This window comes from Arthrobacter sp. SAFR-044 (assembly GCF_059414985.1).
The window spans coordinates 170,946-227,958 of the sequence record NZ_JBPFDN010000003.1 but is presented as its reverse complement, the minus strand read 5'-3'; the positions used below and the strand labels follow the sequence as shown (position 1 = coordinate 227,958).

Here is a 57,013-nt window from a genome sequence, read left to right as displayed (position 1 = left end):
GATCAGCGCAGCAGAATTCGCCAAGCCCGCGTGACCGGCAGTCTGCACCACCCGGAAAGGGAGGCCCGCCAGGGCCTCCCTTTCCTCGTGCGGCAGCCCTACCGTGGAGGAAACACAACGATCGGAGAGCAATGAAAGTCACCGTCATCGGAGGCAGCGGCCACATCGGGTCGTTCCTGGTCCCCCGGCTGGTCCGGGCCGGCCATGAGGTCACCAACATCAGCCGCGGCACCAGCAAGCCCTACACCGACGCCCCGGAGTGGCAGCAGGTGCACCAGGTCAGCGCGGACCGGCAGGCAGAGGACCGGGACGGAACCTTCGCGGACCGGGTGGCGGCCCTCAAGCCGGACGTGGTGGTGGACCTGGTCTGCTTCACCCTCGAATCGGCCACTGCGCTGGTGCAGCGGCTGCGCGGCGAGGTGGGGCACCTGCTGCACTGCGGTTCCGTCTGGCGGTACGGGCAAAGCCTGAAGCTGCCCATCCGGGAAGGCTCGGATTCGGCTGCCGCGCCCTTTGGCGAGTACGGCATCCAGAAGAACCGGATTGCCCTGATGCTGCAGGAGGAATCGGCGGGCGGCGGGCTGGCCACCACGTCCCTGCACCCCGGCCACATCGTCGGGCCGGGCTGGCACCCCGTCGGCCCGCTCGGAAACCTCGATCCCCATGTCTGGCAGGTCATATCGTCCGGCCAGCCGCTGCAGGTCCCCGGAAGCGGCGCCGAGTTGATGCACCATGTACACGCCGACGACGTCGCCCAGGCCTTCGAGAAGGCCATTGCCCAGCGGGAGGCGGCTGCCGGCGAGGACTTCAACATCGTTGCCCCCACGGCACTCACGGTCCGCGGTTATGCGGACATCGCCGCCGCCTGGTTCGGCCACGCTGCGGTGCTGGAGCCGGTTCCCTGGGACCGTTTCCGGGAGAACACCTCCCGGGAGCATGCAGATGCGAGCTGGAACCACCTCTACCGCAGCCAGTGCTTCAGCATTGAAAAGGCGGCGTCCGTGCTGGGCTACACGCCGCGCTTCGAGCCGGAGCAGGCCATCTTCGAATCCATCCAATGGCTCGTTGACCAGGAACAGTTGCACGTCGCCCGGCCGCTGGGCGTCCCGGCCGGCTGACGCGCGCGCCTGCCCCTAGGCAGGGAGCCGCCTGACCCGGGCCACCAGCGTGGCGGCGAGCAGCGCCGTGGCCAGTTCCAGCGCGATGACCAGCAGCAGTTGAGCGCTGCTGGAACCAACAACAGCGGACGACGGCGGCACCCCGCCGTGGGCGTGTCCGGCGCCGCCGCCGGCAAGCAGCAGGGCGGCGTGCAGGGCAGCCATGGCCACGGCAGCAACGGTGACCTGGTGCAGCGCACCCAGCCGGCTGTGCCGCCAGATGTGCACCGTGCAGGGAACGCACACCGCGGCGAGCGCCAGCATGAGGACGCTAAGCCACGCGCCGTGGTGCCCGGACGCCGCCAGCCACACATGTGCCGCGCAGGAAACGGCGGTGACCGCGGCCACCAGGCGGGGATGCACCACCGGGCGGCGGGCAGGAAGCCGGCCCGCCGCCGTCGTGCGCCCTGCCCTGGCGGGGGCGGGGCTAGTGGCAGCCACCGCTGCCGCCCTCACTGTGGCAGGAGGCCGCCTGCTTGTTGGGGTTGGCTGGGACGTCCAGGACGGGGCTGCGGTCGAAGAAGCCTTCGGGCCGCAGTTTGAAGCCCACGGTGTCCACGGGCATGATGGGCCAGTCCTCCACCCGCGGGAAGTGGGTCAGGCCGAAGGTGTGCCAGACGACGATGTCTTGGCCGTCGATGTCCCGGTCCTGCGCCACGTAGCCGGGAAGGCCTGCTCCGCCGGCGTGCTGGTTGACGAAGTCGCCCGTGGGGTACTTCTCGTCTTCGGCAAACCCGGTGACCCACAGGTCCTTGGTGGCGAAGGCTGCGCGCTTCGCGATGGAGGAATCCGGGTCTGCCAGCAGGGTGGGCTGGTTGTGGGAGTGCAGCTTGTAGCCGACGGGCTCGCCGAGCCGGTTGCGGGACTCGGGGTTGGAGATGATCCAGGTGCGGCCGGCACGGGCGTCGGCCTCGCGGACGCCCTCGGATTCCCGGGCCAGCACGGTCCGCTTGCGGGAGAAGGCGTTGCCGCGCTCATTGCCCGGTCCCATGGCTTGGCGCACCACGTCCTCTTCCTCCACGCGGTTGGTGAATCCGTCGATGGCCATGTCCAGCCTGGCGCTGAAGAGGTGCTGGTGGAACGGGGCACCCAGCCCCGGGGCGAGCTCGGAGATGTTGTCCGAGCCGCCCTCGGGAAACGCGGAGGTGAACACGATGCCGGTGGCCTTGGCCTCGAATTCGATGGTGCCGTCCAGGTAGAGGTACCAGTAGAAGCCGTAGTCGTAGTTGCCGACGGTGGTGAAGAAGGAGATCACCAGGCGGCGGTTGCGGCGGGTGTACGTGACGCCGCTCCAGAGGTCGGAGTGCTTGGAAAGGATGCTCCAATCCTCCTCATGCATGCAGATGCCGTTGTGGATTTCCCGCGGGTTGCCGAACGCGTCACTGATGACCGGGCTGAGATAGGTGATTTCGCCCAGGCAGTCGCAGCCCAGCTCCAGCGAGTTGGCGTACTGGCCCACCAGGTATTCGCCGGTGTCGAAGTAGTTCTGCCAGGACCGGATGGGCGACGGGTCACCGTACGGGACCACCATCTCCGCGATGGAGGCGCGGTTGATAATGGGCCGCTTGCGCTCGCCGTCCTGGAAGGCGAGGTTGTGCAGGACCACTCCTTCGCGGACATCGAAGCCCACGTCCACGCTCCACTTTTCCCACTCCACATGATTGCCGCCGGTGACGGTGAAGCTGGGGCCTTTTGGCTGGGTGATATTGATGGGCTTCTGGGTTTCGCGGATGGGACCGGTCAGTTCGGGGTCCGTGTAGTTGCCATGCTCGGCGGGTATGGGCATCACGCCAAGGTCGATCACCTGGGTGACTTCCTTGGTGACCACGTCCACGTAGGCCACCAGGCCGTCCACGGGATGCGCCCAGGCGCTGTCCTCCGGGAACTCCTGCACAAATGCCAGTCCGCGGAGGATGCGCCGGCCCTTCTCCTCGGCGTATTCGAAAACGCCGGCCGAGAGCGGGGCGACGCGGACCTTTTCGACGTCGAGTCCCCGGTCAGCGAGCGCCTTGAGCCACCGGTCATCTGTGGCGAGGAGCGACTCCACTACTTCGAATTCCTCCTCCAGGACCGGAAGTTCGCCGGTCACCGCGGTATCGAGTTCGACGGCGGAGAGCACCTTTTGCTGGGTAATGGAGACCACGACGTCACGCGGCGCAGCCCCCGAGACGTCGTGGATGAAGACCCGGAATCGGCGGTCCACAGCCTGTGGTTGCGCTCCCCGGGCCGGATCCAGCAGGCCGAGGTAGGCGATGCGGTGCCGGGCGTCCAGGTGGCCTTCCGACTGCAGGATGGCGCGGACGTCCAGGATTTCCTCCGCCGTTGCCAGGTGGAAGGCCGATGCGGTTTCGGTTGGTGCAAGTGTCATGGGAAGAGCCTTTGTCCGGGCCGTCGCCGGCCACTGGTTTATTTTCTATAGTTGTAGAGAATAAACGTCCGTAACATGGCTCACAAGAGTCTGAGCGAAATATTTCCGGGGAGTGGCCGCGGTGCCGAAGATAGTTGACCATGATGAGCGCCGCCTGGAACTCGTGGATGCCACCTGGCGGATCATTGCCCGTCAGGGCCTGGAGAGCGCCACCATGCGGGAGATCGCCACGGAGGCAGGCTTCGCCAACGGCGCCCTGAAACCCTACTTCCCCACCAAGGACACCCTGCTCGAATTCGCCTTCAGCCATGTGTTCAACAGGACCAACCGGCGCATCGCCGAGGTCACGGCCGGGCGGACGGGCCTGGACGCGCTGCGGGCCTTTTGCCTCGAGGTCCTCCCCCTCGATGACGAGCGCGTCAACGAGGCACGAATCGTGGTCCCGTTCTGGCAAAGGGCCATCAACGACCCCCGGAAGGCGGCGATCCACCAGCAGTCGATGAATGAGTGGCTGGTGGCAATCCGCCGTTTCCTGGCAGAGGCGAGGGACAGCGGCGACGTCCGTGCCGCCGTCGACGATCCCATCCTTGCCGGGCAGCTGCTGAACATGCTGCTGGGGGCCCAGATCGAGGCAGCCCTTGCATCCGCTGGCCAAACAGACTTTGGCCACGCGGCCCAACTCGAGGGGTACCTTTCCCTCCTCAGCAAAATTCCCGGCCGGAAATGAGCGCCAAACTCGAAAGTATGCTTACTATTGAGGGGTCAGGTTCTGGCGGATGCCGGAGCGAGCACGAACTGTAAGGAGCATCTCCATGGGTTTGGATGACAAGATCGGCAACGCTGCAGAGAAGCTCGGCGGCAAGGGCAAGGAAGCTGCCGGAAACGCCACGGGCGACGAGAGCCTGAAGGCTGAAGGCCAGACGGACCAGTCAAAGTCGGACCTCAAGCAGGCCGGCGAGCACGTCAAGGATGCCTTCAAGAAGGACTAGACAACGCTCGCATAATGGGTGCAGCTCCAGCCGGAGTTGCACCCATTGGCGTTTTCAGGGCCGGTCCCGCATGTCCCGCAGTTCCTGCAGCAGCTTCAACTGCTCGGCGTTGATGTTCATGAGCATCTCGATCTGCGCCGCGGCCCGGACGTCAGTTTCGTAATCATGCTGCGCCATGGCCGAGGCAATGGCGTCCTGGCGCTTGGCTGCAATGAGCAGGATGGCGCCCTGCAGACCGGCCAGCATGGACAGGAAGAGGTTCAGCAGGATGTAGGGGTAGGGGTCCCATGCGTTGTTGGCGAGGGCGTAGGAATTCACCAGGGCCCACAGTCCCATGAAACCCAAGAACATCCCCACGAAAGGCCAGCTGCCCATGCCGTTTCGAAGGGCGTCAGCGGCTTTGTCGCCCATACTGAGGCCCTCTTTGTGCCGCCGGTGCCAGTTAACTCTTATCTCAGCCATGGGCCCAGAATAGGCCCGCTTAGTGGATCAGCCCCGAAACCAGGTTGATGGTGGTGGCGAGGACGATGGCACCGAGAAGATAGGACAGCAGTGCCTGGCGCAGGACGGTGGAACGGATGGCAGTGGTCTTCAGGTCGGTGTCCGATACCTGGAACGTCATGCCCACAGTGAAGGCCAGGTAGGCGAAATCCGAATACCGGGGCTGGCTCCCTTCGTTGAAATCCACACCCGCGCCATCGCGGTAGTAGATGGCTGCGTAGCGGAGAGTGAACAGGGTGTGGACCAGGAACCATGAGAGGGCAATGCTGCCCAGCGCCATGGCCACCGTTGCGTCCTTAGCGCCACCCTGCTCGCTGGAGGCATCAAGCAAAATCAGGGCGACCCCGGCAAAGCTGGCCACAGTGGCGCCCAGGACCAGCGTGTCCGAGAAGATCCTGCCGGGATCCTCCCTCCGCGCATGCGCAGCGGTGGCTGCAGGACCCAGGCGTCCGATCACGCTCCAGACCCAGATGAGGTAGGTGGCCGAGGCAGCGGCCCAGCCGAGCGCGGGGGCATACGTCCAGGTGCCAAACGTGCCAACCGCCAGCGCCGCGACAAGCCCGACGGCAAGCATCACCAGCAACCGGAGCCGGGAATGGTGGGCGCGGGAGTTGAAGTTCCGGTGGTGGCCGCCGGCAGCCGTCATGGACTTCATGGCCCGATCATGGCACGCCAGGCTGGGCTGCGGCTGGAAAGACAATTCGCCTTATTTTCGCCAACCGTTGAAAAAAAATTGGTGCGCCGCTAACCTGAATGGAGTGTGTCGCAGGACACAACCCGGGGGGGGAAACGTGAAGTGGCCATCCGTCGCGAGGAACATCATGCCAGCAGCTGCAGCAACCGGGGCAACAGCCCTGACCCCACGCCAGGACCTCAGCTCCAGCGTTGCCACATCGTTTGACCACTGGAAACACCTGGTGGCCGAATCCTTCGTGCCCCTCACCGCTCGGACGGCGGACGTGGAAGGTTTCCAGGGCCGGATGCGTTCCCGGGTGCTGGACCGGATGTCCATCGTGGAAGTGACCGCCACCTCCCACGAAGTCCACCGCACCCCCGCGTTGATCGCCCAGGCCCATGAGCGCTATTTCAAGCTGAATCTGCAGCTGGAAGGCACGGGCCTGCTGATCCAGGACAACCGCGAAGCCGTCCTCCAGCCCGGCGACCTGGCAATCTACGACACCAACAGGCCCTACACCCTTGCCTTCGAAGACAGCACCAGGATCATGGTCCTGATGTTCCCCTGCGATGCCCTCTCCCTGCCCGTGGACTACGTGGGGCAGCTCGCCGCGGTGCGCATGGGCAGCGGGGGCCTCAGCGGAATCGTGGGCCAGTTCATTCGCGAACTGTCGGCGAACCTCGACGTCCTGAACGGCCCCAGCGGCTCACGGCTCGCCACCAACGCCCTGGACCTGGTGTCCACCATGCTGCACGCGGAAATGGACATCACGCCGGACCGCATGAAGCCGCAGGCACTGCTGGCGGTCTCGGTCCGCGAGTACATCGAGGCGAACCTGGCCGACCCCCTGCTGTCACCGGCAAGCATCGCTGCCGCGCATTTCATCTCCACGCGGCACCTGCACAACGTCTTCCACGAGTCGGGGACCACCGTTTCCAGCTGGATCCGGACGCAGCGGCTCGAAGGTGCACGCCGCGACCTCCGCGACCCGCTGCACGCCGGGCAATCCGTCGGCACGGTGGCTGCCCGCTGGGGGTTCCTGGATGCCGCCCATTTCAGCCGGACCTTCCGGGATGCTTTTGGCGTCTCGCCCAGCGAATGGCGCCGCGGCTCTTAGATCAATCCCTGCGCCAGCATGGCGTCGGCCACCTTGACGAATCCGCCGATATTGGCGCCGAGCACGTAGTTGCCGGGTTCGCCGTACTCCTCGGCGGTAGCGGCGCAGCGGTCGTGGATGCCCACCATAATCTCTGTGAGCCGTTCCTCCGTATGCTCGAAGGACCACGAATCGCGGCTGGCGTTCTGCTGCATTTCCAGGGCCGAGGTTGCCACCCCGCCGGCGTTCGCGGCCTTGCCGGGCCCGAACAGCACGCCTGCCTCCTGGAATACGGCAACAGCGTCGCGGGTGGAGGGCATGTTGGCGCCCTCGCCGACAGCGAGCAGGCCGTTGCGCACCAGGCGGGCGGCAGCATCGCCGTCCAGCTCGTTCTGCGTGGCGCAGGGCAGCGCCACCGTGGCGTCGACGTCCCACACCGAGCCGCCGTCCACGTAGGTAACGCCGCCCCGGCGCTCCGCGTAATCCTTCAGGCGGCCGCGATGCACTTCCTTCACCTCACGGAGGAGCGCGACGTCGATGCCCGCCTCCTCCACCACGAAGCCTGACGAGTCGGAACAGGCCACCACCGCGGCACCGAGGGACTGGGCTTTGGCGATGGCGTTGATGGCCACGTTGCCGGACCCGGACACCACCACGCGCTGGCCATCAAAGGACGTTCCGCGGGTTTTCAGCATTTCCTGGGTGAAGATGACGGTGCCGAAGCCGGTGGCCTCGGGCCGGACCAGGGAGCCGCCCCAAGAGATGCCCTTGCCCGTGAGGACGCCGGACTCATAGCGGTTGGTGATGCGCTTGTACTGGCCGAAGAGGCAGCCGATTTCGCGGCCGCCCACGCCGATGTCGCCCGCCGGGACGTCGGTGTATTCGCCGATATGGCGGTAGAGCTCGGTCATGAAGGACTGGCAGAACCGCATCACTTCGGCGTCACTGCGGCCGCGGGGATCGAAGTCGGAGCCGCCCTTGCCTCCGCCGATGGGCATGCCGGTGAGGGCATTCTTGAAGATCTGCTCGAAGCCGAGGAATTTTACGATGCCCAGGTAGACGGACGGGTGGAAGCGCAGGCCGCCCTTGTACGGGCCCAGGGCGGAGTTGAACTCCACCCGGAAGCCGCGGTTGATCTGGACGCGGCCCGAGTCGTCGGTCCACGGCACGCGGAAGATGATCTGGCGCTCGGGTTCGCAGAGCCGTTCCAGGATGGCAGCCTCCAGGAATTCCGGGTGCCTGTCGTGGACCGGGCCAAGGCTCTCGAAGACCTCCACCACAGCCTGGTGGAACTCCGCTTCGCCGGGGTTCCGCGCGAGGACGGTATCCTTGATGGCTTCGAGCCGTGCGTCCATGAACTGTTCCTTACCTCTGTGCCGAAACGAGGGACGGCGCAAAAGCAACGTCGCCTCATAGGTTTACTCTTCAACTTATCGGATTACGACCGGGGACCAGTAGGCGGGCGGCGCGACCGCCGCTAATCTCCATAATGTGACACACATATTCCACTCTGCGAGAGTTTCTGTCCGGTCCAACTGCATTGGGAAGACGCTCTGATGCCGTTCGTATGCCTGCTTCTCTCCGGGGCGGCGCTGCTGGTCAACGGGCTGGCAACGATCGGAAGTCTCCCCCGCCGCGACGCCGCAACCTTCAGCCTGCTGCTGGGCGGCACCCAGCTGTTGCTCGGCGTCGTCCACCTTTCCACTGGCAGTACCGGCACTGAACACCTTTTGACGGCAGCCGGCATGTTCCTGTTCGGGCTGACGTACGCCTACGCCGGGCTGGATGTCCTGCTGGGGCTGGGTTCGAAGGGCCTGGGCTGGTTCTGCGGCATGGTGGCATTCTTCGGCCTGCTCCTGGCGGGCGCGTGGCTCGCTGCGGATCCGCTGCTCGCGGTGCTCTGGGTGTGCTGGTCGGTGCTGTGGGGGTTGTTGTTCGCTTCGGCTGCATTCGGTGCCGTGCGGCTGGACCCGTTCATGGGCTGGGCGCTGGTCCTGGCGAGCCAGGTTACTGCCACGGTTCCGGCATTCCTGGGCCTGGCCGGGGTGTGGCCCCGCAGCGCCTGGGCGGCCTGGTTGGCATTGGTCCTGGTGGCTGCACTCTTCGCCACTGCACGCGTGCTGGCCCGGCGCGGACTTGGCAGTCTGCGCCGGGCCAGTGAAGGAGAAGCCGTAAGCGCTAGGTAAGCGCGTGGCCCAGGCTGGCCGCGTGATGGCGGCGCTCGATGGCGGACTCCACCAGCACCCCCGCCACGAAGACCACGGGCACGGCGGCCAGCAATGCAATGGCTGTTTCAGCGCTGCCGCCGATCAGGGCCGTGAAGTTGCTGACCACGAGGAACAGGACCCAGGCGAGCAGCACCGTTGCCAGGACGGGGGCGACGCGGGTCTGCCACAGTTGCGCCCCTGCACGTTCACGGCGGAAGAAGCTGACCACCGCCACCGAGCACAGCATGTACAGCACCAGAAGTGCCGCCACCGCGAGTCCGCTGAACCACGAGAAGAGGGTCAGGACGGGGTCCAGGGCCAGCATGGCGAAGGGAAGCACCAGGACGACGGCGATGGCAGACTGGACCCACGCGGCGACGGCAGGTGCGCGGTGCCGGTTGGTCCGGGCCAGCACGGCGGGCATGGAACCGTGCAGGGCCAGGGAGTGCAGGTAGCGGTTGATGCCGTTATGGAAGGCGATGATGCCGGCGAGCAGCGAGGTGACCAGCAGGATGCCCGCCACGACGCCTGCCCATGGTCCGAACAGCTCCACCAGGGGACCGAGCACGAAGGAGGTGGCGTCGCCGGATTCAAGGGCCGCCCCGGCAGCGTCCATCACCTGGGACGGACCGTAGTAGCTGACCAGCATCCAGGAAATGAAGGAGAAGAAGACGGAGATGACGCCGACGGAGAGGTAGGTGGCGCGGGCAACCGTGCGGTGCGGGTCCTTGGCCTCGGCCGAATAGATGGCGGTGGATTCGAAGCCGAACATGGAGGCTACCGCGAACATGATGGCCACGCCCGGCGCCCCGGCGCCAATGGCTTCCGGTGAGAAGGACGCCGCCACGCTGATGCCTTCCGGACCGCCGCCGTGGAGCAGGACGGTGAAGCCGAACAGCAGCAGGATGGCCACCTCGAGTCCCACCAGCAGGGCCAGCACGCGGGCACCGAGTTCAATGTTCAGGGAGCCAAGCACCTGCACGCCGGCCATGGTGGCCAGGGCGAGCAGCCACCATGGAACATCCAGCCCAACGGTCGCCAGCAGGCCGGAGAACGCCGCACCATACAGGCCGTACATGGCGGCCTGGATGGTGTTGTAGGCGAGCAGGGCCAGCCATGCAGCGCCGGCGCCGGTTTTCCGCCCGAAGGCCGCGGTGACGTAGGCGTAGAACGCGCCGCTGGCCTGGATTTTGCGGCTCATGGCCACGAACCCGACCGCGAAGATCAGGATGACGATACCCACGATGAGGTACGCACCCGGCGCCCCGGCGCCGTTGCCCAGCGCTGCGGCCAGCGGTGAGGCGCCCACAATCCCCGTGAGGGGCGCCTGCGCCGACAGGACGAAGAAGAGGATGCCCATCACGCCGACGCTGCCTGCGCGGAGTGCCGTTGAATGCTCCTTGGCCGGAGCGTCAGTGGTCCGGGGCTCGGAATTCGAAATACTCATTTGATCCTTCTTAACGGTCATGAGTTCGGGAAAATTGCTGTGGAATCCAGCTTGGCAGCGGGGCGCCGAAGCCCTTTGTCCACCAGCGACGAGTTGTTGTTTGTCAGCGCAGTGCAGGATTTCCCGGCATTGGCTTCTGGACGGCGGGGCGGGCGGCGGATCGGGGGCCGAGCAGCGATGCGGCGTCCAGTGCCGCTTCCATGCCGCTTTCAATGGCGCCGTCGATGAAGCCGCCCCAGCCGTTGGCGATGTCTGATCCGGCAAAAGACACGTTGCCGTGCCTGGACTGCATCGCAGCCAGGTGGTTACTGAGGAAACCCGTCCGGTGCATAGGCCAGGTCTCCCCCGCCAGCGGGTCCGCCACCCAGTCATGCGTGGCCACGTCCAGCACTTCAACGCCGGGCACCAGCCGGGCCAGCTGCTCCTGGACTGCCGCTGCATCCGACGCGTCAATTTTTGTTGCATCGGGGCCGAAGCCGACGACGATCGTGTCGCCGTCGAGCGTGTACTCCGCCTGGAAGAAGTTCAGCGGCCAGTGCGCTTGTCCCAGCGCCACGAAGGGGGCATGTTCGCCCCGCAGCCGGATCCAGGCCTTGACGCCCTTGGACACCTGTCCCAGCCGCGCCCCTTCCTCCTTGGCCGGCGGCAGCGGCGGCTGGAAGTCGATGGTTCCCAGGACGGGAAGGGGGACCGTGACGACGGCGGCCCTGGCACTGATGGTCCGGCCGTCCACGCTCCGGAGGGTGACGGTCCCACCGTCGTCCGTCATGCCTTCAACGGCGAAACCAAAGTCGACGGCGGCACGGGAGTCCTCAAGGATGGCCTTGGCGAGCGCGGCGGTTCCGCCCTGGATCTTGTACGTGGCGCATGCTTCGAAGTTGACGGCCCAGTCACCGTTGGTCAGGGCCACCCACCGCAGGGCCTGGGTCAGCGCGGCGTTCTCGAGGGGGCCGTTAAAGTTCAATGCCCAGAAGGATTCGAGGATGTCGCGGGCCGCTCCGGGAGGAAACTGGTCCCGGATCCGGTCCTGTACGGAGACGTGGTCGATCTCCTTGAAGGCGTCACGGGCCAGTGGTGCGAATGGCTCGGGGAAGTAGTTCCGCGACTCCTTGATGAATTCGCCGTTGTACTTTCCGATCAGTTCCAGCAGGGTGTCCGGCGAACCTTCCCGGCGGCCGCCGTCGGCCCACCAGAAAGCCCGCTGGGGCTCCGGGCTGGCAACGGTGCCGATGCCATACCGCTTCAGTTCCGCCCATACGTAAGGCTGGGTCCAGTGGACCCATGTGCCGCCGATCTCCAGGTCGCGGCCCAGCCGGTGGTCCAGCCAGGTCCTGCCGCCGATGCGGTCCCGGGCTTCGACGATGCGGACTTTAAGGCCCTGCCGCGTGAGCTCGCGGGCGGCGGTGAGGCCGGCGAAACCGGCACCTACAATGACGACGTCCAGGTTCTGCCCTGCGCCGCTGTTTTCCTGTTCCATTGCGCAGCTTCCTAGGAGTAGACGAAGAATTCGACGGTGGGGGCCAGAACGGCCCACCTGGTGCGGGCGCCCTTGTTGAAGGAAGCGGCGCCGCCCGCGGTGAGGTCATACGTATCCCCGTCCTCCACCTCGATCCGAAGGTGACCGTCGAGGATGTGGATGGTCTCGTCGGCTTCCATGACGAGGTCGAAGGGTTCGGGGGCTTCTGTGGGAGTGACGTGCCAGTAGCCGCAAGCCAACGCCGGCCTGTCTCCTTCGCCAAACCGGCGGACCCACTGCACGTGGCCAAGCTCAAAGGGCTCGTTCTTGCCGGGGTCGAGGAATGAGGCTGTGGTGAAGGCAGGGACTGTTGACATGGGAACTCCAAGGGGAAGGGCGGCGACTGCCGGAATTGAATGATGATGTCGCCGGGGCTGTGACGGGCCTCACGGCGTGAAGCAATCTAAGCAATTGCTTAGTTTTAAGTCAATAGGCTGCATTCCACCTCACCCCGGCTGGCTAGAATCGTCGTCATGACGCCTTCTGCCACCCGCAGCGCTTCCTCCTCGAAATACGGCACAGGCCGCGAATCACTCCTGCGGGCAGTGGTGGATGTGGTGGCGCAGAAGGGCCTGCGGGGACTCACGTACCGTGCGGTGGCCGAGGCGGCGGGCGTCAACAACAGCCTGGTCGCCCACCATTTCGGGACCCGGGACTCGCTGATCGGCGCAGCGCTGCAATGGTCCTCCGAGCAATCAATCGCCGCCTCACGGCTGCGGGATGCGGCGGCGAACGGCGGCACCTTCACCGATGCGCTGCTGGAGCTGCTGCTTGAAGATCCGGGGCTGCAGGTGTTCCAGTACGAGATGATCCTCGAGGCCCGGCGCCGCCCGGAGCTGGCAGGACCGGTGGCCGCTCTGTATGAAAGCTACGTTGGCGCGCTGTCGGCGGGGCTTGAGGCTTTCGGCGTCCAGGGTGACGTCCGCGTGGTGGCCCGCTCGCTGTTCGCCGCGCTGGATGGACTGGTACTGCAGTACCTGGCGGGCGTGGGGCGGGAGGAGATCGCTGCCGCCCTGGAGGAGGTGCACCAGGCGGTTCTCCTGCGGCGGGGTAGCACCGCGAGCAGTTAAAGCTGCCGCTGGAGCATTGCTGCTTAACGCACTTCTGCCGTGACGCGAACAGCGCCACGGCAGAAGTCCCTGAAAATGAAGCGCGTCAGCCGCGGTTGTACATCACGTGCTTGGTGCGGGAGAAGTCCTCCAGGGCATAGCTGGACAGGTCGCGGCCGTAACCGGAGCCCTTGAATCCGCCCCACGGCATTTCAGTGGCGATGACCAGGTGCGAGTTCACCCAGACCGTGCCGAAATCCAGCTTCCGGGGAACGGTCAGCGAGCGGGCAGAGTCCCTGGTCCAGACAGAGGCCGCCAGTCCGTAGATGGTTTCGTTGGCCCGGGCAACGGCTTCCTCATCCGTGCTGAAGCTCTCCACGGACACCACCGGCCCAAAGATTTCCGTGCTGGCGATCGCGGCGCCGGGCGGAACGTCCGTGACCACGGTCGGTTCGATGAAGAAGCCCGGCCCCTCGATGGCGTTGCCGCCCACCGCGATGGTCAGGCCGTCCTTGCGCACGTCGTCCAGCGCGGCGAGGACACGCTCGTAGTGCGCGCCGGAGATCATGGAGCCGATCTCGACGTCGGTCCCCGCGCCGGGGGTGCCGACAGAGATTTCGCTGACCTCCCGCACCAGCAGGTCGGTGAATTTCTCCGCCACCGATTCGTGCACCAGGACCCGGCATGCCGCACCACACTCCTGGCCGCCGTTCCAGAACCCGGCACTGCGGACCCCCTTGGCAGCGGCCTCCAGGTCGGCGTCGTCAAACACCACGACGGGCGCCTTGCCGCCAAGCTCCAGGTGCACCCTCTTGACCGACGCGGCTGCACCGGCGGCCACTTTCTGGCCGCTGCCCACGCTTCCGGTGATGGCCACCAGGTCAACGTCGGGGTGTTCGGAGAGCCGGTTGCCCACCACGCGTCCGGGGCCGGTCACGATGTTCACGACGCCGGCGGGAACCTCACCGGCGATGAGTTCGGCCAGCTTGAGCGTAGTCAGCGGTGTCTGTTCGGACGGCTTAAGGACCAGGGTGTTGCCGGCGCCCAGGACCGGGGCGATTTTCCAGGCAGCCATGAGCAGTGGGTAGTTCCAGGGGGTGATGACGCCCACCACGCCCACCGGTTCGCGGTGGATCACCGAAGTGTGGTTCTCCGCGTAATCGTCAGCACCGATGGTGCTGAAGGCGCGGGCGGCGCCGGCGGAGAACCGGAAGGTGTCGATGGCGCTGGTGATGTCGTCCTCCGCCACCGCGGCGGGCTTGCCGGTGTTGGCGGATTCCAGGGTTTCGAACAGGTCCCGGTTGGCTTCGATGATGTCCGCGATCCGGAGGAGGACTCCGGCACGGTCCTTCGGCGTCTTCGCCGCCCACGCTGCCTTGGCCGCCACAGCTGCGGCGACGGCGGCGTCGACGTCCTCGACGGACCCGGCAGGCACCCGGGTGAGGACCGCCCCGGTCGCCGGGTTCACGACGTCGACCGTTGCCTCCGACGTGGACGGAACAAACGCGCCGCCGATGAACTGGCCAAACGGGGGAAGGGACGGCACGGGCGGGTTGGCCGCCCTGCGAACGGTGAACAGTGCAGTGTCAGTGGTGGTCATGGCTTGTCCGGGGTCCTCTCGGTGGACTGGCTGGCGTGGTGGAGTTGATGGTGGTGGTGCTCGACGGGAACCGGCTGCTCCCAGAAGTCGGCACCATCGATGCCCAGTGCCTTGGGATTGAAGGTGGGGTCCAGGCCCAGCTTCCGTTGGCGTTCGTAGTCCTTGTAGATCTTGCGGACCAGCGGGAAGAGGAAGGCCAGGCAGATGAGGTTGACCCAGGCGATCAGGCCCAGGCCGATGTCGCCGGCCGCCCAGACCACCTGGGCGTTCACGATGGAGCCGACGAAGACGATGGCCATGGTGCCGATCTTCAGGACGTTCTTCCAAAGATGCCCTGGCCTGCCGTCCAGCAGGTAGAGGAGGTTGGAGTTGGCCACGTAGAAGTAGGCCAGCAGGCAGGTAAAGCCGAAGAGGAGTACGGCAACGGAAACGAATCCCGCTCCCCAGCCCGGAAGCAGCGTGTCGATGGCTTCCTGCACCCAGTTGGCACCAACGGGAACGCCCGGGATGTTGTTGACCAGGAAACCGCCGGAACCGTCCGCGACGTTGTACTTGCCCGAAACCACCATCATCAGGCCGGTGGCCATGCAGATCAGCAGCACGTCGATGTAGATGCTGAACGTTTGCACCAGGCCCTGCTTGCCCGGATGGGAGGTGCGGGCCGCAGCTGCGGCGAAGGTGGCCTCACCGAGGCCGTTGGATGAGGCGAAGACAGCCCGGCGCACGCCCCAGGCAATTGCGGCTCCGGCGATGCCGCCCATGATGGGGTGGACACCGATGGCGGACTGGAAGATCAGGGCAACGGCGGCAGGGACACTGCCAATGTTGATGCCGATCACGGCCAGCGCAAGGACCAGGTAGCCGATGGCCAGGACCGGCACCAGGGCCTGGGTCACCTTCACCAGGCGGGTGGTGCCGCCGAAGATAACCAAGGCGATCAGGACGGTGACCAGCACGGCGGGAATCCAGCTGTCCAGGCCGAACGCCAGCTTGGCGCTTGCGGCAATGGTGTTGACCTGCAGGCCCGGGAAGACAAAGCCGTAACCGATGACGCCCAGCACTGCCACGAGAGCGCCCACTTTGGGCAGCTTCAGGCCGTACTTGATGTAGTACGGCATGCCGCCGATGTCCTCGTTGGCACTGCGGCGGTCCTCGTCCTGGACCTGGCGTTTGAAGGTTTGGGACAGGGCCGCTTCGGCGTAGCCGACGGTGCAGCCCACCAGGCCGGTGATGGCCATCCAGACGAGGGCTCCGGGGCCACCGGCGCCGACGGCCGTGGCAACGCCCGCGATGCTTCCGACGCCGACGCGGCTGGCCAGTGCCAGGACCAGGGCCTGGAAGGAGGACAGGCCGCCCTCCCCGCCTTCGCTGTCCCGCAACTGGCGGAGCATGTCCGGGATGCGGCGGAACTGGATGCCTTTGGTGGCGATGGAGTAGGCGACGCCGAGGCCCAGGACCACGTAGGCCATGGGCGCCCAGATGGCGTCGGAAACGGCGGACAGGAAGGCTCCGAAATCGGTATCCATGGCTTATCCGACAGTCTGGTACAGGGCGGACAGGGCTTTCTTCACGCGTCCCAGGTCCCCGGCACCGAGGTCTGCCGTGGGACGGCGCGGGGATCGGGCGGGAACGCCCTGCAGGGTCAGGCCTGCCTTGATGGCGGGGATGAACGGCACCGAGAGGAGCGCGTCAATCACGGGGTAGACCTTCTTCCACTGCTCCAGTCCGCCCTGCAGGTCGCCTTCGGCGATGCGGCGGCTGACATCGACGATTTCAGCCGGGACCACGTTGGCCGTGCCTGCCATGACACCCGCTGCGCCTTCGACGAGGGCGCTGTAGAGGTAGACGTCCCAGCCGATGAAGGTGCCGATGACGTCCGAGTGGTGGTGGATCAGCTGAAGTGCCTGTTCCCAGTTGGCGCTGGAGTCCTTGATGTAGCGGATGTTGTCCACCTCCTCGGCCAGTGCCCGGACGGTGGCCGGATCCAGGTTCACGCCGGTGACAGCCGGGATGTTGTAGAGCATCACCGGAATGGTGACGGACCGGGCCACGTCCTTGATGTAAGTGACCGTTTCCTCCAGGGTCAGCGGCTCGTAGTACGGGGTGACCAGCATGAGCACGTCGGCACCCAGCTTCTCGGCGGCCCGGGACAGGCGGATGGCCTCGGCGGTGGAGGTGGCACCGGTGTTGGCGATTACCGGCACGCGGCCGTTGGCCTGGTTGATGACGGTCTCGATAAGCAGCAGGCGCTCTTCCGAGGACAGGGCGCCTACTTCGCCGGTGGAGCCGGCGGCGACGACGCCGTCCACGCCGCCGTCGATGGAGCGGTCGACGATCAGCTTCAAAGTCTCGACGTCGAGGGTTTCGTCCTGCTTGAAGGGGGTCGAGAGCGCGGTGAGGACACCGCGGAGGTTGTTGGACATGGAGTGTTTCCTTACTTACGTGCGTGGGATCAGTGGACTGATGAAACGGTGGATGGTCAGGCGACGATGGACAGGCCGGCCTGGGGCGGTGCCTGGCGGTGGGTGGCAAGGACGCTGGCGGCTTCCTGGGCTGCGGAGAAGCCGGTGGTGATGGAGCTTTCGGTGTAGAGGGTTCCGAGGTAGTCGCCGGCCAGGAAGACGCGGTCGGCTCCGCGCATCAGCGTGGACTGGATTTTGGCGCGGCCGGGGAAGCAGTAGGGGGACGCATTCTTCCAGCGGTCCACCTTGGCCTCGACGACGCTGTCGGCGAAGCCGTGGCCCAGGACCTGGTCAAGGTCGGTCAGGTGGGTCTTAATGACGTCCTCTTCGCTCTTCTCCAGCAGCGCCTTGCCCAGGCTGGCCGGGGAGAACGTCATGAAGCTGCCGCCGGGCTTCCGGACGGATTCGGTGCCGCGGACGATGCTCGCCTGGTTCAGGGCGATCGCGAAGGAGCGCTTCGGTGCCGCGATGGCGTAGATGTCGTCCCAGGGCCGGGCCGTGGTTTCGTTGGTCAGGAACGCTGTGCTGACGTGCGGGCCGTACTTGATCTGGCTGAGTGCACCGCGCAGGTCATCCGGGAGGTCCACGCCGACCTTGTGCGAGACGTCGGCGGTGGTGGCGAGGACAACGGTGCGGGCCTCGACTTCGCGGTCGACGCCGCCCTGGCGGTACCGGACCACGACGGATTCCTTTTTGTGGACTACTTCGTGGACCACGGCGCCGAGCTCGATGCAGTCCCCCATGGCCGCCGCAATGGATTCCGTCAGCGTGGACGGGCCGCCAACGATGCCCCGGCTCAGCCCTTGGCCAAAGCCAAGGACCAGGCTGAAGTAGCCGATGCCGGCACCGGCGGAGATCTGGTCCATGTCGCCGGCAGAACGGGTGACGGTGGTCTTGAACAGGGCTGCCGCATCTTCAGAGAGATTGCCGATGAAGTTCTGGAAAGAGGTGTTGTTCTCGAAATCGTAGATGCGCTGCTGCCGCATGGCACCCGACTCCCCTGCCCGCTTTCGCACCACTCCGGTGTACTTGGCCACTCCACTGACGACCTTCAGGCCGGCCCGCATGGTGTCCACACGGGAGGTGAGGGACATCGGGATGCGGAACGGGTAGGTGGCGATGTGCCCCTTCTTGATGAACTTGCCGTTCATGGACAGGCCCTGCAGAGACCCGGGGATCTGGACCGCCATCACGCCGACTTCGTTCAGCAGCGCGTCGGTGGAGGATCCGGCGCCGGCAAAAACGTGGCCGCCCCAGTTCAGCCAGTAGTCACCCCGGCGTTCGGAGCGGATGCGGCCGCCCACGCGGTCCCCGGATTCCAGGACCACTGTGTCCCAGTGCCGGAGCCGCCAGGCCGCCGAGAGTCCGGCCAGGCCGCCGCCAACGATTACTGCGTCTTTCATGATTGCCATTCCTTAGCTGTTGTTGGATGTGCATGGTCACCGGAGCCGTTGCGGTGGCTCCGGCAAGGGTTGTGCGGGAGGAGCTGATGCGGAGCCTGTGGCGCCACCGCGGGTGGCGACAGGGCAGGAGGTCGGAAGCTTGCACCCGTCCCGCTGGGGATGTTTGCGGGGGATGCTGGGTCGATGTGACATAAACCACCATAGGATGTGATCACAGATCACACAAGACCCTAAAAGGATATTTTTCTGCGCGGCAGGCCGCCCCGGCCGCAGCAAGGGCTGGTTCTCCCGGCCGTATATTGGACGGGTGGTCATATCCAAGCGCGCCGAGCCCACCCTGCTGACCGACCAGGTCTATGCGATGATCCATGCCGCGATCCTCAGCGGTGAACTGCCCGCCGGATCACGGCTCAAGGTGCGCGACCTCGCCGAGCAGGTGGGGACAAGCGTCATGCCGGTCCGCGAGGCCATCCGCCGCCTGGAGGAAACCGGCCTGGCGGAGCGTGAGCCGCACAAGGGTGCCGTGGTCAAGAGCCTCAGCCTCGAGGAATTGATCCACGTCTATGACGTGCGCCGGCTTCTGGAGACCGAAGCTGCGCGGCTGGGCAGCGAGAGGATCACCCCGGAGGACTGCGGGAGAATGCAGTCCGAGTACGAGCTGATGCGCAAAGCCATCGACGAGCGGCAGGTCATTGCCCTCCTTGACCATGACGAGGAGATGCTGGCCATCCTTTACCAGGCGGGCGGCAACCCGGTGCTGCTGCAAATGATCAGGGCCCTGTGGCAGCAGTGCCGCGCCTACAAGATCGTCGGCGCACAGGGCTCCCTGGACGCCGGTGACGACGATTCCCTGTGGCGGTACCAGCAGGACCTGGTGGCCGCTGCGCGGAACGGGGACCCGGCGGCTGCCGCAGCCGTCAACGACGCATCCCTCCGCGATGCCAGCGAGCGGATCAAGGCCCGCCTCGCCGAGCAGGGCAGCGCCTAGTGCCTGGCCCGGGAATGGCGCAAGGATCGGGCAAACAAAAGCGCGGCCGGCCGCCCGAAGGCAGCCAGCCGCGCTGACAGTGTTTAGTTGAGAACCGCTAGCGGAGCACCACGGTGCGGTTGCCCTGCAGGATGACCCGGCCCTCGCAATGCCACTTCACGGCATTGGAGAGCGCCTTGCATTCGGTGTCGCGGCCGGCGGCCACCAGGTCCTCGGGACCGTACGTGTGGTCCACGTCCACCACCTGCTGGGAGATGATGGGCCCTTCGTCCAGCTCGGCGTTGACGTAGTGCGCGGTGGCGCCGACGGTCTTGACGCCGCGCGCGTAGGCCTGGTGGTAGGGCTTGGCGCCCTTGAAGCTGGGCAGGAACGAGTGGTGGATGTTGATGGCCCGGCCGTCCAGCTTCCGGGTCAGGTCGTCGCTGAGCACCTGCATGTAGCGCGCCAGCACCACGAGTTCGACGTCGAGCCCGTCCACGAGTTCCATCAGCGCGGCTTCCGCTGCGGGCTTGGTCTCGGCCGTGACCGGGATGTGGTGGAACGGGATGCCGTGCCACTCGACCAGCGCCTGGTGGTCCCGGTGGTTGGACACGACGGCCACAATGTCCACGGGCAGTTCGCCGATCCTGGCGCGGAAGAGCAGGTCGTTGAGGCAGTGTCCGAACTTGGACACCATGATCAGCACCTTGCGCTTAGACCCCCGGCGCTCCAGCTGCCACCGCATGCCGAACTTTTCGGCCACCGGGGCGAAGGAGGACCGCAAGACATCCAGCGTGGACTCATCCCCCTCGGAGACGAAATGCACGCGCATGAAGAAGTGGCCCTCGGTGCGCTCACCGAACTGCTTGTTGTCGATGATGTCGCAGCCGTGTTCCAGGAGGAAACCGGACACGGCGTGCACAATGCCGGGCCCTTCCGGGCAGTCAAGGGTCAGGACGTGTTCCACGGTGGTGGGCGTCTTGGATGCGGGGATATGGGTTTCAGTCACGGTCATGGCTCAGCACTCGATCACATTCACGGCGAGGCCTCCTCGGGAGGTTTCCTTGTACTTGGTTTTCATGTCGGCTCCGGTGTCGCGCATGGTCTTGATCGCCTTGTCCAGCGAGACCTTGTGGCTGCCGTCCCCGTGCAGGGCCAGGCGGGCCGCGTTGATCGCCTTCACGCTGGCGATCGCATTCCGCTCGATGCACGGGATCTGCACCAGGCCGCCCACGGGGTCGCAGGTCAGGCCCAGGTTGTGCTCGATCCCCACTTCGGCGGCGTTCTCCACCTGCGCAGGCGTCCCGCCGAGCACTTCACAGAGCCCAGCCGCGGCCATTGAGCAGGCAGAGCCCACCTCGCCCTGGCAGCCCACTTCGGCACCGGAGATGGAGGCGTTCGTCTTGAACAGGATTCCGACGGCGGCCGCCGTCAGCAGGAAGCGGACCACACCGTCGTCGTCGGCTCCTGGAACAAACTTCACGTAGTAGTGCAGGACGGCCGGAACGATTCCCGCGGCCCCGTTGGTTGGGGCCGTGACGATCCGCCCGCCGGCGGCGTTCTCCTCGTTCACGGCCAGCGCGAACAGGTTCACCCATTCCATCGCCAGCAGCGGATCTGCCGGTGCCTGGACGGGCGACGGCGTTGCTGCCGCGGCTTCGGCGGTGGCGGCCGAGGCCGTCAGGGTGCGGAACAGGGCGGGCGCCCGCCGGGTGACGTTCAGCCCGCCGGGCAGGATGCCCCCTGCGTTGCAGCCGTTCTCCACGCATTCGCGCATGACGGCCCACAGCCCCAGCAACTGCTCGCGGAGTTCCGCTTCACTGCGCCAGGTGAGTTCGTTGGCCAGCATGACGTCAGAGATGGACATGCCTTCGCGGCTGCAGATCTGCAGGAGTTCATCCCCCGTGGAGAACGGGTACGGCAGCACGGTGTCATCCGGCACCACCTTGTCCGCGCCCTCGGCGTCGCCGTCCACCACGAAGCCGCCGCCGATCGAGTAGAAGCTCCGCTCGCTCAGGACGGCACCCGCGTGGTCCAAGGCCCGGAACGTCATGCCGTTGGGGTGCGCGGGAAGGGACTTGCGCCGGTGCAGCACCACGTCCTCTTCCCAGTTGAAGTCCACCCGGTGGCTGCCGGCGACGTGCAGTTCGGCGTTCAGCGCGGCGGCAGCCACCTGGTCGTCGGCCGTGAAAGTGTCCACGGTCTCCGGTTCAAGGCCCTGCAGCCCCAGGACCACTGCCTTGTCGGAACCGTGCCCCCGCCCCGTGGCGCCCAGGGAACCAAAGAGTTCAGACTGGACGCGCACGGTGGCGGCCAGCTGGCCATCGCCCTTCAGCCCGTCCGCGAACAGCTTCGCCGCCCGCATCGGGCCCACCGTGTGTGACGACGAGGGCCCGATGCCGACGGAAAAGAGGTCAAGGACGCTGAGCGCCATCAGGGGACCTCTGGCGAGGCGTACTCCCGCATGGCGTCCAGCAGCCACCGGCCCAGGAACTCGGCGAAAGAGGCACGAGGGAAGATCCTGAAGGACTCGTCACCGGTCTTCCACAGGATGGCCGGAATGTTCGCAATTTCCGTGGAGAAGGCGGTGCCGGCCTTGAAGACCCGCGGGTGCAGGTCCAACGAGCAGCCCTTTTCGAGGACGGCGCGGGCCCGGGGGCCCGTCAGTTCGAACGTGGTCCGGTTGGCGGACAGGTCCACCACCTGGCCCGCGTCGCCGCCCAGCGCGTCCCGGAGCGCAGGGATGAGGTCACCGCCCAGGGATTCGTGCGCCTCGGTGGGCGCCACCACCAGGAACTCGGCGGGCCCGAGCCACAGGACGGACACGTCGCCGTTGCCGGCCACGGCGCCGGAGCCAGCGGGGAGGCCACCGGTGACACCGGCCAGGCGCTCCGCCGCGGCGGAGCCTGCCAGCGCCCGGAGGCCCACCATGGTCAGGAAAGGCACCTCGGAAATTTCAACGGTGCCGGCCAGGGAGCCGGCCGCGAACTCGTCCGCCAGCTGGCGGGCCGGGCTGACGCGGGCGGCGAGGTTCTTTTCGGCGTTGGTCTTGGCGGAGGTCGGGGATGCTGCTGTTTCAGCCATCTTTACGGGTCCCTTCAGAGTCAAAAAGCACTGTTTCTGCGACAACCACGTCCACCAGCTGGTCGCCGGCGGCTGCCACCAGCGTTTCGCCGATGCGGTTGCGTCCGTTCTTGATCAGGGCCAGGCCGAACGACCGGCCCAGCGCTGCGCTGTGGTAGCTGGAGGTGACGAACCCTTCCATCGGCACGGGGCCGTAGGCGGGGTTGGTGGAGCGTCCCTTTTCGACGAGCTGGGTGCCTTCGGGCAGCCGCAGCGTGCCATCCACGGGGAGGACGCTGACCAGGTGCTTGCGGTCCTCACGCTGGGCGTCCGCACGGGTGTAGGAGCGCTTGCCGATGAAGTCCTTGGCCTTGGACACGATCCACTCCATGCCCGCGTCCTGCGGGGTGACAGTGCCGTCGGTGTCCTGCCCGACGATCGGGTAGCCCTTTTCGGCGCGCAGCACGTGCATGGTTTCGGTGCCGTAGGGGGTGATGTTGAACTCCGCACCGGCAGCAGCAACGGCTTCCCAGGTGTTGAGCCCGTACCAGGCCGGCACATTGATTTCGTAGGCCAGTTCACCGGAGAACGAGATCCGGCAGATCCGGGCCCGTACGCCGGAGGCGAGGGTGGTCTCGCGGAAGGTCATGAACGGGAAGGCCTCGGCATCCAGGCCGCCGTTGGCAGCCAGTTCCGGTGCCACCTTGGCGATGACCTCACGGGACTTGGGCCCGACGACGGCGATGGTGCTCCACTGTTCCGTCACGGAGGTGCACTGCACGTCCAGTTCCGGCCACTCGGTCTGCAGCCATTCCTCCAGCCAGTCCAGCACCTTGGCGGCGCCGCCGGTGGTGGTGGTCATGAAGTAGGTCTCGTCGTCGACGCGGAGGGTCACGCCGTCGTCGAAGATCATCCCGTCCGGGGTGCACATGACGCCGTAGCGTGCCGAGCCGGGCGCGAGCTTCTTGAACGCGTTGGTGTACATCCGGTTCAGGAACTCTCCCGCGTCCTTGCCGCGGATTTCGATCTTGCCCAGCGTGGTGGCGTCCATGAAGCCCACGGACTCGCGGACGGCGGCGCATTCGCGCAGCACGGCAGCGTCCATGTCCTCCCCGGCCTGCGGGTAGTACCAGGGCCGCTTCCACTGTCCGACGTCCTCGAACAGCGCGCCCTTGGCTACGTGCCAGGGGTGGATGGACGTGACGCGGGCGGGGTCGAACAGTTCCCCGCGCTGGCGTCCGGCCAGTGCCGCGAAGGCCACCGGGGTGAAGGGGGCGCGGTAGGTGGTGGTGCCGATGTCTCCGATGCCGCGGGAGGCTTCTCCGGCGGTGCGCAGGGCCGCGGCGATGACGCCGATGGCGTTGACGCCGGAGGTCTTGCCCTGGTCGTTGGCGGTGCTGATGGAGGTGTACCGCTTGATGTGTTCCACCGAGCGCATGCCGGCTCCGGTGGAGCGGAGGACGTCCGCCACGGACTGGTCGCGCTGGAAGTCCACGAAGTGGTGGTGCCAGTCGTCAGGGGTGCCGTTCTCGCCCGGTACCAGCCACAGCTGGCGGGTGGGGGCGGATGCCTTCGGGTCGCCGAACACGGAGGGTTCGACGGCGGATTCGAAGCCTGTGGCGATGGCCGCCCTGGCGCCGGCGGAGATGCCCTCCGCGACGCAGTCTTCGGTGGCGAAGGAGCCGCGGCCGGAGCCAATGGTCTGCTGGGCGGGGACCTCGGTGCTGGGCACGAAGGCTGCCAGCTCCTCGTCCCAGCGCAGCTTGCCCTGGCGCTGGGAGTGCAGGTGTACCAGCGGGCTCCAACCGCCGGACACTGCCAGCAGGTCTGCTGAGATCTGCTCGACGCCGGAGGTGAGCTCGCCGTCGTCGTTGATGCTGCGGACGGTGACGCCGTCCAGCCGGCCCTCGGCGCCTGCGGAAGTGTTGGCCACCGCGCTGCCGATCAGCACCCGGATCCCGGATTCGACGGCGGCAGTCGCCACGGCGGTCAGGGCCGGACGGGCATCCACCACGGCGGCGACCTTGACGCCGGCGGCGGCCAGGTCGGCAGCGACGGCGTAGGCGCTGTCATTCGTGGTGCTGATGACCACGCGCTTACCGGCAGCCACCCCGTAGCGGTTCAGGTAGCTGCGTACGGCGGAAGCGAGCATGATGCCGGGGCGGTCGTTGTTCTCGAACACCAGGGGACGCTCGTGGGCTCCCGGCGCGACAACCACCTGGCTGGCACGGATGTGCCAAATCCGCTGGCGGGAGACACCCGGGGCGGCCGGGCTGGAAAGGTGGTCGGTGCGGTTCTGGACGGCGATGACGTAGTTGGCGTCATAGGCGCCAAACGCGGTGGTGCGGTTCAGGACCGTGGACTCGGCGCCGGATACCAGCTCCGCTTCGACGTCGGCCACCCATTCCAGGGCAGGCTTTCCCTCGATGGTCTCGGCCAGGCCGGTAGCCGTGGAACCGGAGAGCAGCGAGCCGCCGAGCTCGGGCTGGTCATCGAGCAGCATGACCCTGGCACCGGTACGGACAGCCTCACGGGCCGCGGCAAGCCCGGCGGGACCACCGCCGATCACCAGGACGTCGGTGTGGACGTACTTCTTGTCGTATTCGGCGCGGTCATCCTCCGGGTCCAGCTTGCCCAGCCCGTTGAGCAGGGTGGCCTGGAGGCCGTCCACCAGGGAAACGGTGGTGGCGGGCAGCATGGATTCGGCCACGTGGCCGGGAAAGCGTGCTTCCACACGGACCAGGGCGTTGGCTTCTTCCACCCCGGCGGACATGATGCCGCGGGGGCGGTCCTCGTAGAGGGAGTTTCCGGCGGCGATGCGGCCGTTGGCCAGCAGCGCCGAGGCAAGGGTGTCACCGGGGTGGCCGGTGAACTCCTCGCCGTCCACGGTGAAGCGCCAGGAGATGGTGCGGTCGATGCGGCCGCCGGTAGCCAGGCGGGCGTTCTGGGAAGTCACTTGGTCGCTCCTTCCGGGGCGGTGGTGCTGAGGATGCTCGTGGTGGAGGTGCTGGGTGCGGCACTTCCCGTGGTGGTGCTGTCAGGGCCGGTGCTGGCGGTCCCGGTTTCGGGTGCGCCGTCCGGGGAGCGGTCAGGCCGCTTCGCCCCCATCGGGTAGACAGCCTTGATGTCGTAGCTCACGGTGTCGCGGAGCATGTTGAACCACTGGCGGCAGCCCGTGCTGTGGACCCAGCGCTCGGCGAAGATGCCTTTGGGGTTCTCCCGGTAGAAAAGGTAGCGGGACCACTCCGTGTCGCTCAGCTCGTTGGGGTTCTCGGGGTACGGGACGTGGGCCTGTCCCCCGTAGTGGAATTCGGTTTCGTCCCGCGGGCCGCAGTTGGGGCATGGGATCAGCAGCATGTGCGTTAGTCCTTTTCTGGTGGCGGCGGCTAGTGGGCCACGGCGGCGGCGCCGTGTTCGTCGATGAGGGCGCCGGTTTCGAAGCGGTCCAGCGAGAACGGCGCGTTCAGCTTGTGCGGGGCGCCGGTGGCGATGGTGTGGGCGAAGGTCATGCCGGCGGCGGGGGTTCCCTTGAACCCGCCGGTTCCCCAGCCGCAGTTCACGAACATGTTCTCCACCGGGGTGGTGCCCACGATCGGCGAAGCGTCCAGGGTGGTGTCCACGATGCCGCCCCAGGTCCGGAGCACGTGCGCCCTGGCGAAAATGGGGAAGAGTTCGACGGCGGCCGCCATCTGCTGCTCGATCACGTGGAAGGAGCCGCGCTGGCCGTAGCCGTTGTAGGAGTCAACGCCGGCGCCCATGACCAGTTCGCCCTTGTGCGCCTGGGAGACATAGACGTGCACGTGGTTGGACATGACCACCGTGGGGTGGACGGGCTCGTGCAGCTCGGAGACCAGGGCCTGCAGCGGGTGCGACTGGATGGGCAGTTCGAAGCCCGCCATCTCGGCCAGGACCGAGCTGTGGCCGGCGGCGCAGAGGCCCACCTTTTCGGTGTTGATGGTGCCGCGGTTGGTCTTGACGCCTACCACGCGGTTGCCGTCCTTGACGAATCCGGTCACCTCGCAGTTCTGGATGATGTCCACGCCCATTTCGTCACACTTGCGGGCGAAGGCCCAGGCCACGTGGTCGTGCTTGGCGATGCCGGCGCGGGGCTGGTAGGTGGCGCCCATGACCGGGTAGCGGATGTTGTCGCGGATGTTCAGGATGGGGCAGAGTTCCTTGACCTGCTGCGGGTCCAGCCATTCCGCGTCGACGCCATTCAGCTTGTTGGCGCCCACGCGGCGCATGCTTTCGCGCACGTCGCCCAGGGTGTGGGCCAGGTTCATTACGCCGCGCTGGCTGAACAGAAAGTCGTACTCGAGTTCCTCGGGCAGGATTTCCCAGAGCTTGAGGGCCTGTTCATAGATGGCCGCGCTCTCGTCCCAGAGGTAGTTGGAGCGGATGATGGTGGTGTTGCGGGCCATGTTGCCGCCGGCCAGCCAGCCCTTTTCCAGGACGGCGATGTTGGTCATCCCGTGGTTCTTGGCCAGGAAGTAGGCGGTGGCCAGGCCGTGCCCGCCGCCGCCGACGATCACGGCATCGTAGGAGGACTTGGGTTCCGGGTTCCGCCAGAGGAAGTCCGGGTGCTCCGGAAGGTGCTGGGTGCTCACTGGGCGGCTCCAATCAGGTCTGCCTCGATGCCGGCCAGGTTGGCGTCGGCGGAGAGGTGCGGGTAGAGGGGGAACTTGCCAGCCAGGGCCGTTACGCGTTCCCGGAGTTCGACGGCGGTGTCCCCGGGGAGGGTGCCGGTGCCGGCGGAGGCAATCAGGGCCGTGGCGATGATGTCCGCAACCTCGGTGAACTCGGCGGCGCCGAAGCCGCGGGCGGCCAGGGCGGGGGTGCCGATCCGGAGGCCGGAGGAGACCATCGGCGGGCGGGGGTCGAAGGGGACGGCGTTGCGGTTGACCGTGATGCCGATCTGGTGGAGTGCGTCCTCACCCTGCTGGCCGTCGAGTTCGGAGTGGCGGAGGTCAACCAGGACCAGGTGGACGTCGGTGCCGCCGTTGACCACGGAAATGCCCGCGGCTGCGACGTCGTCCTTGAGGAGTCGCTCGGCCAGCAGCTTGGCGCCCTGCAGCACCCGCTCCTGGCGTTCCTTGAATTCGGGGGCGGCAGCGAGCTTGAACGCCACGGCCTTGGCGGCCACAACGTGCTCCAGCGGACCACCCTGCTGGCCCGGGAACACCGCGCTGTTGATCTTCTTGGCGTATTCCTCCTTGGCCAGGATGACGCCGCCGCGCGGACCGCCCAGGGTCTTGTGGGTGGTGGTGGTGACCACGTCCGCATACGGGACGGGGTTCGGGTGCAGGCCGGCGGCGACGAGTCCGGCGAAGTGCGCCATGTCCACCATGAGGTAGGCACCCACGAGGTCGGCGATGCGGCGGAACTCGGCAAAGTCCAGCTGGCGGGAGTAGGCGGACCAGCCGGCAACGATCAGCTTGGGCTTGTGTTCCAGGGCCAGGGCTTCCACCTCGGCCATATCGATCCGGAGGTCTTCCTCGCGGACGTGGTAGGGAACCACGTTGTAGAGCTTGCCGGAGAAGTTAATCTTCATGCCGTGCGTGAGGTGTCCGCCGTGCGCCAGGGAGAGCCCCAGGATGGTGTCGCCCGGGTTCAGCAGGGCGAACATGGCGGCGGCGTTGGCCTGGGCACCGGAGTGCGGCTGGACGTTGGCGAACTGAGCGCCGAACAATGCCTTCACGCGGTCGATGGCCAGCTGCTCAATGACGTCCACGTGCTCGCAGCCGCCGTAGTAGCGCTTGCCCGGGTAGCCCTCGGCGTACTTGTTAGTGAGCACCGAGCCCTGGGCCTCCATGACGGAGGCCGGAGCGAAATTCTCCGACGCAATCATTTCCAGGGTGGACTGCTGGCGGTGCAGTTCCTGTGCCACAGCGGCGGCGACGTCGGCGTCGACCGTGGCGAGCGAGGCGTTCAGTACGTCCTGCATTGTTCTCCTTTTGAGCCCTTCGGAGTTACTGACCTATAACTGATCTGTAACTGATATATTAGAACTGTCGTAATAGTATGTTCCAGATCACTTGGACGTCAATAGCACTCCTGGGAAGGCTCGAAATGAGCGTCACATTAGAGAACCACCTGGCCGGCGACGGGGACCTCTCACTCTCCGAACAGGCCTACCGGCACCTCCGGGACCGACTCATCATGCTGGACATCCGGCCGGGCGAGGCGATCAACGACGGCAAGCTGGCCGCCGAGCTCGGGATCGGCCGGACGCCGGTCCGGGAAGCCCTCAAGCGGCTGGAAAGCGACCACCTGGTGGTGTCCTATCCCCGCCGCGGAACGTTCGCCACCATCGTCGACATCACTGAACTGGCTGACGTCTCCGAGCTGCGCGAATCCCTGGAACCCCTGGCCGCACGCCGGGCCGCGAAGCTGGCAACGCCCGCGCTGCGGGCGGAAATCCGGGAAACCGCGGCCGCGATCTCCACCATGGGCGATGACGACGATCCCTACGACCTCATGCGGTACGACATCAAGGTCCACCGGCTGATCTACCGGGCCGCGGCCAACGCGCACCTCGAGGACGTCCTGATCCGCTACGACAACCTGGCCACGCGCATCTGGTGCATGGTGCTCGAAAAGGTCCCGTCCGTCGCGTCCCACATTGCCGAGCACGTGGAGCTGCTGGAGGCAGTGGCCGACGGCGACGCGGAGCGGGCGGGCAAGCTCGCCTTGGAGCACGTCACCAGTTTCGAGCAGGCCATCCGGAACGTGCTCTAGCCGTCGTGTCCAGCCGCGGCTAGCCCAGCCGGGCCCGTACCTCCTGCGCGAATTCCATCGTGGTGGCCGAGCCGCCCAGGTCCGGTGTGGCGATGCCGTCTGCCAGCGCTGACTCGAAAGCGCCGGTAAGGGACTGCGCGGCCGCCGCCTCGCCCAAATGGTCCAGCATCATGGCGGCAGCCCAGAGGGCGCCGACGGGGTTGGCGATGCCCTTGCCGGCGATGTCCGGGGCGGAACCGTGGACTGGCTCGAACATCGACGGGTGCCGGCGCTCGGGGTTCAGGTTGGCACTCGGGGCGATGCCGATGGAACCGGCCACTCCGGCCACGAGGTCGGACAGGATATCCCCGAACAGGTTGGATGCGACGATGGTGCGGACGCTGGTGGGCTTCATGACCAGCCGGGCCGCGAGCGCATCGATGAGCACCTTGTCCACCGTGACGCCGGGGAACTGTTCCACCGTCCGGGCCACCACTTCGTCCCAGAACGGCATGGTGTGGATGATGCCGTTGGATTTGGTGGCCGAGACCAGGATGCCGCCGCGTTTCGTTGCGGCCTCTGCCGCGTAGCGGGCCACCCTGCTGATGCCGGCTTTGGTGAAGACGCTCTCCTGGACGGCGAACTCAGCGTCCGTCCCCGTACCGAAGCGGCCACCGATCTGCGAGTACTCACCTTCAACGTTTTCCCGGACCACCACAATATCCAGGTCCTCAAGTCCCGGCATCGCTCCTTTGACCCCGGGCAGCAGCTTCATGGGGCGAAGGTTGACGTACTGGTCGAACTCGCGGCGGATGGGAATCAGCAGTCCCCACAGGGTCACGTCATCCGGAACGTCAGGCGTGCCCACCGCTCCCAGGTAGATCCCGTCGCCGCTGCTGAGCTGCTCGATGCCGTCCACCGGCATCATGCGGCCGGTTTTGGCGTAGAGGTCGCTGTTCCAGTCACGGACCCGCCAGTTGACGGCGAAGCCATGCAGCCCGGCCACAGCATCCACGCAGCCCATGGCCACTTCGGTGACGTCGACGCCGATGCCGTCGCCCGGTATTGAATCGATGGTGTAGGTGCGGCTCATGTGTGTCCTGTCATCTCTGGCGTTCCTTATATGGGTAAGCAAAGGCTGTTCCAATTGCAGTCGATGCGACCTAGTGTCAGGTTCGGAGCATACGTGGGAGGAAGGCCATGGGTTCGCGCCTGATGCTTGTCAGCGCGGACTCGATGGCACCCTGGACCACCACCTCTGCTCCGAGCTTGCTTGCAACGAGGTCAGGGAGCGGCAGGCCGGAGTCCCGGGGCAGCAGGGTACGCGCGTGTTCCAGGACAGGCTCGATGCCGAGCGCGATCCCGCCTGCGATGACTACCCGCTCAATGTCCAGGAGACTGGAGAGGACCACGGCGATCCGTGCCAGCCGGACGCCGAGCCGCGCGATGATGTCGCTTGCAAGCGGGTCCCCGTCGCTGGCCGCTTGGAAGACATCTTCTGCGCTGATTTCCCCCTCGGGTATGTGCCGCAGCGTGGTAGCTCCGTCGTAGGAGCGGATGCGCGAACGCGCCCACTTCCGCGCAAGCGCGCCGAACCCGTCCGAGCCTCCCTCGTCGGGGACGAGCTTGCTGTCAAACACGTCCAGGAACCGCATCTCACCAGCCCCGCCACGGCACCCGCGCAGCAGGCTCCCGTCGACGATCAGGCCGGCGCCAAACCGCTCCCCGGATAAAAGAGTTGCCACATTGGGGGACTGCTCCTGCGCCTGCTCGGCGATGGCGGCAAGGTTGGCGTCGTTCTCCACGATGACCTTGCCCTGGAGGTTCGAGGCGAATCCGGAATTCATCAGCTGCCAGAATTCCCCTCCGTCCGGGGACGCGCCGTCCCCGTCGACCGGGGCGGGAACGCCTACCACCGTAAGCAAAACGTCGTCGACGTCGCATCCGACATCGCTGAGCGTCACGTGGATCAGCTCCCGGACGTTGGCAACCCGTCCGGCGCGGCCCAGTGCATGGGAGTCAATGCCTTGGCGGCGTTTTCCCAGCTCACGGCCGCGCAGGTCAGCGACGATGGCAGTGAGATGGCTTTCGCCGGCATCAAGCCCCACGACTACGCCGGCAGATTCTCGGAGTTGATAGCGGCGGGCCGGCCGGCCCTTAGGCGCCGGGCCGGAGTCACCGCCATCGACCACTTCCTCGAGCCAACCGGCCTCAACAAGCCCCTGGCAGACCCCGAGCACTGTGGCACGGGTCAGCCCGGTCGCTTCCATAGCCTCACCCGCCGTAAAAACTTGTTCCTGGAGGGCGAAGCGCAGCAATGCTTCCGAGTTGATCTGCCGTAACAGTTGGGTCGAGCTCGCCGTAGTTCCGTCCACCCCTTGACGATAGCCCCTGCATCCCCCATCCTCGTATAGGACCTAAATATAAGATCCAAATAAACTCTCATCGAAAGCCCTTAGGAGCCGATGTTGCCACCTTTGATGCCCGCAGGGACGCCAGTCTCACGACGTACTTTCCTCGCCGCTGCCGGGGGTACGCTGGCTGCTTTCGGCCTGGCTGGGTGTGCCCCGGCAGGGGCCGCGCCAACCATCACCTTCCACCAGTCAAAACCGGAGGCGGTGCCGTACTTCCGCGACCTGGCTGCGAAGTTCACTGCATCGCAGGACCGGTACCGCGTCCTCCATGACATGGCAACAAATCTTTCCGCCAGCTTCGTCCGCAGCAGTCCCCCCGATCTTGGCTGCCTGAACTACAACCTGGAAATGGCGCGGTTCATGGAACGGGGAGCCCTGGCGGACCTCTCCGACCTCCCGGAAGCAGGCTCCATCCGCGAAGACGTCGCGGACCTCACCAACTGGTACCCCACGTACCCGGGCCGGACAAGCGTTATCCCCTACTCGGTCATGGCGGCGTCCGTCATTTACAACCGCAGCATCTTCGAGGCAAACGCCCTCTCAGTCCCCACTACCTGGGATGAGCTCATCGACGTGTGTGAACGGCTCAAGGCGGCGGGTATCACTCCGATCTACGGCACGTTCCGGGAACCCTGGACCATCGCGCAGGGCCTGTTCGACTACACAGTGGGCGGCATGGTGGATGTGCGGGCCTTCTACCAATCCATGCACCAGGTGGGCGAGAAGGTTGGCCCGACTTCCGAGGTCTCGTTCCAGAAAACGCTGCTGGAACCTGTCCGGCGCATGGTCCAGCTGAAGAAGTACGTGAACCCCGATGCCGCCAGCCGCGGGTACGGGGACGGCAACACCGCTATGGCGCAAGGGCAGGCAGCCATGTACTTCCAGGGGCCATGGGCCTTCGGTGAAATCGAAAAGGCCGGCACCGGCGTTGAGCTTGGCACCTTTCCCCTGCCGATGACGGACGACCCCGCCGACCTCAAGGTCCGCGTCAACATCGACCTCTCGCTGTGGATCCCCCAGGTCTCGAACGGACAGCAGGGTGCACGCGCCTTCCTCCAGTATTTGCTGCAGCCGGACATCCAAAACCCCTACAACGCCAAGTTCCTGGGCTTCGGCACCGCCAAGGATGCCCCGCCTGTGACCGACCCCCGGATCGTCGAGATGCAGAAGTACTACGACGAGGGCCGCTTCTACATGGGCGCGTCACAGTTCATCCCGAACACGATTCCCGCCGCCAACTACATCCAGTCGATCATCGGCGGCGCCGACCCCGAAGCCACGCTTCGCCGGATGGACGCCGACTGGGCGCGCCTGGCTTTCCGCGCGTAACCGCACTTTCGATTCAAGGCACGAAACGAGGACCATCCATGTCATCAATGACGAGACCTTCCACCAGGGCTGAGGTGACGGCGCCAGCAGCGGCCAAAGCCCCACGGGCGCGCAAAAGCCGGGTCGACCCGCTCTACTATTTCTTCCTGTTCCCGTCCCTGGCGATCTTCACGCTCGCCGTCACGCTGCCCGCCGTGCTGGGCTTCGTGTACAGCTTCACCAACTCCGTGGGGTTCGGCGACTTTGAGTTCATCGGCTTCCGAAACTTCATCGCCGTGTTCCAGGATGACGGAGTCCTCGGATCCTATGGCTTCACGCTGGCTTTTTCGCTGGTGACGGTCATCGTGGTGAACGTCGTCGCGTTCCTCCTGGCGCTGGGACTCACGTCCCGGGTCCGCTTCCGTGCCGCGCTGCGGACGGTGTTCGTGATTCCGATGGTGATTTCCGGCATCGTCATCGCCTTTGTGTTCCAGTACCTCTTCTCGAATTCGCTGCCGCTGATGGGCAAGGGCTTGGGGATCGAGGCGCTCTCCTCAAGCATCCTGGCCAACCCCGACCTTGCCTGGGTGGGGATCGTGTTCGTCACTGCGTGGCAGTCGGTTCCCAGTGCCATGCTGATCTACATCGCAGGCCTCCTCACGGTTCCCCCGGAGGTCTATGAGGCAAGCTCCATCGACGGCGCGTCCCCCTGGCACAACCTGCGGCACATCACCCTGCCCCTCGTTGCCGGGTACGCGGTGATCAACACGGTGCTGGGCTTCAAAAACTACCTCAACGCCTACGACATCATCGTGGGCCTCACCGACGGCGGCCCCGGGGTCTCCACCCGCAGCGTCGCCATGGCGATCTTCCGCGGCTTCGAGGGCGGGGACTACGCCTACCAGATGGCCAACGCCGTGATCTTCTTCCTCATCAGCGTGGCCATCGCACTCATCCAGCTCCGCTTTACCCGTGGCAAAGGAGGGATCGCAGCATGAGCACCGCGACCCGCACCATCCCAGCAAAATCATCGGCCGCAGGAAAGCGCCGGTTCGGCGGCGGCCAGGAACGCACCAACTGGCCCGCCACCGCGCTCCTGATCGTCTGCACCCTCGCCGTACTCGTCCCGCTGTACGTCACCATCAGCATGGCGTTCAAGACCACAGGCCAGGCAGTCGACGGCAACGCGTTCTCCTTGCCCAGCCCCTTGACCTTCGACAGTTTCACCCAGGCGTGGACGCTCACGAACTTCCCCCGCGGCTTCATGATCTCCGTGTTCGTGTCCGTCACCGCTGTCATCGGCGAGATCCTCGTGTCGGCGCTGGCAGCCTACGCGATCGTCCGCAACTGGGACCGCCGGCTGTTCCGCTGGTCGTTCTTCTACCTGCTTGCCGCCATGTTCATCCCGTTCCCCGTGGTGGCGCTGCCGCAAATCCAGCTCACTGGCCTTGTGGGACTGGACAATCCGCTCGGCGTCGCAATCCTGCACATCGTCTTTGCCCTGGCCTTCAACACAATGCTGTTTACGGCGTTCCTGCGCTCAATCCCGCTGGAACTGGAGGAAAGCATGCGGATGGACGGCGCGGGCACATGGCAGGTGTTCTGGCGGCTCATCTTCCCCCTGCTGGGACCCATGAGCGCCACCGTCGGGATCTTCGCCTTCATCGCCTCATGGAATGACTTCATGATGCCGTCGCTCATCATTTCAGATCCCGAAATGCAGACGATTCCGGTGCTGCAGAAGATCTTCCAGACGCAGTTCAGCAACAGCTACAACGTTGCCTTCGCTTCCTACCTGATGGCAATGGCGCCGGCCATCGTCGTTTACCTGTTTACCCAGCGCTGGGTCATGTCCGGCCTCACGCAGGGCGCGGTCAAATAACGGACGTCCCCACCGGAATACCCACCACTACCACTGAAGGAACCAATTTTGCCCACCACTGCCACAATGGCTGCCCGCACCGACGCACCCCGCATGGACGATCCCAACTGGTGGCGCCAGGCGTCCGTGTACCAGATCTACCCCCGAAGCTTCGCCGATTCGAACGGCGACGGCATCGGTGACCTGAAGGGCATCACCGCCAAGGTCCCGTACCTGAAAACGCTGGGCATCGACGCCGTGTGGCTGAGCCCTTTCTACCCTTCGGCCCTCGCGGACGGCGGCTACGACGTGGACGACTACCGCAATGTGGACCCGCGGCTGGGCACCCTGGAGGACTTCGACGGGATGGCCCAGGCACTGCATGACGCCGGCCTCAAGCTGATCGTGGACATCGTGCCCAACCACTCCTCCGACCGGCACGAGTGGTTCCAGGAAGCCCTCGCTGCGCCGAAGGGCTCCCCGGCCCGGGACCGCTACGTCTTTCGTGACGGCCTGGGCGACAACGGCGAGCTGCCGCCGTCGGACTGGGTCTCTGTGTTCGGCGGCCCGGCGTGGGAGCGCGTCACCGAACCTGACGGAGCCCCCGGCCAGTGGTACATGCATATCTTCGCCAAGGAGCAGCCCGACCTCAACTGGGACAACCGGGAGGTCCGGGAGGACTTCCTCACCACCCTGCGTTTCTGGTCTGACCGCGGGGTGGACGGTTTCCGCATCGACGTCGCCCACGCACTGACCAAGAACCTCGAGGAAACCCTGCCCTCGACGGCAGACCTCGAGGCCCAGGGCGAAGCGCTGTACCTCGAAGGCCGGCACCCTTACTGGGACCGGGACGAAGTCCACGGGATCTACGCCGAGTGGCGCAAGGTGTTCAACGAATACACCCCACCGCGCACCGCCGTCGCCGAAGCCTGGGTCCATGCGGACCGCCGAGCCCGCTACGCCAGCCCGGAGGGTCTCGGCCAGGCCTTTAACTTCGACCTGCTGCAGGCCGACTTCGACGCCGGCCAGTTCCGGAAGACGATCACCAAGAACCTGGCCGAGGCGGAAGCCTCCGGCGCTTCGTCCACCTGGGTGTTCTCGAACCACGACGTGGTCCGCCACGCCACGCGCTACGGGCTGCCTGCTTCCGAAGATTCGGCGGGTGGCATCATGGCCGGGCAAGCCGGCAAGCAGTGGCTCGTGGCCGGCGGCAGGCAGGAGGACGTCGACGCCGAACTCGGCCTGCGCCGTGCGCGCGCTGCATCCCTGCTGATGTTCGCCCTGCCCGGTTCCGCATACCTGTACCAGGGCGAGGAACTGGGCCTGCAGGAAGTCGGCTGCGAAATTGCCGACGCCGACCGCCAGGACCCGGCTTTCTTCCGCAACAAGGGGGTGGAGATCGGCCGCGACGGCTGCCGCGTTCCGCTGCCCTGGACGTCCGTGGGAAGCTCCTTCGGCTTCGGGCCGGGCGGCTCGCACCTGCCGCAGCCTGAATGGTTCGGCGGCAGCTCGGTCGAAGCCCAGGAAGCGGAGGAGGACTCTACCTTGTCCCTCTACCGGCGGGCGCTGGCACTGCGGTCGGAGCTCCAAACAGCCGAAGCACTGGAGTGGCTGGAAACCGGCAGGGATGACGTGGTGGCCTTCCGCCGCCCCAACGGCTGGACGTCCGTGACGAACTTCGGCGCCGAACCCTTCAAGCTGCCCGCCGGTGAGGTGCTTGTCTCCAGCTCGCCGCTGGAAGCAGGCTTGCTGCCGGGCGCCGCCACGGCGTGGCTGCAGTGACCGCCACCATCGAAGCCGCGGCTGCGCATGATCTCCGGATCGGGATCGACATTGGCGGGACGTGGATCAAGGGCGCACTCATCGACCTGGCCAGCGGCACCCCTGCCGGCGCAGTCCGCCGCCTCCAAACACCTGCGGGCGGCAACGTAGGGGCCGTAGCAGACACCATGGACCGGCTGGTCGCGGAGCTCGAGGTTGAGTGCCTTGGGGCTGCGGGCCGTCCTGTGGGTGTCGCGATCCCCTCGATCGTCAAGCGGGGCATTGCCCACTCCGCAGCGAACATGGACGGCAGCTGGATCGGACTTGATGTCCAGTCCTACCTGAAGTCGCGACTTGGCCGGCCCGTCCGCGTCGTGAATGACGCCGACGCTGCCGGCATGGCGGAAGCCCTCTACGGCGCCGGCACAGCCAGGAAGGGCGTTGTGCTGGTCCTGACACTGGGCACGGGCATCGGATCTGCATTGATCGTCGACGGCAGGCTGGTACCCAACTTCGAGCTGGGGCATCTGGAAGTTGACGGCTTCAAGGCGGAATCCCGGGCCTCCGCCGTCGTCCGCGAAAACGAAGGCCTCGGCTGGGTGGAGTATGCCGGCCGGCTGCAGCGGTACCTGGCACATGTTGAGTTCCTGTTCTCGCCGGACCTCATCATCATCGGCGGAGGAATTTCGGCGTGCAGCCAGGAATACCTGCCCCGCCTGTCGCTGCGCACTCCGGTCATCCCGGCAAGCCTGGAAAACTCGGCGGGCGTGGTGGGCGCAGCCTTGCAGGCGTCCGCCGCCTGGAACTAGTTCATTCAAAAATTCCTGAAGTGTGACGTGGAATACTTCACTACAAATGCCGCCGGACGTGCCGGCGGCGGCCGGAAGGGGCTGTGGCATGCAAGGAACGGTTAACGAGGACGAAGAAGCGCGCCAGTATGTGCTGTCCGCGTTGGCACGGGAGCGCGGCCTCGGCCTTGCAGCGGATCCGGACTTTGACCGGAGAATGGCGGAACACTTTCCTGCCCTCCGCAGCCTCTTCCACTCCCTCTACGGTGACCGGCCCGACTGGCTGGAGCAGCTCTCCGCGCTGGTGGTGCAGAGCGCAACGTCCTGGCAGGAACGCCCGGAGGAACTGAAGGTACTTGACGCCGAGCGGGAGGCAAACCCGGACTGGTTCCAGTCCAACAAGATGCTGGGCGGCGTCTGCTACGTGGACCGTTACGCGGAAAGCCTGGAAGGAGTCAGGGCCCGCATCCCGTACTTCAAGGAACTGGGCCTTACATACCTGCACCTCATGCCGCTGTTCCTGGCCCCCGAGCCCCATTCAGACGGCGGCTATGCGGTCTCCAGCTACCGCCAGGTCAACCCAAAACTGGGCACCATGGAGCAGTTGCGCTCCCTGGCAGCCGAGCTGAAGGACAACGGCATCAGCCTGGTGGTGGACTTCATCTTCAACCACACTTCGGACGAGCACGAATGGGCGCGGAAGGCAGCCGCCGGCGATCCGGAGTACAGCGACTACTACTGGATCTTCCCGGACCGGACGCTGCCGGACGCGTTCGAGGCGAACGTCCGCGAGATCTTCCCGGAGAACCACCCCGGATCCTTCATCCAAATGGAGGACGGCCGGTGGGTCTGGGCGACGTTCCACACCTACCAGTGGGACCTGAACTACTCCAATCCCGACGTTTTCCGGGCCATGGCCGGCGAGATGCTGTTCCTGGCCAACCAGGGCGTGGACATCCTGCGCATGGATGCGGTGGCGTTCATCTGGAAACAGCTGGGCACCCCCTGCGAGAACCTGCCGCAGGCGCATACCCTGCTCCGCGCCTTCAACGCCGTGTGCCGGCTGGCCGCGCCGTCGCTGCTGTTCAAGTCCGAGGCCATCGTGCACCCGGACGAGGTGGCGCTCTACATCGACCGCAAGGAATGCCAGCTGTCCTACAACCCCCTTCAGATGGCGCTCATCTGGGAATCCCTGGCCACGCGGGACATTTCGCTCCTGGCCCAGGCGCTGCACCGGCGGCATAACATACCGGACGGCACTGCGTGGGTGAACTACGTCCGCAGCCATGACGATATCGGCTGGACCTTCGCCGACGAGGACGCCGCCGAACTGGGCATCAACGGCTTCGACCACCGCCGCTTCCTGAACTCCTTCTACGTCAACCGTTTCCCCGGCAGCTTCGCCCGCGGCGTCCCGTTCCAGGACAACCCGAAGACCGGCGACTGCCGGATTTCAGGCACGACGGCGTCCCTGTGCGGCATGGAGGTTGACCCGGCTGAGGCGGTGGAACGGATCCTCCTGGCCCATTCGGTGCCCTTCAGCACCGGCGGCGTCCCGCTGCTGTACCTGGGCGACGAGGTGGGGCAGGTTAACGACTATGCCTACGCGCAGGAGCCTGGCCACGAGGAGGACAGCCGCTGGGTGCACCGGCCGCACTTTCCCGAGGAGCAGTATGCCCGCCGCCTGGACCCCGCCACACCGGAGGGCTCGGTGTACGCGGGCCTGAAGCGGATGATCGAGGTACGGGCCAACACCGCCGAATTTGCCGGGACCATGCTGGTCGATTTCGACACCAACAACCAATCGGTGCTCGGGTACCAGCGGCCGGGCGGCAGGGAGGGCGGGACCATCATCCTGGCCCTGGCCAACTTCAGCGACTCACCCCAGACCCTGCCCGCGGAGACCTTCGGCGGGTTCTCCCCTGCCGCCGTCGACCTTCTCTCCGAAGCAGCCCTGCAAATGGACGACGGCGTCACCCTCCTCCCCCGGCAATACCTCTGGCTGCGCGTCACGCCGCAGTAATCCGGAACCCGCAATTGGGACCTGGCACCCGGGCGTGAAACCATACGGACCATGGCCTCCAAGATTGCGTACCAGGGTGAGCCTGGCGCCAACTCAAATATCGCGTGTCAGCAGATGTTCCCGGACATGGAAAGCGTGCCGTGCGCCAGCTTTGAGGATGCCTTTGAGCTGGTGACCAGCGGCGAGGCGGAGCTGGCGATGATCCCCATCGAGAACTCGATCGCCGGCCGGGTTGCCGACATCCACGTCCTGCTGCCCCAGTCCAACCTGCAAATTGTGGGCGAGCACTTCCTGCCCATCCACTTCGACCTGCTGGGCATCCCGGGCAGCACCATTGAAGGCGCCACGGAGGTCCACAGCCACATCCACGCGCTGGGCCAGTGCCGGAAGCTGATCCGCGAACACGGCCTCAAGCCGGTCATCGCCGGTGACACCGCGGGGTCCGCCCGTGAGGTGGCGGAGTGGAACGATCCGCGCAAGCTCTCCCTCGCTCCCCCGCTGGCAGCCCAGATCTACGGCTTGGAGGTCCTGGCCTCCCGGGTTGAGGACGACCCCTCCAACACCACCCGTTTTGTGGTCCTGGCCCGCGAAAAGGCACTGCCGGCCCGGGACGAACTTCCCGGACCGGCAGTCACCAGCTTTGTGTTCCGCGTGCGCAACGTCCCCTCCGCGCTGTACAAGGCGCTGGGCGGCTTCGCCACCAACGGCGTGAACATGACCCGGCTGGAAAGCTACATGGTGGGCAACGAGTTTGCGGCCACCATGTTCATGGCCGACGTCGAAGGCCACCACGAGGACCTGCCGCTGAAGCTGGCCCTCGAGGAACTGGACTTCTTCACCACCGAGGTGCGGATCCTCGGCGTGTACGCCGCGGCCGGCTACCGGGCGGCGGCTGCCACGGCCTGACGCGGCTGCGCGGGTGCAGCCTGCTGGAGCGGCTTGAGCAGCGGCGCGAAGAACGCGCCCAGCTCCGCTGTTGCCGTCAGCGGCAGGACATTGGCCACGTACTGGTCCGGGCGGACCACCACCACAACGCCGTCGCGGGCCAGGCCGCGGAGGTCGAAAATGTCCGCCTTGGGATCCGTGGCGTAGACCTTCTCGTAGTCGGTCAGCTTGAACGGGCCCACCATCGGCTTGAAGACGGCGGGCACGGCATTGATGTCGACGGCGGTGTGCGGCTGCTGGTAGATGACCTTCAGGTCGAACCACGCGTCCGGGTCGGCGCCGGCCGGGGTGGCGGCCAGCGGGGACTCGGACGAATTCGCGAACCACTCGGCGAGCATGTCCGTTGCCGAGTTGGTGCCCGGCAGGGCGGGGTCGGCGAAGACGTAGATCCGCCAGCGGCCGTCGGCGGTGGCGTGGTGGCCCAGGTGGATCGGGTTGGTGTCCCCCACGCGGACCACGGGGGCCGACTTGAAGCGTTTGCCCACCGGGAATCCGGTGGCCAGGTCCTGGTGGTCGGTGCTGCCAACGATGAGCGACGGCGTGTATTGGGTCATGAAGCCGGCAGGGAATTCAGCGGTCTGAACGTAGAAGTCCTCAAGGTCGGAGGGGTGCTCGAACTCCTCCGGCTTCTTTGCCATCATGGTGGACCATTCCTTGTCGAAGTCGATCAGGTTCTTGGCCACTACCTGGCGCTCCTCGGAGTAGGTGGTCAGCAGGCTCTCCGGGCTGCGGCCCTCCAGGACATGGCCCAGCTTCCAGGCGATGTTGAAGCCGTCCTGCATGGAGACATTCATGCCCTGGCCGGCCTTGGCGCTGTGGGTATGGCAGGCATCGCCGGTGATGAAGACCCTCGGGGTGCGGGTGCCTCGGTCCGCCGGCAGGACGTCGTCGAACCTGTCTGTTAGCCGGTGGCCCACCTCGTAGACGCTGTGCCACGCGACGTTGCGCACGTCCAGCGTGTAGGGGTGCAGGATGGCGTTGGCCTTGGCGATGATTTCCTCGATGGTGGTGTCGCGGACTGAGTGGTGGCTGTTGGGGTCCACTTCGCCCAGGTCGACATACATCCGGAACAGGTGGCCGCCTTCGCGCGGGATCAGCAGGATGCTGCCCTCGGCACCCTGGATGGCGCACTTGGTCCGGATGTCCGGGAAGTCGGTGACGGCCAGCGTGTCCATGACGCCCCAGGCGTGGTTGGCCTGGTCGCCGGCAAGGGTGCAGCCGATGGCCTGGCGCACCTTGCTGCGCGCGCCGTCCGCGCCCACCACATACTTGGCGCGGACAATCCGTTCCTGGCCTTCGCTGGGTCCGGCGGTGTGGCGGAGGGTCACGGTGACGGGGTAGTCGCCCTCGCCGGTTACCGTGAGGCCCTCGAAGTCGTAGCCGTAATCAGGCTTCATTCGCGTGGGCGAGTTCGCGGCAAATTCCGCGAAGTAGTCCAGCACGCGGGCCTGGTTGACGATCAGGTGCGGGAACTCGCTGATGCCCATCTCGTCATCCACGGCCCGGGCAGTCCGGATGATGTTGGCGTGGTTGGCGGGATCCGGCTTCCAGAATGCCATTTCGGTGATGCGGTACGCCTCGGCGATGATCCGCTCCGCGAAACCGAAGGCCTGGAACGTCTCCACGCTGCGCGCCTGGATCCCGTCAGCCTGCCCGATGGCGAGCCTGCCGGGGCGGCGTTCGATGATGCGGGTGGTTACGTTGGGGAACATCGACAGCTGGGCCGCGGCGAGCATTCCGGCAGGACCGGTGCCCACGATGAGGACGTCCACTTCGTCGGGAAGTTCCTCGGGGCGGTTAAGGCCGACGCCGGCCGCCGGCTGGACACGCGGGTCACCGGATACGTATCCGTGGTGGTGGAACTGCACGGGCTTTCCTCACTTCGTTGTGGATGACTATCGGCGTTGGAAGCGTGTTCTATATAAGAACACGCGATTCGATAATCGAAACTGTAGGTCTGGCTTCCACTGTACGCCCCATGTGATCCGGGCGACAAGTGCCATCGGCCTGCTCGCCAAAAGCCCGGAAAATCAGGGGTTGACGGGCAGCGCCGGATGGGTAATAGTGATCGTATACGATTTCGTACCTGATGAGGAGATGGCTTTGGAGCAGGTCAACGGCGACACCCTGGCGGCAGCACGCAAGGTGATCGCAGTGCACATCAACTACCCCAGCCGGGCGGCACAGCGGGGCCGCACCCCGGCCCAGCCGTCCTACTTCCTCAAGCCTTCCAGCTCGCTGGCCTTGGGCGGAAGCCCCGTTGAGCGGCCCGCCGGCTGCGAACTGCTGGGCTACGAGGGCGAGATCGCCCTCGTGATCGGCAAGGCCGCCCGCCGCGTTTCGATCGAGGACGCCTGGAGCCACGTCGCGGCCGTCACCGCCAGCAACGATCTCGGCGTGTACGACCTCCGCTACGCGGACAAGGGCTCCAACCTCCGGTCCAAGGGCGGGGACGGGTTCACCCCGGTGGGTCCGGCACTGATCCCGGCAGACGCCGTCGACCCTGCCAAGCTGCGCATCCGCACCTGGCACAACGGCGAACTGGTGCAGGACGACACCACCGCGGACCTGCTCTTCCCGTTCGGCCGGCTTGTCGCGGACCTGTCCCAGCTGCTCACGCTCGAGGAAGGTGACATCATCCTCACCGGCACACCGGCCGGCGCCTCGGTCGCCAAGCCGGGCGACGTGCTGGAAGTGGAAGTGGAGACGATCGACGGCGGCCTCACCACGGGGCGGCTGGTCACCACTGTGGAGGAAGGCACGACGGCGTTCGCCGACTTTGGTGCCCGGCCCAAGGTCGATGACCTGCAGCGGGAGGAAGCCTACGGTTCCCGTGAAGCGGCGGGCCTTGCCGCCGTCGCGCCCGTCCTCACTCCGGACCTGAAAGCCAAGCTCGAGTCCGTTGCCACGGCCACGCTGTCTTCCCAGATGCGCAAGCGCGGCCTCAACAACGTCAGCATCGATGGACTGCAGGCCACCCGACCGGACCGCCGCGTGGTGGGCCTGGCCCGGACCCTGCGCTACGTGCCGAACCGCGAGGACCTTTTCAAGACCCACGGCGGCGGCTTCAACGCCCAGAAGAAGGCCATCGACTCCGTCAACGAAGGCGAAATCCTGGTCATGGAGGCCCGCGGCGAAAAGGGCACCGGCACCGTGGGCGACATCCTGGCCCTCCGCGCCCAGGTCCGCGGCGCAGCCGCCATCATCACCGACGGCGGCGTCCGCGACTACGCCGCCGTGGCGGACCTGGAGATGCCCACCTACTTCGCCAACCCGCATCCCGCGGTACTGGGCCGCCGCCATATCCCGTGGGACACGGACATCACCATCGCGTGCGGCGGCGCCACCGTGCAGCCCGGCGACATCATCGTGGCCGATTCCGACGGCATCCTGGTGATCCCCCCGGCCATCGCCGAAGAACTGGTGGAGGACTGCATCCAGCAGGAAAAGGAAGAAACCTTCATCTTCGAGATGGTCAAGCAGGGCAACAGCGTGGACGGCCTCTACCCCATGAACGCCGAATGGCAAGAACGGTACAAGGAATGGGCAAGCACCAATGAGTGAGGCCACCATGGTTGCCGGCAGCAAGTCCGAGCAGGCCTACCGGGCGGTCAAGGCCCGGATCGTGGAAGGCACCTACACCCCCGGCTACCGGCTGGTCCTGGGCTCCATCGCCAAGGACCTCGGCTTCAGCGTGGTGCCCGTCCGCGAAGCCATCCGCCGGCTCGAAGCCGAAGGCCTGGTGACGTTCGAACGCAACGTGGGCGCCACCGTCGCCGGCATCGACCCCACCGAGTACCTCTACACCATGCAGACCCTCAGCATCGTGGAAGGCGCAGCCACCGCGCTGTCCGCCCCGCTGATCGATCCCGCGGCCGTGGCCCGGGCCCGAGCCGTGAACGAGGAGATGCGCGCATGCCTGGACCACTTCGATCCGGTCCGCTTCACGCAGCTCAACCAGGACTTCCACAGCGTCCTGTTCGAGCACTGCCCCAACCCGCACATCCTGGACCTGGTGCACCGCGGCTGGAATCGGCTCGCGTCCCTCCGGTCCTCAACATTCCGCTTTGTCCCCGGCCGCGCCCGCGACTCAGTCGAGGAACACGAAAACCTGCTGAAGCTCATCGAAACGGGAGCCGACGCGGAACAGATCGAAAAAGCCGCCAGGCTCCACCGCTCCGCCACCCTGGACGCATACCTGGCCCAAACCAACCACTGAACCACTGACAGACACCCAGTTAGGACTTCAACGATGACGACCTCAACAGAAACCAGCACCCACTACGTACCGCAGGACCTGCCCACCCACATCCAGCACTACATCAACGGCCAGTTCGTTGACTCCGTGGGCGGCAAGACGTTCGACGTTTTGGACCCCGTCTCCAACCGGAATTACGCCACCGCCGCCGCGGGGCAGAAGGAAGACATCGACCTCGCCGTCGCCGCCGCCCGTGAAGCGTTCCTGAACGGTCCGTGGCCCCGGATGAAGCCCCGCGAACGCGCCCGCATCCTGAACAAAATTGCAGACGCCGTCGAGGCCCAGGAAGCCCGCCTCGCCGAACTGGAGACGTTCGACACGGGCTTGCCCATCACCCAGGCCAAGGGCCAGGCCCTGCGGGCAGCGGAGAACTTCCGTTTCTTCGCTGACCTGATCGTGGCCCAGTTCGACGACGCCATGAAGGTCCCCGGCTCGCAGATCAACTACGTGAACCGCAAGCCCATCGGCGTCGCGGGCCTGATCACCCCGTGGAACACGCCGTTCATGCTGGAGTCCTGGAAGCTGGCCCCGGCGCTGGCCACCGGCAACACCGTGGTGCTCAAGCCGGCGGAGTTCACTCCCCTGTCCGCCTCACTGTGGGCCACCATCTTCAAGGAAGCCGGGCTGCCCGATGGCGTCTTCAACCTGGTCAACGGCCTGGGCGAGGAAGCCGGCGACGCCCTGGTCAAGCACCCGGACGTTCCATTGATCTCCTTCACCGGCGAGACCACCACCGGGCAGACGATCTTCCGCAACGCCGCCGCCAACCTCAAGGGCCTGTCCATGGAGCTCGGCGGCAAGTCCCCCTGCGTCGTCTTCGCTGACGCCGATCTGGACGCCGCGATCGACTCGGCGCTGTTCGGGGTCTTCTCCCTCAACGGCGAGCGCTGCACCGCCGGTTCCCGCATCCTGGTTGAGCGGGCCATCTACGACGAGTTCTGCGAGAAGTACGCGGCCCGGGCCAAGAACATCGTGGTGGGCGATCCGCACGATCCCAAGACCCAGGTGGGCGCCCTGGTCCACCCGGAGCACTACGAGAAAGTGGCCTCCTACGTGGAGATCGGCAAGTCCGAAGGCCGGCTCCTGGCCGGCGGCGGCCGCCCCGACCACCTGCCCGAAGGCAACTACATCGCACCCACGGTGTTCGCCGACGTCGCCCCCGACGCCCGGATCTTCCAGGAGGAGATCTTCGGACCCGTCGTGGCCATCACCCCGTTCGAGAACGACGACGAGGCCCTCGCCCTGGCGAACAACACCAAGTACGGCCTGGCCGCCTACATCTGGACCCAGAACCTGACCCGCGCCCACAACTTCTCGCAGAACGTCGAGGCAGGCATGGTGTGGCTGAACAGCCACAACGTCCGCGACCTGCGCACCCCGTTCGGCGGCGTCAAGGCATCCGGCCTGGGCCACGAGGGCGGCTACCGCTCCATCGATTTCTACACCGACCAGCAGGCCGTGCACATCACGCTCGGTTCCGTCCACACCCCCAAGTTCGGCGCCTAGCCACCACCATCAGCCCAACTAGCTCGCATTAGTTGTCGTTCTGGGCCTCCATAACGGCATCTACTGCCAGCCAGTTGGGGAAACCCCTTTCAAAGAAGAGAGAATCCAATGACCAACTTCGTTCCCACCCCCACCGTCCCGGCTCCGGACATCGTCCGTTGCGCGTACATGGAAATCGTGGTCACGGACCTCGCCAAGTCCCGTGAGTTCTACGTGGACGTCCTGGGCCTGCACGTCACCGAAGAAGACGAGAACAACATCTACCTGCGGTCCCTGGAGGAGTTCATCCACCACAACCTGGTGCTGCGCAAGGGACCGGTTGCCGCCGTCGCCGCCTTCGCCTACCGCGTGAAGTCCCCCGCCGAGGTGGACGCCGCCGAGGCCTACTACCGCGAGCTCGGCTGCCGGGTGGAGCGCCGCAAGGAAGGCTTCACCAAAGGCGTCGGCGACTCCGTCCGCGTCGAGGACCCGCTGGGCTTCCCCTACGAGTTCTTCTACGACGTGGAGCACGTGGAGCGCCTCACCCAGCGCTACGACCTCTACTCCGCCGGCGAACTGGTCCGCCTGGACCACTTCAACCAGGTCACCCCGGACGTCCCCCGCGGCCGCGCCTACCTTGAGGACCTCGGCTTCCGCGTCTCCGAGGACATCAAGGATTCCGACGGCGTCACCTACGCCGCGTGGATGCACCGCAAGCAGACCGTGCACGACACCGCCCTCACCGGCGGCAACGGCCCGCGCATGCACCACGTCGCGTTCGCCACGCACGAGAAGCACAACATCATCCAGATCTGCGACAAGATGGGCGCCCTGCGCATCAGCGACCGGATCGAACGCGGTCCCGGCCGGCACGGTGTGTCCAACGCGTTCTACCTCTACATCCTTGACCCGGACGGCCACCGCATCGAGATCTACACCCAGGACTACTACACCGGAGACCCGGACAACCCCACCATCACCTGGGACGTCCACGACAACCAGCGCCGCGACTGGTGGGGCAACCCCGTGGTCCCGTCCTGGTACACCGAGGCTTCCCTGGTCCTGGACCTGGACGGCAAGCCGCAGCCAGTCATCGTCCGCGAGGAAAAGTCCGAGATGGCAGTGACCGTGGGCGCCGACGGCTTCTCCTACACCCGCAAGCCCGAAGGTGAAGCCGCCGAGGGCTTCAAGCTGGGAGTCCAGGTCTAACCATGCTTGAGCCGAAGACGATTGAGGCCATCGCGGACGAGCTGGTGGAAGCCGGCCGGACCCGCACCCCTGTCCCCCGCCTGACAGCCCGCTACCCGGAGATGACGGTGGAGGATTCCTACGCGGTGCAGCAGCTGTGGCGCCGCCGCAGCGAGGACGCCGGCCGGACCCTGGTGGGGCGCAAGATCGGCCTCACGTCCAAGGCCATGCAGGCCGCCACCGGCATCACCGAACCGGACTACGGCGCCATCTTCGACGACATGGTCCTGGAAACCGGCTGCTCTGTGGAGTGGGACCAGTACACGCATCCGCGGGTGGAGGTGGAGCTGGCGTTCGTATTGAAGGACGGGCTCAAGGGCCCCGGCGTGACCATCTTCGATGTCCTGAAGGCCACCGACTACGTGGTTCCGGCCCTCGAGATCCTGGATTCCAGGATCGAGATGGAGGGCCGGACCATCGTGGACACCATCTCCGACAACGCCGCGATGGGGGCCATGGTGATCGGCGGGAACCCCGTCAAGCCGGACGCCGTGGACCTCCGTTGGGTTTCCGCGATCCTCTACAAGAACCAGACCGTGGAGGAAACCGGCGTGGCCGCCGGGGTCCTGGACCACCCCGCCAACGGCGTCCACTGGCTGGCCAACAAGATCGCCGCCCACGGCGACGCCCTGAAGGCCGGAGACATCATCCTGGCCGGCTCCTTCACCCGGCCTCTGTGGGTCTACAAAGGCGACACCGTTCACGCCGATTACGGCCCCCTGGGGAGTGTCACATGCCGTTTCGAATAGAGGACACCTTCCGGTCCGCCTTGGCCGAGCAGAAACAAAAGGGTCAGGCAGGCCGGCCGCTGGCAGGAATGTGGGTCTGCTCCGGCAGCCCCCTGATCGCAGAACTCTGCGCCGGGTCCGGCCTGGACTGGCTCCTGGTGGACGCCGAGCACAGCCCCAACGGGCTCGAATCCATCCTGGCCCAGCTCCAGGCCGTCCACGGCTACCCGGTCCACACCCTGGTCCGGCCGCCGGTGAACGACACCGTGCTGATAAAGCAGTACCTGGACCTGGGCGTGCAGAACCTGCTGATCCCCATGGTCAACTCGGTGTCCGAGGCTGAAGCCGCGGTGGCCGCGACCCGCTACCCGCCGCAGGGTGTCCGCGGAGTGGGTTCCGCCCTGGCCCGCGCAGCCCGCTGGAACCGGGTGCCGGACTACCTGGCCCGCGCCAACGAGACCATCAGCGTCACCGTCCAGATCGAATCCAGCGCGGCAGTGGAAGCCGTCGAGGACATCCTCAAGGTGGACGGGGTGGACGCGGTCTTCGTCGGCCCGTCCGACCTTGCCGCTTCCATGGGCCTGCTGGGACAGCAGGAACACCCCGAGGTGCGCGCCGCCGTCGAACACTGCCTCTCCGCCGCCAAAGCGGCCGGGAAACCCGCAGGCGTCAACGCCTTCAACCCCGACACCGCACAGCACTACCTCGCGAACGGCGCCGACTTCATCCTGGTGGGCGCCGACGTCGCCATCCTCGCCCGCGGCTCCGAAGCCCTCGCCGCCAAATACATCAAGCCCGCCGACGGCGAAACCCCCGCCAGCTACTAACCGCCCAACTGGCTCGCAGTTGTTGCCGTTTTGACACCCGAAAACGACAACAACTGCCAGTCAGGTGCGCCTTCGAACCTTTATCCCTCAAGGAGTTCCCGCATGACCACTTCGACCGTACTCTTCCCTGCCCTTTCGGCGGAGCGCGAGGCCGCGCTGCTCACGTCGGTGCCGACCGGTCTGCTGATCAACGGCGAATGGAGAGACTCGTCCGACGGCGGCACGTTCGATGTGCATGATCCCGCCACCGGGGAGGTGCTCGCCACTCTCGCCTCCGCGACGAGCGAGGACGCGGTATCGGCCTTGGATGCGGCTGACGCGGCGCAGGCGTCCTGGGCGCGGACCGCACCGCGGGTGCGGTCCGAGATCCTGCGGCGGGCCTTTGACCTGGTCACGGAGAGGGCGGAAGATTTCGCCCTCCTGATGACCCTGGAAATGGGCAAACCTCTGGCCGAAGCCCGCGGCGAAGTCACCTACGGCGCCGAATTCCTGCGCTGGTTCGCCGAGGAAACCGTCCGCGACTATGGCCGCTACCTCACCACCCCCGAGGGCAAGAACAAGATCCTGGTCCAGCACAAGCCCGTCGGCCCCTGCCTTCTCATCACGCCGTGGAATTTCCCGCTCGCGATGGCCACCCGCAAGGTAGCCCCGGCAGTCGCCGCCGGGTGCACCATGGTCCTCAAACCCGCCAAACTCACCCCGCTCACGGCGCAGTACTTCGCGCAGACCATGCTCGACGCCGGCCTCCCCGCCGGAGTGCTCAACGTCGTCGCCTCCTCCTCCGCCTCGGGGATTTCCGGGCCGCTCCTCAAGGACACCCGGCTGAGGAAAGTCTCCTTCACCGGCTCCACCCCGGTCGGCAAACGCCTCATGGCCGAGGCCGCGCAGAACGTGCTCCGGACCTCCATGGAGCTCGGCGGGAACGCCCCATTCATCGTGTTCGAGGACGCCGACCTGGACGCCGCCGTCGAGGGTGCAATGGCCGCGAAGATGCGGAACATGGGCGAAGCCTGCACGGCCGCCAACCGCTTCCTGGTCCACGAGTCGGTGGCGCAGGAATTCACCGCAAAGTTCGCCTCCGCGATGGGCGCGCTCAGTACCGGCCGCGGCACGGAAGCTTCCACCAACGTGGGACCGCTCATCGACGGCGGTGCCCGCGACGACGTCCACGCCCTGGTATCAGCGGCAGTCGACGCCGGAGCCGTGGCTGTGACCGGCGGTGCCCCCGTGGACGGGCCCGGGTACTTCTACCAGCCCACCGTCCTGGCCAACGTCCCCAACGACGCCGCCATTCTGGGCCAGGAAATCTTCGGCGCCGTCGCCCCCGTCACCACGTTCACCACCGAAGCCGAAGCCATCAAACTCGCCAACGCATCCGAGTACGGCCTCGCGTCCTACCTCTATTCCCGCGACTTCAACCGGCTCCTGCGCGTCGCCGAGCAGATCGAGTTCGGGATGGTCGGGTTCAATGCCGGCGTCATCTCCAACGCCGCGGCACCCTTCGGCGGCGTCAAACAATCAGGGCTGGGACGTGAAGGCGGCTCCGAAGGCATCAACGAATACACCACCACCCAATACATCGGCATCGCCGACCCCTACGCAGGTCCCTAACGCCGGCACACTGGCCCATCTTTGAACTGCGGGACCCCTGAAACCCGGGGTCCCGCCGTCGTTAACCACCCAAAAGTGGGCCAGCGTGACACTCGCCCGCCGGCGTTCGCTCCTGCACAAAGGTCCTGCGCACAAAGACAAGATCCTGGAGCGGATGCAAGGCACACTGGGGAGTAACCCGCTACGCCGACCGGCTGGCGTCCTTGCCTACTCGAAGTGGAGTATCCCTTGGAAACCTATGATGCGCTTCTCGCGTCCATCACCCCCGCCGCCGGCACCGGCCGGACCATCCTTGACCCGGCCACCGGTGAAGCCGTGGGCGAAGCCCCCATCCACGACCTGGACTACTTGGAAAAGGCCGTGGCCGCAGCCGTCGCCGCCCAGCCCGCCTGGGCTGCCCTGGGCCACGACGCCCGGTCCGCCGCGCTCCTGAAAGCAGCCGACGCCGTCGAACGCTCCGCGGAGGAACTTGCCCAGCTGCTTTCCCGGGAGCAGGGCAAACCGCTGAACGGCCCCAACGCCCGGTTCGAAGTGGGCGCCTGCGTGGCCTGGCTCCGCGCCACGGCGTCCCTGCCATTGGAACCGGAAACCATCGTGGACGACGGCGAGACCCGCGCCGAGCTGCACTACCGGCCCATCGGCGTCGTCGGCGCGATCGGTCCCTGGAACTGGCCCATGATGATCGCCGTGTGGCAGCTCGCCCCGGCCCTGCGCATGGGCAACGCCGTGGTGGTCAAGCCCTCCGGCAACACCCCGCTGTCCGTTCTGGCACTGGTCAGGGTCCTCAACGAAGAGCTGCCCGAGGGCATCCTGTCGGTGGTTTCCTGCGGCCGCGAAGTGGGCGCGCGGCTCACGGACCACCCCGCGATCGGCAAGATCATGTTCACAGGCTCCACCGCGGGCGGCCGCGCCATCATCAAGTCCTCCGCCGACACCGTCAAACGGCTCACCCTGGAACTGGGCGGTAACGACGCCGGCATCGTCCTGCCGGACGCCGACCCCAAGGCCATTGCCCAGGACGTCTTCTGGGGTGCGTTCCTGAACACCGGCCAGACCTGCGCAGCACTCAAGCGCCTCTACGTCCACGACAGCATTTACGACGCCGTCTGCGAGGAACTCACCGCCGTGGCCAAGGCCATGCCCATGGGCAACGGCCTGGACGAGAACAACGTGCTGGGCCCGTTGCAGAACAAGGCCCAGTACGACGTCGTCGCGAACCTCGTGGAGGCAGCGAAGGCTTCCGGAGCACGCGTCCTGCTGGGTGGCAACCCTGATGCCGACCAGCCCGGCTACTTCTACCCCACCACGCTGGTAGCCGACATCGACAACGACAACCCCCTCGTCGCCGAGGAACAGTTCGGCCCCGCCCTGCCGATCATCCGCTACAGCAGCATCGACGAAGCAGTGGAAAAGGCCAACGGGCTCGACGTCGGCCTCGGCGCCTCCGTCTGGTCCCCCGACCTGAAGGCAGCCCGCGAGGTCGCAGCACGCATCCAGGCCGGCACGGTGTGGATCAACCGGCACGGCGCCGTGGACCCGCGCATCCCGTTCGGCGGCGCCAAGCAGTCCGGCTACGGCGTGGAGTTCGGCGTCGAAGGACTCAAAGCCCTGGGCGTCCCGCAGGTCATCAACGGCTGACGCCGTCGTGGAAACGGGAGCCCCGCATGCCACCAGGTGTGCGGGGCTCCCGGCTTTTGGTGCCGGCTAGCCCATGGCCGGGGCGGTGGACGTGCGTCCTGCGAACTGCCGGCGTGCCCAGCGGGCGAGTTTCTTGCCCTTGCCCTTCCACCAGTTGTCCTCGTCCTTGTTGTAGTGGAAGCGGAAGACGATGGCGACCAGCACGAACATGCCCATCACCACATCCATCCAGGACGACACCACCAGGGCAATGAAGACGGTGAGTGCGTTGGCCATGATCGCAGGGATGGCGAGGGTCCGGAACACGGTGCTGGCCACGAAGCGCCGGTGCGACCTCGGCACGGACAATTCGCGGACCATGTCGAAGCAGACGCAGACCACCACGATGGTTTGCCCGATGGCCAGCAGGACCTGCCCCGGCATGGAGCCGCTGAAGGCAGCCACGGCTTCCATTCCCGGACTCACGGCCGGGCCTTGCTGTTGAGACTTTTGCTGAGAACTTTAAACACGGAAAACCCCCAGAACTTGCGGAACCATCGCCGCTGATCCGGCGATGGTTCCATTCAAGTTTCAGGGGCCGTTTCCGTCACGAGTAGTGGGTACTCTATTTTCGCGGAACGCCGGCAGGCGGTACCTGCTGGCCTGGGTTCTACTGGCTTGGGTTCTACTGTCCGATTGCCCGCGGCCGCCACACCACCATGGCCTGGGACCTGGGCCGGGGCCGCTGTCCGCGGGCGAGGCTCACCACGTCACCGGCCGCGCCGGCGGCAAAGATCCGGGCGTCCACTGCCCGCGGACGGCGGCCCAGTTCCTCGGTGAGTTCCGTGATCCGGTTTTGGAGCGCGGCCACCTGGTTTTCGAGTTCCAGGATGCGCTTGATCCCTTCCAGCGACACACCCTCGTGGGACAGCCGCTGCACTTCCCGCAGCATGTTCACGTCACGCTGAGAGTAGCGCCGGGACTTGCCCGGGGCACGGCTGGGCTTGACGATGCCAAGCCTGTCGTACTGCCGCAGGGTCTGCGGGTGCATGTCCGCCAGCTCGGCCGCCACGGAGATCACGAAGATCGGCTGGTCAGCACTGATGTCCACGGCTCACCTCCGCTCCTAGAGCCGGGCCTTGGCTGCCAGGCCCTCGCGGACGTCCGCCGACGACGTGGCCTCGGCGAACGCCTTGACCGCAGCTTCGGCATCCTTGTTGAGATTCTTGGGAACAGCGACGTCGATGGTCACCAGCAGGTCGCCGGTGCCCTTGGACGTCTTCACGCCTTTGCCCTTGACCCGCAGGGTACGGCCCGACGGCGTGCCCGCCGGAACGCGGACCTTCACCTTGTCGCCGTCGATGGTGGGAACTTCGATGTCCGCTCCCAAAGCAGCCTCCGGGAAGGTGACGGGGACGTGGATGCGTAGGTTGTCGCCGTCGCGCGTGTAGAAGGCGTGGGGCTGGACAGAGACGGACACCACCAGGTCGCCGCTACCGGCGGCACCGGGCTGGCCCTTGCCGCGGACGCGCACTTTCTGGCCGTCTTTGATGCCGGCAGGAACGCGGACGTCGATGACCTCGCCGCTGGGTTCGCGAAGTCCGATGGTGGTCCCGCGGATGGACCCGGCGAAGGAAATGCTGGTGGACGCGGTACGGTCGGCGCCCTTTTGCGGGGTGCGCTGGAAGCCTGGTGCACCGCCGAAGCCGCCGAAGAGGTCTGCGAACTCAGGCGGGATGCCGCCACCGGCGGGGTTGAATCCGCCCGCGTGGCGTCCGGTGTTGCCGGTGAACAGGCCGCCGAACATGTCCTCGAACCCGCCGTTGCCACCGGCGGCACCGCCGGGAGCGAAGCGCGCACCGCTGCCCATGGCCCGGATGGCGTCATACTGCTGGCGCTCGTCGGGATCCGAGAGCACCGAGTAGGCCTCGGAGATGTCCTTGAACTTCTTTTCGGAAGCAGCGTTCCCTGCGTTGGTATCAGGGTGGTGCTGCCGCGCAAGCTTCCGGTAGGCCTTCTTGATATCGGCTTCGGAAGCGTCCTTGGCAACACCAAGGATCTTGTAAAAGTCCTTGTCCACCCAATCCTGGCTAGCCAATGGCGTTTCCTTTCAAAAAGTTCTTGCCGAGATGGCAGTTCGCGTCAATGTTCTCTTAGAACACTGCCGCGAACTGCCATTTCGCGCTTGAGTGATACTACGCCGGGACCGCGACGATGACCTGGGCTGCGCGGAGGACGCGGTCGCCTGATTTGTAGCCGGAGCGGAGGACCTGGCTGACGGTGTCAACCTCGATGTCCTCGCCGGGCTGCTGGATCAGGGCCTCGTGGATCGTGGGATCGAACTCCACGCCGGTCTCGTTGATGCGGACCAGGCCGTAGGTCTTCAGCGCGTTCTCCAGCTTGGTGGCGATCGCGGCGAAGGGACCGTCGGTCAGGTCACCGTGCTGCCGGGCGGCGTCGACGTCGTCCAGGACCGGAAGCAGGGAGTTCAGGACGCCGATGACGGCCATTTCCCCTGCCACGGCGCGGTCGCGTTCAACCCGCTTGCGGTAGTTGACGTACTCAGCCTGGAGGCGGAGCAGGTCGTTGCGCAGTTCGGCTGCCTCGGCGTTGCCGGCTGATCCTGCCGGAGTCCCCTGGGCCACGGATTCCTCGGCCGGCACGTCCACGCCGTTGAGAATCTCTTCGGCCTGGGCCAGCGCGTCGCCGTCGGAATCCGCAGCTCCGGCCTGGGAACCGGCTCCCGGGGCAGACTGACTGCCCTCGGGGTGCCGGGCCTGCCCGGTCACCGGGTCAACCTTGCGGTGGTCCCGGATGACCGGCTCCTGGCCGTTGCCGTGCGCGTTCTGCTGGCCGGCGGATGCGTTGTGCTCTTCCTCGTTACCGTGGTGCGGCATGGGTTACTTCTTCGCTTCGTCTTCGTCGATGATCTCGGCGTCGACGATGTCCTCGTCCGAGGACCCTGCCGAAGCTCCGGAGGCACCCTCAGCGCCGGGAGCGGCTGCGCCGTCCGGCGAACCGGGCTGGGAGTAGATGGCCTCGCCCAGCTTCGTCTGGGAAGCCTGAAGCTTCTCGAACGCGGACTTCACAGCGGCATCGTCGGTGCCTTCGAGGGCCTTCTTGAGGGCGTCGACGTCGGCCTGGACCTCGGTCTTGACCTCTTCGGGCAGCTTGTCCGCGTTGTCGGCGATCAGCTTGTCCACGGAGTAGGCCAGCTGTTCGGCGGTGTTGCGGGTGTCGGTGGCCTCGCGGCGGGCCTTGTCCTCGGCTGCGTGCTCCTCGGCGTCACGGACCATGCGGTCAATGTCTTCCTTGGAGAGGCTGGAGCCACCGGTGATGGTCATGGACTGTTCCTTGCCGGTGCCCTTGTCCTTCGCGGAGACGTGGACAATGCCGTTGGCGTCGATGTCGAAGGTGACCTCAACCTGGGGAACGCCGCGCGGTGCCGGGGCGATGCCGGTCAGCTCGAACGTGCCCAGCGGCTTGTTGTCCCGGGTGAACTCGCGCTCGCCCTGGAAGACCTGGATGGCCACGGACGGCTGGTTGTCATCCGCCGTGGTGAAGGTCTCGGACCGCTTGGTGGGGATGGCGGTGTTGCGCTCGATCAGGTGCGTCATCACGCCGCCCTTGGTCTCGATGCCGAGGGACAGCGGGGTCACGTCGATGAGGAGGACGTCCTTGCGCTCGCCCTTCAGCACACCGGCCTGCAGGGCTGCACCCACGGCCACGACCTCGTCCGGGTTGACGCCCTTGTTGGGCTCCTTGCCGCCGGCCAGTTCCTTCACCAGCTCGGAGACGGCGGGCATACGGGTTGAACCGCCGACCAGCACAATGTGGTTGATGTCGGAGAGCTTGATGCCGGCTTCCTTGATGACGTCGTGGAAGGGCTTCTTGGTGCGCTCCAGCAGGTCCTTGGTGAGGTCCTGGAACTTGGCACGGGTCAGCTGCTCGTCCAGGTGGACCGGGCCGTCGGGGGTGACGGAGAGGTACTGGAGGGAGACGTTGGTGCTGGAGGAGGAGGAGAGTTCCTTCTTGGCCTGCTCAGCTGCTTCGCGGAGGCGCTGCAGGGCGATCTTGTCCTTGGAGAGGTCGATGCCCTTCACCTTGAGCTGGTTCAGCAGGTAGTCAACAACCCGCTGGTCCCAGTCGTCGCCGCCGAGGCGGTTGTCACCGGCCGTGGCGCGGACCTGGATGGTGGAGAAGTTGTCTTCGTCCTTGCCCACTTCCAGCAGGGAGACGTCAAAGGTACCGCCACCGAGGTCGAAGACCAGGATGAGTTCGTCTTCCTTGCCCTTGTCCAGACCGTAGGCGAGTGCTGCGGCGGTGGGCTCGTTGACGATGCGCAGGACGTTCAGGCCTGCAATTTCGCCGGCTTCCTTGGTGGCCTGGCGCTCGGCGTCGTTGAAGTAGGCCGGGACGGTGATGACCGCGTCGGTGACCTTTTCACCCAGGTAGGACTCGGCGTCGTTCTTCAGCTTCATGAGGATACGCGCGGAGATTTCCTGCGGGGTGTACTTCTTGGAATCGATGTCCACCTTCCAGTCGGTGCCCATGTGGCGCTTGACCGAAGCGATGGTGCGCTCGATGTTGTTGACGGCCTGGCGCTTGGCGATTTCACCAACCAGGACCTCGCCGGACTTGGAGAATGCAACGACGGACGGCGTGGTGCGGCCACCCTCGGCGTTGGCAATAACGGTGGGCTCGCCACCTTCGAGAACGGAGACGACGGAGTTGGTGGTTCCGAGGTCGATACCTACTGCACGTGACATGTGTTGCTTCCTTCTTTCCTTGGAAACTGGCTGGCGCCCTAAGCATTGAGCGTTCTGCACTCAACTCTACTCAGGGCGCCAACGATGTCAATCCAAAGTTGAGTGAAGGACGCTCAACTTTGCGTGCAATGGTCAGAAATAACCTCGGCACT

51 protein-coding genes (1 of these 51 running past the window's edge) are annotated in these 57,013 nt (G+C 66.1%); 24 read left to right on the top strand and 27 right to left on the bottom strand.

Annotated features, from left to right (window positions below; all coding sequences use genetic code 11):
- Both ACR65J_RS06105 and ACR65J_RS06100 read left to right on the top strand, forming a co-directional pair.
- Positions 1-34, top strand: the 3' portion of a protein-coding gene (locus tag ACR65J_RS06105) for a cupin domain-containing protein (protein ID WP_440167008.1). It extends 341 nt beyond the left edge of the window; only the last 34 of its 375 coding nucleotides appear in the window; its start codon lies beyond the left edge, outside the window; its stop codon occupies positions 32-34.
- Positions 35-131: 97 nt separating this feature from the next.
- Entirely contained in the window at positions 132-1,118 is a 987-nt protein-coding gene (locus tag ACR65J_RS06100) for an NAD-dependent epimerase/dehydratase family protein (protein ID WP_440167006.1), read from the top strand.
- A gap of 15 nt (positions 1,119-1,133) precedes the next feature.
- On the opposite strand, the gene ACR65J_RS06095 is transcribed toward ACR65J_RS06100, so the two are convergent.
- Positions 1,134-1,598 carry a hypothetical protein gene (locus ACR65J_RS06095; RefSeq protein ID WP_440167004.1) on the bottom strand — a complete coding sequence of 155 codons (465 nt, stop codon included), beginning with the start codon at positions 1,596-1,598 and terminating at the stop codon, positions 1,134-1,136.
- The gene (locus ACR65J_RS06090) at positions 1,585-3,525 is read right to left on the bottom strand and encodes a primary-amine oxidase (protein WP_440167002.1); all 1,941 of its coding nucleotides are present in this window, start codon (positions 3,523-3,525) and stop codon (positions 1,585-1,587) included. The genes ACR65J_RS06095 and ACR65J_RS06090 overlap by 14 nt, the downstream gene beginning before the upstream one ends.
- A 121-nt stretch (positions 3,526-3,646) precedes the next feature.
- Between ACR65J_RS06090 and ACR65J_RS06085 the strand changes: the two genes are divergently transcribed.
- Entirely contained in the window at positions 3,647-4,252 is a 606-nt protein-coding gene (locus ACR65J_RS06085; RefSeq protein WP_440167000.1) for a TetR/AcrR family transcriptional regulator, read from the top strand.
- An 85-nt stretch (positions 4,253-4,337) separates the two neighbouring features.
- Positions 4,338-4,514 (top strand): CsbD family protein, encoded by a 177-nt coding sequence (locus tag ACR65J_RS06080; RefSeq protein WP_056330981.1) that lies wholly within the window; start codon positions 4,338-4,340, stop codon positions 4,512-4,514.
- 54 nt (positions 4,515-4,568) lie between these two features.
- On the opposite strand, the gene ACR65J_RS06075 is transcribed toward ACR65J_RS06080, so the two are convergent.
- Together ACR65J_RS06075 and ACR65J_RS06070 are read right to left on the bottom strand one after the other, a co-directional pair.
- Positions 4,569-4,976: a DUF1003 domain-containing protein gene (locus ACR65J_RS06075; protein ID WP_440166998.1), complete on the bottom strand. Its 408-nt coding sequence runs from the start codon at positions 4,974-4,976 to the stop codon at positions 4,569-4,571.
- Between the two features lie 19 nt (positions 4,977-4,995).
- Positions 4,996-5,670 carry a DUF1345 domain-containing protein gene (locus tag ACR65J_RS06070; RefSeq protein WP_440166997.1) on the bottom strand — a complete coding sequence of 225 codons (675 nt, stop codon included), beginning with the start codon at positions 5,668-5,670 and terminating at the stop codon, positions 4,996-4,998.
- Between the two features lie 166 nt (positions 5,671-5,836).
- Between ACR65J_RS06070 and ACR65J_RS06065 the strand changes: the two genes are divergently transcribed.
- Complete coding sequence (locus ACR65J_RS06065) at positions 5,837-6,808, top strand: AraC-like ligand-binding domain-containing protein (protein WP_440166995.1); 972 nt, start codon at positions 5,837-5,839, stop codon at positions 6,806-6,808.
- Here ACR65J_RS06065 and gdhA read toward each other — a convergent pair.
- A complete protein-coding gene (gene gdhA, locus ACR65J_RS06060; RefSeq protein WP_440166994.1) occupies positions 6,805-8,142 on the bottom strand; it encodes an NADP-specific glutamate dehydrogenase in 1,338 nt (445 codons plus the stop codon). The two genes, ACR65J_RS06065 and gdhA, sit on opposite strands and share 4 nt — an antisense overlap.
- Positions 8,143-8,343: 201 nt before the next feature.
- Here gdhA and ACR65J_RS06055 point away from each other — a divergent pair, with 201 nt between their 5' ends.
- On the top strand, positions 8,344-8,973 hold the full coding sequence (locus ACR65J_RS06055; RefSeq protein WP_440166992.1) for an AmiS/UreI family transporter: 630 nt from the start codon (positions 8,344-8,346) through the stop codon (positions 8,971-8,973).
- Here the strand turns inward: ACR65J_RS06055 and ACR65J_RS06050 are convergent.
- The 3 genes from ACR65J_RS06050 to ACR65J_RS06040 all read right to left on the bottom strand — a co-directional run bounded on the left by ACR65J_RS06050 (position 8,966) and on the right by ACR65J_RS06040 (position 12,274).
- Positions 8,966-10,441, bottom strand: a complete 1,476-nt coding sequence (locus tag ACR65J_RS06050; protein ID WP_440166991.1) for an APC family permease — start codon at positions 10,439-10,441, stop codon at positions 8,966-8,968. The genes ACR65J_RS06055 and ACR65J_RS06050 overlap by 8 nt on opposite strands.
- Positions 10,442-10,544: 103 nt before the next feature.
- Positions 10,545-11,918 (bottom strand): flavin monoamine oxidase family protein, encoded by a 1,374-nt coding sequence (locus tag ACR65J_RS06045; RefSeq protein ID WP_440166989.1) that lies wholly within the window; start codon positions 11,916-11,918, stop codon positions 10,545-10,547.
- A gap of 11 nt (positions 11,919-11,929) precedes the next feature.
- Positions 11,930-12,274, bottom strand: coding sequence for a cupin domain-containing protein (locus ACR65J_RS06040; protein ID WP_440166987.1), 345 nt, complete (start codon positions 12,272-12,274; stop codon positions 11,930-11,932).
- 156 nt (positions 12,275-12,430) lie between these two features.
- Between ACR65J_RS06040 and ACR65J_RS06035 the strand changes: the two genes are divergently transcribed.
- A complete protein-coding gene (locus ACR65J_RS06035; RefSeq protein WP_440166985.1) occupies positions 12,431-13,027 on the top strand; it encodes a TetR/AcrR family transcriptional regulator in 597 nt (198 codons plus the stop codon).
- An 85-nt stretch (positions 13,028-13,112) separates the two neighbouring features.
- Here ACR65J_RS06035 and ACR65J_RS06030 read toward each other — a convergent pair whose 3' ends face one another.
- From ACR65J_RS06030 to ACR65J_RS06015, 4 genes are read right to left on the bottom strand one after another with little or no spacing between them, the layout of a single operon-like run.
- A complete protein-coding gene (locus ACR65J_RS06030; RefSeq protein WP_440166983.1) occupies positions 13,113-14,606 on the bottom strand; it encodes an aldehyde dehydrogenase family protein in 1,494 nt (497 codons plus the stop codon).
- Positions 14,603-16,132, bottom strand: coding sequence for an alanine/glycine:cation symporter family protein (locus ACR65J_RS06025; protein ID WP_440166982.1), 1,530 nt, complete (start codon positions 16,130-16,132; stop codon positions 14,603-14,605). The genes ACR65J_RS06030 and ACR65J_RS06025 overlap by 4 nt, the downstream gene beginning before the upstream one ends.
- 3 nt (positions 16,133-16,135) lie before the next feature.
- Positions 16,136-17,029, bottom strand: a complete 894-nt coding sequence (gene dapA / locus ACR65J_RS06020; RefSeq protein ID WP_440166981.1) for a 4-hydroxy-tetrahydrodipicolinate synthase — start codon at positions 17,027-17,029, stop codon at positions 16,136-16,138.
- Between the two features lie 56 nt (positions 17,030-17,085).
- Complete coding sequence (locus tag ACR65J_RS06015) at positions 17,086-18,471, bottom strand: protoporphyrinogen/coproporphyrinogen oxidase (protein WP_440166979.1); 1,386 nt, start codon at positions 18,469-18,471, stop codon at positions 17,086-17,088.
- A gap of 307 nt (positions 18,472-18,778) precedes the next feature.
- Here ACR65J_RS06015 and ACR65J_RS06010 point away from each other — a divergent pair, with 307 nt between their 5' ends.
- Positions 18,779-19,459: a GntR family transcriptional regulator gene (locus tag ACR65J_RS06010; protein ID WP_440166977.1), complete on the top strand. Its 681-nt coding sequence runs from the start codon at positions 18,779-18,781 to the stop codon at positions 19,457-19,459.
- Between the two features lie 97 nt (positions 19,460-19,556).
- On the opposite strand, the gene purU is transcribed toward ACR65J_RS06010, so the two are convergent.
- The 7 genes from purU to glyA are packed head-to-tail and all read right to left on the bottom strand — an operon-like array spanning position 19,557 to position 28,445.
- Positions 19,557-20,453, bottom strand: coding sequence for a formyltetrahydrofolate deformylase (gene purU, locus ACR65J_RS06005; protein ID WP_440166975.1), 897 nt, complete (start codon positions 20,451-20,453; stop codon positions 19,557-19,559).
- 3 nt (positions 20,454-20,456) lie between these two features.
- Positions 20,457-21,872 carry an L-serine ammonia-lyase gene (locus ACR65J_RS06000; protein WP_440166973.1) on the bottom strand — a complete coding sequence of 472 codons (1,416 nt, stop codon included), beginning with the start codon at positions 21,870-21,872 and terminating at the stop codon, positions 20,457-20,459.
- The gene (locus ACR65J_RS05995; protein ID WP_440166972.1) at positions 21,872-22,522 is read right to left on the bottom strand and encodes a sarcosine oxidase subunit gamma; all 651 of its coding nucleotides are present in this window, start codon (positions 22,520-22,522) and stop codon (positions 21,872-21,874) included. Before ACR65J_RS05995 ends, ACR65J_RS06000 begins: the two co-directional genes overlap by 1 nt.
- A complete protein-coding gene (locus ACR65J_RS05990) occupies positions 22,515-25,457 on the bottom strand; it encodes a 2Fe-2S iron-sulfur cluster-binding protein (RefSeq protein ID WP_440166971.1) in 2,943 nt (980 codons plus the stop codon). Before ACR65J_RS05990 ends, ACR65J_RS05995 begins: the two co-directional genes overlap by 8 nt.
- Complete coding sequence (locus tag ACR65J_RS05985; RefSeq protein ID WP_142070553.1) at positions 25,454-25,858, bottom strand: sarcosine oxidase subunit delta; 405 nt, start codon at positions 25,856-25,858, stop codon at positions 25,454-25,456. The genes ACR65J_RS05990 and ACR65J_RS05985 overlap by 4 nt, the downstream gene beginning before the upstream one ends.
- A gap of 29 nt (positions 25,859-25,887) precedes the next feature.
- Positions 25,888-27,108, bottom strand: coding sequence for a sarcosine oxidase subunit beta family protein (locus ACR65J_RS05980; protein WP_440166969.1), 1,221 nt, complete (start codon positions 27,106-27,108; stop codon positions 25,888-25,890).
- The gene (glyA, locus tag ACR65J_RS05975) at positions 27,105-28,445 is read right to left on the bottom strand and encodes a serine hydroxymethyltransferase (protein WP_440166967.1); all 1,341 of its coding nucleotides are present in this window, start codon (positions 28,443-28,445) and stop codon (positions 27,105-27,107) included. Before glyA ends, ACR65J_RS05980 begins: the two co-directional genes overlap by 4 nt.
- A 125-nt stretch (positions 28,446-28,570) precedes the next feature.
- Here glyA and ACR65J_RS05970 point away from each other — a divergent pair, with 125 nt between their 5' ends.
- On the top strand, positions 28,571-29,239 hold the full coding sequence (locus tag ACR65J_RS05970) for a GntR family transcriptional regulator (RefSeq protein ID WP_440166965.1): 669 nt from the start codon (positions 28,571-28,573) through the stop codon (positions 29,237-29,239).
- 19 nt (positions 29,240-29,258) lie between these two features.
- On the opposite strand, the gene ACR65J_RS05965 is transcribed toward ACR65J_RS05970, so the two are convergent.
- Positions 29,259-30,311: a tartrate dehydrogenase gene (locus ACR65J_RS05965; protein ID WP_440166963.1), complete on the bottom strand. Its 1,053-nt coding sequence runs from the start codon at positions 30,309-30,311 to the stop codon at positions 29,259-29,261.
- A gap of 76 nt (positions 30,312-30,387) precedes the next feature.
- On the bottom strand, positions 30,388-31,488 hold the full coding sequence (locus ACR65J_RS05960; protein WP_440166961.1) for an ROK family protein: 1,101 nt from the start codon (positions 31,486-31,488) through the stop codon (positions 30,388-30,390).
- Positions 31,489-31,683: 195 nt separating this feature from the next.
- Between ACR65J_RS05960 and ACR65J_RS05955 the strand changes: the two genes are divergently transcribed.
- The 7 genes from ACR65J_RS05955 (at position 31,684) to ACR65J_RS05925 (ending at position 40,279) form a co-directional block, all read left to right on the top strand.
- The gene (locus tag ACR65J_RS05955) at positions 31,684-32,961 is read left to right on the top strand and encodes an ABC transporter substrate-binding protein (protein ID WP_440166959.1); all 1,278 of its coding nucleotides are present in this window, start codon (positions 31,684-31,686) and stop codon (positions 32,959-32,961) included.
- Positions 32,962-32,999: 38 nt separating this feature from the next.
- Positions 33,000-33,938: a carbohydrate ABC transporter permease gene (locus ACR65J_RS05950; RefSeq protein ID WP_440166957.1), complete on the top strand. Its 939-nt coding sequence runs from the start codon at positions 33,000-33,002 to the stop codon at positions 33,936-33,938.
- Complete coding sequence (locus tag ACR65J_RS05945) at positions 33,935-34,822, top strand: carbohydrate ABC transporter permease (RefSeq protein WP_440166955.1); 888 nt, start codon at positions 33,935-33,937, stop codon at positions 34,820-34,822. The genes ACR65J_RS05950 and ACR65J_RS05945 overlap by 4 nt, the downstream gene beginning before the upstream one ends.
- A 48-nt stretch (positions 34,823-34,870) precedes the next feature.
- Complete coding sequence (locus ACR65J_RS05940) at positions 34,871-36,583, top strand: glycoside hydrolase family 13 protein (protein ID WP_440166953.1); 1,713 nt, start codon at positions 34,871-34,873, stop codon at positions 36,581-36,583.
- A complete protein-coding gene (gene ppgK, locus ACR65J_RS05935; RefSeq protein WP_440166951.1) occupies positions 36,571-37,371 on the top strand; it encodes a polyphosphate--glucose phosphotransferase in 801 nt (266 codons plus the stop codon). The genes ACR65J_RS05940 and ppgK overlap by 13 nt, the downstream gene beginning before the upstream one ends.
- 88 nt (positions 37,372-37,459) lie before the next feature.
- On the top strand, positions 37,460-39,373 hold the full coding sequence (locus tag ACR65J_RS05930; protein WP_440166950.1) for an alpha-amylase family protein: 1,914 nt from the start codon (positions 37,460-37,462) through the stop codon (positions 39,371-39,373).
- Positions 39,374-39,424: 51 nt separating this feature from the next.
- On the top strand, positions 39,425-40,279 hold the full coding sequence (locus ACR65J_RS05925; RefSeq protein WP_440166948.1) for a prephenate dehydratase: 855 nt from the start codon (positions 39,425-39,427) through the stop codon (positions 40,277-40,279).
- Here the strand turns inward: ACR65J_RS05925 and ACR65J_RS05920 are convergent.
- Positions 40,252-42,186, bottom strand: coding sequence for an FAD-binding monooxygenase (locus ACR65J_RS05920; protein WP_440166946.1), 1,935 nt, complete (start codon positions 42,184-42,186; stop codon positions 40,252-40,254). The genes ACR65J_RS05925 and ACR65J_RS05920 overlap by 28 nt on opposite strands.
- A 229-nt stretch (positions 42,187-42,415) precedes the next feature.
- Here ACR65J_RS05920 and ACR65J_RS05915 point away from each other — a divergent pair, with 229 nt between their 5' ends.
- From ACR65J_RS05915 to ACR65J_RS05880, 8 genes are all read left to right on the top strand, one after another.
- A complete protein-coding gene (locus tag ACR65J_RS05915) occupies positions 42,416-43,882 on the top strand; it encodes a fumarylacetoacetate hydrolase family protein (RefSeq protein ID WP_440167416.1) in 1,467 nt (488 codons plus the stop codon).
- Positions 43,875-44,537, top strand: a complete 663-nt coding sequence (locus ACR65J_RS05910) for a GntR family transcriptional regulator (protein WP_440166944.1) — start codon at positions 43,875-43,877, stop codon at positions 44,535-44,537. Before ACR65J_RS05915 ends, ACR65J_RS05910 begins: the two co-directional genes overlap by 8 nt.
- Before the next feature lie 33 nt (positions 44,538-44,570).
- Complete coding sequence (hpaE, locus tag ACR65J_RS05905) at positions 44,571-46,082, top strand: 5-carboxymethyl-2-hydroxymuconate semialdehyde dehydrogenase (RefSeq protein WP_440166942.1); 1,512 nt, start codon at positions 44,571-44,573, stop codon at positions 46,080-46,082.
- A 108-nt stretch (positions 46,083-46,190) separates the two neighbouring features.
- A complete protein-coding gene (gene hpaD / locus ACR65J_RS05900) occupies positions 46,191-47,270 on the top strand; it encodes a 3,4-dihydroxyphenylacetate 2,3-dioxygenase (RefSeq protein WP_440166940.1) in 1,080 nt (359 codons plus the stop codon).
- A 2-nt stretch (positions 47,271-47,272) separates the two neighbouring features.
- The gene (gene hpaH, locus ACR65J_RS05895) at positions 47,273-48,058 is read left to right on the top strand and encodes a 2-oxo-hept-4-ene-1,7-dioate hydratase (protein WP_440166939.1); all 786 of its coding nucleotides are present in this window, start codon (positions 47,273-47,275) and stop codon (positions 48,056-48,058) included.
- A complete protein-coding gene (locus ACR65J_RS05890; protein ID WP_440166937.1) occupies positions 48,043-48,864 on the top strand; it encodes an HpcH/HpaI aldolase family protein in 822 nt (273 codons plus the stop codon). The genes hpaH and ACR65J_RS05890 overlap by 16 nt, the downstream gene beginning before the upstream one ends.
- A gap of 102 nt (positions 48,865-48,966) precedes the next feature.
- A complete protein-coding gene (locus tag ACR65J_RS05885; protein ID WP_440166935.1) occupies positions 48,967-50,475 on the top strand; it encodes an NAD-dependent succinate-semialdehyde dehydrogenase in 1,509 nt (502 codons plus the stop codon).
- Positions 50,476-50,703: 228 nt separating this feature from the next.
- Complete coding sequence (locus ACR65J_RS05880) at positions 50,704-52,113, top strand: aldehyde dehydrogenase family protein (protein WP_440166933.1); 1,410 nt, start codon at positions 50,704-50,706, stop codon at positions 52,111-52,113.
- 66 nt (positions 52,114-52,179) lie between these two features.
- On the opposite strand, the gene ACR65J_RS05875 is transcribed toward ACR65J_RS05880, so the two are convergent.
- The 5 genes from ACR65J_RS05875 to dnaK form a co-directional block, all read right to left on the bottom strand.
- Positions 52,180-52,566, bottom strand: a complete 387-nt coding sequence (locus ACR65J_RS05875) for a hypothetical protein (RefSeq protein ID WP_440167414.1) — start codon at positions 52,564-52,566, stop codon at positions 52,180-52,182.
- Between the two features lie 211 nt (positions 52,567-52,777).
- On the bottom strand, positions 52,778-53,203 hold the full coding sequence (locus ACR65J_RS05870; protein ID WP_440166931.1) for a heat shock protein transcriptional repressor HspR: 426 nt from the start codon (positions 53,201-53,203) through the stop codon (positions 52,778-52,780).
- 15 nt (positions 53,204-53,218) lie between these two features.
- Positions 53,219-54,190, bottom strand: coding sequence for a DnaJ C-terminal domain-containing protein (locus ACR65J_RS05865; protein WP_440166929.1), 972 nt, complete (start codon positions 54,188-54,190; stop codon positions 53,219-53,221).
- Positions 54,191-54,287: 97 nt separating this feature from the next.
- On the bottom strand, positions 54,288-54,989 hold the full coding sequence (locus ACR65J_RS05860; protein ID WP_440166927.1) for a nucleotide exchange factor GrpE: 702 nt from the start codon (positions 54,987-54,989) through the stop codon (positions 54,288-54,290).
- Positions 54,990-54,992: 3 nt separating this feature from the next.
- A complete protein-coding gene (gene dnaK / locus ACR65J_RS05855; protein WP_440166926.1) occupies positions 54,993-56,861 on the bottom strand; it encodes a molecular chaperone DnaK in 1,869 nt (622 codons plus the stop codon).
- Positions 56,862-57,013 lie beyond the last annotated feature (152 nt).

What these genes read in the sequence shown, in the direction of transcription:
- ACR65J_RS06100 (WP_440167006.1), top strand. Translation starts at nt 132, where the DNA reads ATGAAAGTCACCGTCATCGGAGGCAGCGGCCACATCGGGTCGTTCCTG.
- ACR65J_RS06090 (WP_440167002.1), bottom strand. Translation starts at nt 3,525, where the DNA reads ATGACACTTGCACCAACCGAAACCGCATCGGCCTTCCACCTGGCAACG.
- ACR65J_RS06080 (WP_056330981.1), top strand. Translation starts at nt 4,338, where the DNA reads ATGGGTTTGGATGACAAGATCGGCAACGCTGCAGAGAAGCTCGGCGGC.
- ACR65J_RS06075 (WP_440166998.1), bottom strand. Translation starts at nt 4,976, where the DNA reads ATGGCTGAGATAAGAGTTAACTGGCACCGGCGGCACAAAGAGGGCCTC.
- ACR65J_RS06070 (WP_440166997.1), bottom strand. Translation starts at nt 5,670, where the DNA reads ATGAAGTCCATGACGGCTGCCGGCGGCCACCACCGGAACTTCAACTCC.
- ACR65J_RS06065 (WP_440166995.1), top strand. Translation starts at nt 5,837, where the DNA reads ATGCCAGCAGCTGCAGCAACCGGGGCAACAGCCCTGACCCCACGCCAG.
- gdhA (WP_440166994.1), bottom strand. Translation starts at nt 8,142, where the DNA reads ATGGACGCACGGCTCGAAGCCATCAAGGATACCGTCCTCGCGCGGAAC.
- ACR65J_RS06055 (WP_440166992.1), top strand. Translation starts at nt 8,344, where the DNA reads ATGCCGTTCGTATGCCTGCTTCTCTCCGGGGCGGCGCTGCTGGTCAAC.
- ACR65J_RS06050 (WP_440166991.1), bottom strand. Translation starts at nt 10,441, where the DNA reads ATGAGTATTTCGAATTCCGAGCCCCGGACCACTGACGCTCCGGCCAAG.
- ACR65J_RS06045 (WP_440166989.1), bottom strand. Translation starts at nt 11,918, where the DNA reads ATGGAACAGGAAAACAGCGGCGCAGGGCAGAACCTGGACGTCGTCATT.
- ACR65J_RS06040 (WP_440166987.1), bottom strand. Translation starts at nt 12,274, where the DNA reads ATGTCAACAGTCCCTGCCTTCACCACAGCCTCATTCCTCGACCCCGGC.
- ACR65J_RS06035 (WP_440166985.1), top strand. Translation starts at nt 12,431, where the DNA reads ATGACGCCTTCTGCCACCCGCAGCGCTTCCTCCTCGAAATACGGCACA.
- ACR65J_RS06030 (WP_440166983.1), bottom strand. Translation starts at nt 14,606, where the DNA reads ATGACCACCACTGACACTGCACTGTTCACCGTTCGCAGGGCGGCCAAC.
- ACR65J_RS06025 (WP_440166982.1), bottom strand. Translation starts at nt 16,132, where the DNA reads ATGGATACCGATTTCGGAGCCTTCCTGTCCGCCGTTTCCGACGCCATC.
- dapA (WP_440166981.1), bottom strand. Translation starts at nt 17,029, where the DNA reads ATGTCCAACAACCTCCGCGGTGTCCTCACCGCGCTCTCGACCCCCTTC.
- ACR65J_RS06015 (WP_440166979.1), bottom strand. Translation starts at nt 18,471, where the DNA reads ATGAAAGACGCAGTAATCGTTGGCGGCGGCCTGGCCGGACTCTCGGCG.
- purU (WP_440166975.1), bottom strand. Translation starts at nt 20,453, where the DNA reads ATGACCGTGACTGAAACCCATATCCCCGCATCCAAGACGCCCACCACC.
- ACR65J_RS06000 (WP_440166973.1), bottom strand. Translation starts at nt 21,872, where the DNA reads ATGGCGCTCAGCGTCCTTGACCTCTTTTCCGTCGGCATCGGGCCCTCG.
- ACR65J_RS05995 (WP_440166972.1), bottom strand. Translation starts at nt 22,522, where the DNA reads ATGGCTGAAACAGCAGCATCCCCGACCTCCGCCAAGACCAACGCCGAA.
- ACR65J_RS05985 (WP_142070553.1), bottom strand. Translation starts at nt 25,858, where the DNA reads ATGCTGCTGATCCCATGCCCCAACTGCGGCCCGCGGGACGAAACCGAA.
- glyA (WP_440166967.1), bottom strand. Translation starts at nt 28,445, where the DNA reads ATGCAGGACGTACTGAACGCCTCGCTCGCCACGGTCGACGCCGACGTC.
- ACR65J_RS05970 (WP_440166965.1), top strand. Translation starts at nt 28,571, where the DNA reads ATGAGCGTCACATTAGAGAACCACCTGGCCGGCGACGGGGACCTCTCA.
- ACR65J_RS05965 (WP_440166963.1), bottom strand. Translation starts at nt 30,311, where the DNA reads ATGAGCCGCACCTACACCATCGATTCAATACCGGGCGACGGCATCGGC.
- ACR65J_RS05960 (WP_440166961.1), bottom strand. Translation starts at nt 31,488, where the DNA reads ATGGAAGCGACCGGGCTGACCCGTGCCACAGTGCTCGGGGTCTGCCAG.
- ACR65J_RS05955 (WP_440166959.1), top strand. Translation starts at nt 31,684, where the DNA reads ATGTTGCCACCTTTGATGCCCGCAGGGACGCCAGTCTCACGACGTACT.
- ACR65J_RS05950 (WP_440166957.1), top strand. Translation starts at nt 33,000, where the DNA reads ATGTCATCAATGACGAGACCTTCCACCAGGGCTGAGGTGACGGCGCCA.
- ACR65J_RS05945 (WP_440166955.1), top strand. Translation starts at nt 33,935, where the DNA reads ATGAGCACCGCGACCCGCACCATCCCAGCAAAATCATCGGCCGCAGGA.
- ACR65J_RS05930 (WP_440166950.1), top strand. Translation starts at nt 37,460, where the DNA reads ATGCAAGGAACGGTTAACGAGGACGAAGAAGCGCGCCAGTATGTGCTG.
- ACR65J_RS05925 (WP_440166948.1), top strand. Translation starts at nt 39,425, where the DNA reads ATGGCCTCCAAGATTGCGTACCAGGGTGAGCCTGGCGCCAACTCAAAT.
- ACR65J_RS05915 (WP_440167416.1), top strand. Translation starts at nt 42,416, where the DNA reads ATGGCTTTGGAGCAGGTCAACGGCGACACCCTGGCGGCAGCACGCAAG.
- ACR65J_RS05910 (WP_440166944.1), top strand. Translation starts at nt 43,875, where the DNA reads ATGAGTGAGGCCACCATGGTTGCCGGCAGCAAGTCCGAGCAGGCCTAC.
- hpaE (WP_440166942.1), top strand. Translation starts at nt 44,571, where the DNA reads ATGACGACCTCAACAGAAACCAGCACCCACTACGTACCGCAGGACCTG.
- hpaD (WP_440166940.1), top strand. Translation starts at nt 46,191, where the DNA reads ATGACCAACTTCGTTCCCACCCCCACCGTCCCGGCTCCGGACATCGTC.
- hpaH (WP_440166939.1), top strand. Translation starts at nt 47,273, where the DNA reads ATGCTTGAGCCGAAGACGATTGAGGCCATCGCGGACGAGCTGGTGGAA.
- ACR65J_RS05890 (WP_440166937.1), top strand. Translation starts at nt 48,043, where the DNA reads ATGCCGTTTCGAATAGAGGACACCTTCCGGTCCGCCTTGGCCGAGCAG.
- ACR65J_RS05885 (WP_440166935.1), top strand. Translation starts at nt 48,967, where the DNA reads ATGACCACTTCGACCGTACTCTTCCCTGCCCTTTCGGCGGAGCGCGAG.
- ACR65J_RS05875 (WP_440167414.1), bottom strand. Translation starts at nt 52,566, where the DNA reads ATGGAAGCCGTGGCTGCCTTCAGCGGCTCCATGCCGGGGCAGGTCCTG.
- ACR65J_RS05860 (WP_440166927.1), bottom strand. Translation starts at nt 54,989, where the DNA reads ATGCCGCACCACGGTAACGAGGAAGAGCACAACGCATCCGCCGGCCAG.
- dnaK (WP_440166926.1), bottom strand. Translation starts at nt 56,861, where the DNA reads ATGTCACGTGCAGTAGGTATCGACCTCGGAACCACCAACTCCGTCGTC.